This is a genomic window from Azospirillum sp. UENF 111221 (genome assembly GCF_058780625.1).
Map to the genome: position 1 here is coordinate 2113732 of NZ_JBSNCH010000005.1, position 56040 is coordinate 2169771.

Consider the following 56040-nt stretch of genomic DNA (forward strand, 5'->3'; position numbering starts at 1 on the left):
CCGGCCATTCCGCCATGGAGCCCGGCATCCGCGCCGCGCTGATCCAGGCGACGGAGCGGTTTAAAGAGTATCGGTGACGGGAGCTTCGGGGAATCGCTGAGGTGGGGCAAGATCGACACGGATTTCACGGATTTAGACACGGATTTCACGGATTTTTTTTGAGCTTGGCGCCGCTTGGGACTGTTCCGGCAGCAGCGGCTTCGGGACGCCACATCCGTGAAATCCGTGTTTCAATCCGTGAAATCCGTGGAGATCTTGCCCGCCGCTCCCGCACTCTTCAGGCAACCGCCCTTGCACCAATCCCCCTCCCACCCCACACTCTGCCGATGCCTGAACTTCCCGAAGTCGAGACGGTGTGCCGGGGCCTCGCCCCGCATCTCGAAGGCCGGCGGCTGGTCCGTGTGGAGCAGCGGCGGCCGAACCTGCGCATCCCCTTTCCGCCGCGCTTCTGCGAAAGGCTGACCGGGCGTGTGGTCACGTCGGTGCGGCGGCGCGCCAAATACATCCTGATGCATCTGGACGACGGCGGCGTGCTGATCGCCCATCTCGGCATGTCCGGCCGGATGATCATCGCGCCGGAACGCCCCGACGCCTTCGACAAGCACGATCATGTGGTGTTCGAGACCGATGCCGGCACCATCGTCACCTTCAACGACGCCCGCCGCTTCGGGCTGATGGACCTGACGGTGGCCGACGCGCTGGGCGACCACCCGATGCTGCGCAACCTGGGGCCGGAGCCGCTCGGCAACGAATTCTCCGGCCCCGACCTCGCCCGCCGTCTGGCCGGCAAGATCACCCCGATCAAGGCCGCCCTGCTCGACCAGGGCATCGTCGCCGGCTTGGGCAACATCTATGTGTCGGAGGCGCTCTACCAGTCCGGCATCCTGCCGACCCGGACCGCCGCCAGCCTGACGCCCGCAGAGGTCGACCGCCTCGCCGTCGCGGTGCGCGAGGTGCTGGAGCGCGCGATTGCCGCCGGCGGCTCGTCGCTGCGCGACTACCGGCAGGCGTCGGGAGAGCTGGGCTATTTCCAGCACCAGTTCGCCGTCTACGACCGGGAGGGGGAGGGTTGCCCCGACTGCGACTGCGACCGTGCCCGGACGGGGGGCGTTCAGCGGATTGTACAGTCGGGCCGCTCGACTTTCTTTTGTGCGGCGCGCCAACGGTGATATAGCTGGGGCATGACGGCTCTACCGGCCATGCTCCGGGCGGCGTCCGCCGCTTTCCTCCTTGCCGGCCCCGCAGTTGCGGGCCTGGGGAGCTTCCTCATTCCCATTCCTTCGGCACTGGCGGCCCAGCTTGCCGCAGCCGAGTCCGGGCCCTTCGTCCCCGGCACCACCGATGTGCCGGTGATGCCCGGGCTGGCGTCCGCCGAATCGGAGCCGCTGGTCTTCGACAAGCCGGGTGGGCGGATCGTCCAGGCCGTGCTGTCGGGCGAGGTGCCGCGACAGGCGGTGCTGGCCTTCTACGACCAGACCCTGCCGCAGCTGGGCTGGCGCCGGACCGCCGACCGCGTCTTCGTCCGCGACGGCGAGGAGCTGCGGCTGGAGTTCCCGCAGGCCGCCCAGAAGGCGAAAGCCGCCACCGGGACCGCCACTGGGACCGCCACCGGGACAGCCGTCCGCTTCACTTTGACGCCGCGCTGATCGCGGGAACACCCGCCATACTCGCGGCAGCCCTTGCCATTCGTCGCCATCGAACACCCTCAACAACCACGAGTCCCGGAAGCAACCGGGCTCGCCCCATCGGGAGAGTGCTGCAGCCATGTCCGCCACCATGTCCTATGAAACCATCCTCGTCGAGACGCGCGGCCCGGTCGGGCTGATTACGCTGAACCGTCCGAAGGCGCTGAACGCGCTGTGCGACCAGCTGGTGACCGAGCTGGGCCAGGCGCTGGACGCCTTCGAGGCCGATCAAGCCATCGGCGCCATCGTCGTCACCGGGTCGGAGCGGGCGTTCGCCGCCGGCGCCGACATCAAGGAGATGGCCGGCTTCTCCTATATGGATGTCTACAACTCCAACTTCATCACCGCGAAGTGGGAGCGGCTGGCCAAGTGCCGCAAGCCGACCATCGCCGCGGTCGCCGGCTTCGCGCTGGGCGGCGGCTGCGAGCTGGCGATGATGGCCGACTTCATCCTGGCCGCCGACACCGCCAAGTTCGGCCAGCCCGAGGTCACCATCGGCACCATCCCCGGCGCCGGCGGCACCCAGCGCCTGACCCGCTTCGTCGGCAAGTCCAAGGCGATGGAGATGGTGCTGACCGGCCGCATGATCGACGCCGCCGAGGCCGAGCGCTGCGGCCTCGTCTCCCGCATCGTCCCGGCCGCCGAGCTGGTCGAGGAGGCGGTGAAGGTCGCCACCAAGATCGCCTCGCTGTCGCAGCCGGTCATCGCCATGGCGAAGGAGGCGGTCAACGTCGCCTATGAATCGACGCTGGCCGAGGGCATCCGCTTCGAGCGCCGCCTGTTCCACTCGACCTTCGCCACCGAAGACCAGAAGGAAGGCATGGCCGCATTCGCCGAGAAGCGCCAGGCCGGCTGGAAGAACCGCTGAGTCGTCGCGCCAGCTTCGACTCTGCCGCTGGAGCCGTCCCCTGCATCTTGCGGGGGACGGTCCAGATCCCATCAAGATGTCGTTGAAGTACGATTAGTCAAAATCATCGGGCGTCCACGCCTTGACTCGCGGTGCGCTGCCGCGTATAAGGCGCGCTCGCATCACGACAGCCGTGTCGTTCGGAGTAGGGTTTCCATGGCCAATCATAAGTCCGCTGAAAAGCGCATTCGTCAGACCGAGCGTCGCACGGAAGTCAACCGTGCCCGCGTCAGCCGCATCCGTTCCTTCGTCAAGAAGGTCGAGGGCGCGATCCAGAGCGGCGACAAGTCCGCCGCCGCCGAGGCGTTCAAGTCCGCTCAGCCGGAGCTGATGCGCGGCGTGTCGAAGGGCGTGCTGCACAAGAACACTGTGTCGCGCAAGCTGTCGCGTCTGTCGGCTGCGATCAAGGCTCTCTGATAGAGCTTTCATACGCTGCTTTCAAAAAGCCGCGCCCGTGACTCGGGGCGCGGCTTTTTGCGTTTAAAGTAAATGTGCGGATGCTCGACAATTGTCTTAGATTGTTCTTGGGATCGCGTATGAGATTCGGGATCGGTCATGCGGTCAATGAGAACGTTTTTATCTTTTTGGGCCGTTCGCCATCTGTCCCATTGCCAGATTTCCGCGGCATGGTTAGACTTTTGGTCCATTCGGTCGGGCGAAATAGGGTGATGCAACACTCTGTGTCCGTCCGAACACAGCAGTGAAATACTGAAGGTCTTACGCCGGATCAGGGCTTGTTGAGTCCCGGTCGTTCGCACGATCTTCTTTTACTTACAAGCTGTCGCGCCTGGGGCGGGATTTTCAATCCCGTCGACTCCGGCGTGTGCTTTTTGGATATAGTGTTCCGTTCGGTTTTTCCTTGCCCGGAGTCCTTCGGGCTGGACCAGACGGCGGCCATTCCGGTTTTGGCCGGCCGGCGGAAGGAGCGGGGGTAAGGGAGCATGTCGGTCGGCGTGTCGTTGGATCAGCAGTGGGCGCGCATTCGCGGACGCCTGAAGGAAGAGGTCGGCGAGATCGCCTACCGGAGCTGGCTTCAGCCGCTGTCCGTCGCCAGCCTGATCGGCGGCGAGGTGTGCATCGTCGTGCCCACGCGATTCATGCGCGACTGGGTGCTGACCCACTATGCCGACCGCATCCGCGCCCTCTGGTCCGGCGAGAATCCGGAAGTGCAGTCGATCGACGTCATCGTCGCCTCCACGAATCCGCCGGCGGCCCTCGTCGCCGACAATGACGACATCGACGACGACCGCCCATCCCCGCCCCGCGGTTTCGATTCTCGCGGCTTCGATTCGCGCGCCGCCGACTCCCGTCCGGCTCCCCGCCCGGCCCCGCCGCAGGGGTCGTTCTCGGGATCGCCGTCCGGATTCTCCGGCGAGCCGGCCCCGTCCACCGTCTACACATCCGCCTCCTATGGCGGGGCGTCGGACGAATCGCCGACCGCGGTGCCTGCGATTCTGGAGGACCGGTCCGACCTGTCGGCCGCACTCGACCCGCGATTCACCTTCGAGAATTTCGTCGTCGGCAAGCCGAACGAGCTGGCCCACGCCGCCGCAAGGCGCGTCGCCGACGCCACCACCGTGACCTTCAACCCGCTGTTCCTCTATGGCGGGGTGGGGCTGGGCAAGACCCACCTGATGCACGCGCTGGCCTGGCAGATCCGCAAGAACGACCCGAACCGCAAGGTGCTGTACCTGTCGGCCGAGAAGTTCATGTATCAGTTCATCCGGGCGCTGCGCTTCAAGGACACGATGGCCTTCAAGCAGCAGTTCCGCTCGGTCGACGTGCTGATGATCGACGACGTGCAGTTCATCAGCGGCAAGGACTCGACGCAGGAGGAGTTCTTCCACACCTTCAACGCGCTGGTCGACCAGAACCGGCAGGTCATCATCTCCGCCGACAAGAGCCCGTCCGACCTGGAAGGCATGGAGGAGCGGCTGCGCTCCCGCCTCGGCTGGGGGCTGGTCGCCGACATCCACCCGACCACCTACGAGCTGCGCCTCGGCATCCTCCAGGCCAAGGCCGACGCGCTCCAGGCCAGCATCCCGATGAAGGTGCTGGAGTTCCTGGCCCACAAGATCACGTCCAACGTGCGCGAGCTGGAAGGGGCGTTGAACCGCATCGTCGCCCATGCCGAGCTGGTCGGGCGGTCCATCTCGCTGGAGACGACGCAGGAGGTGCTGCACGATCTGCTGCGCGCCAACGACCGCCGCGTCACCATCGACGAGATTCAGAAGCGGGTGGCGGAGCATTACAACATCCGCGTCGCCGACATGCATTCCGCCCGCCGCGCCCGCGCGGTGGCCCGTCCGCGCCAGATCGCCATGTATCTGGCCAAGCAGCTGACCGCCCGCTCCCTGCCGGAGATTGGCCGCAAGTTCGGGGGCCGTGACCACACCACGGTCATGCATGCGGTCAAGAAGGTGGACGAGCTGCGCGCCACCGATCCGTCCTTCGCCGAGGATGTCGAGCTGCTGCGCCGCATGCTCGAAAGCTGAAGAGCGCTCAATCCACCGGTGACGGTGTGTTGCCACGCCACTATGCCATAGCACCGTGGAGTCTGTTAAGGTCCGCGCGCACGGACTCTTCGCCGACGACACGGGTGTGCTGGTGGAAACGACTGTTCTTGTCGCCGACGATTCCAATTTCTTTCGTGAACTGATCCGGGAAGAGCTGGAAAGCAGCGGCTACCGCGTTCTGCTCGCCAAGGATGGCGGACAGGCGCTCGCCCTCTATCGCAGCCACGACATCCACATCGTCATCACCGATCTGGAAATGCCGGTGATGACCGGGCTGGAGCTGTGCTGGCATGTCCGGGCGGCGGACGACCAGCACCGCACCTTCACCATCCTGATGACCGGCGACAGCGAGACGGCCCGGCGGGTCGAGGCCTTCGAGTCCGGCGCCGACGAGTTCCTGGCCAAGCCCATCGACCTGCCGATGCTGCGCGCCCGCGTGCGGGCCGGCGAGCGCATCACCCGCATGCACCGGGTGATGGTGGAGATGCTGAACACCGACTACCTGACCGGGGTGGCGAACCGCCGCTATTTCATGGAGCGGCTGGAGCAGGCCTACCGTGTCGCGAGGGAAGGCGGGGCGCCGCTGGCGGTCGCCATGTTCGACATCGACCATTTCAAGGCGATCAACGACACCCACGGCCACGGCAATGGCGACCTCGCGCTGAAGCGCTTCGCCGACCATTGCGCCGCCCAGGTGCCCGGCGGCGGCTTCCTCGGCCGGCTGGGTGGGGAGGAGTTCTGCCTGTGCCTGCCCTCCGGCGACCTGGAGGGGGCGCTGGCGCGGGTCGAGGCGATCCGCCGCTCCACCGCCGAGCTGACGGTGGAGACCGGTAGCGGCGCCGGCTTCGGCTTCACCGTCAGCATCGGCATGTGCCTGGACCGCGGCACCGTCTCGGTCAACGACCTGATGACCCAGGCCGACGAGGCGCTCTATTTCGCCAAGCGCAGCGGCCGCAACCGCACCGTGCTGCGCGGCGCCGAGGGCGTGGTGGTGAAGGCGAGCTTCTACGTCATGTGACGATCCTCCTGCCGGGTTCTCCCTTTTTCCCATGTGACGGCTCTATGAAGTTTGGCGGAGCCTCATCTTCCCCCATGGACGGACGGCTTTTGTCTCAGGCACACTTTGCGTCTTGAGCGGGGCTGCGCGAAGTCGCCGCCAGGGGAACCTGAAAAAACGCCATCCAAGAGCCAGGGAGACCGGACGTCATGTCCAAGATCGAGAACGCCCAGAGCGAGTCGCAGCGGTCCAGCGCCGAGACCCAGCGCGCCGCCAAGAGCTTCACCCGCCGCCTGCTGCTGCAAAGCGCTGCGGCCGCCGCCGGTGTCGCCTCGGTCGGTCCCTTCGTCCTGCGCGAGGGCCGGGCGGCGTCGGGCAGCGTGAAGATCTTCTCCTGGGCCGGCTACATCAGCCCGGACATGCTGGCCGACTTCGAGAAGAAGACCGGCGTCAAGGCGACCCTGACCGAATACGGCACCAACGACGAGCTGCTGAACCAGCTGAAGGCGACCGGCGGCGCCGGCTTCGACATCATCCACCCCACCGTCGACCGCGTGCCGAACTATGTCGAGTTCGAGCTGGTGCAGCCGATCGACGAGGCGAAGGTGAAGTGGGACGGCTGCCTGAAATCGTCGGTCGAGGGCTCCGCCGGGATGGGCGGCGTCGTCGGCGGCAAGCGCTATTTCGCCCCGGCCGACTGGGGCACCGAGGCGCTGGCCTACGACATGAAGAAGGCGCCGCTCGCCTACGGCACCGCCAGCTACGGCGACCTGTGGGCGCCGGCCAACGCCGGCAAGGTGACGGTGCGCGGCCATTCCTCGCTGATCGGCATCGCGCTGTGGCTGGAAAGCCAGGGCAAGCTGCCGCACCCGGTCCGCGACCAGTTCAAGGACGAGGCGAAGGCGCGCGCCAACTTCGACGCCATCCTCAAGGTGGCCGCCGCCAACAAGAAGTCGGTCGCCCAATTCTGGACCAACGAGAACGAGGCCCAGGGCGCCTTCCGCGCCAACGGCTGCGTCATCGGCCAGACCTGGGACAGCAGTGCGGTGGCGCTCCGCAAGGAAGGGCTGCCGGTCCGCTTCGTGGCGCCGAAGGAGGGTGCGCTCGCCTGGATGGAAGGCTTCGCCATTCCGAAGAAGGCGGAGAACCTGGACAACGCCTATGCCTGGATCAACTGGTTCTACACGCCGGAGGCCGGCGCGCTCTACACCAACCATTCCGGCATCTCCAGCACCGCGGTCGGCGCCGAGGCCCACCTGACCGACCTCAACAAGCAGTTCTTCGCCGACGCCTATCCCGGCGACGCGCTGCAGAAGCTGTGGTGGTGGCCGATCCAGGAGGCGTGGTACGTCTCCATCCGCAACGAGTACCAGGATCGCTTCCTGGCGGCGTGATCCGCACACAGCAGGGGCCATGAGCCAAGACGTCCAACTCGACCACGTCACCATGCGGTTCGGCGACACCGTCGCCGTCCGCGACGTCTCGCTGACCATCGGGGCCGGGGAGTTCTTCAGCTTCCTCGGCCCCTCCGGCTGCGGCAAGACCACCATCCTGCGCATGATCTCCGGCTTCATGGAGCCGACCGACGGCGCCGTCCGCATCGGCGGCCGGGACATGAAGGGGATCGGTCCGAACAAGCGGCCGACCGCGCTGATCTTCCAGAACCTGGCCCTGTTCCCGCTGATGACGGTGGCGGACAACATCGGCTTCGGGCTGGAGGTGCGCGGCGTCCCGTCGGCCGACCGCAAGCGCCGCGTGCGCGAGCTGCTGGAGCTGGTGGCGCTGCCCGACACGGCGGACAAGCGGGTGACCGACCTGTCCGGCGGCCAGCGCCAGCGCATCGCCATCGCCCGCGCGCTCGCGGTGGAACCGGCGGTGCTGCTGCTGGACGAACCCTTGTCGGCGCTGGATCTCAAGCTGCGCCAGCACATGCGCGCCGAACTGCGCGAGTTGCAGAAGCGCACCGGCGTCACCTTCATCTACATCACCCACGACCAGGGCGAGGCGCTCACCATGTCCGACCGCATCGGCGTGATGTCGCGCGGCGTGCTGGAGCAGGTGGGCGACGGCAAGACCATCTACGACCACCCGGAAACCGCCTTCGTCGCGTCCTTCGTCGGCGAGGCGAACCGCTTCGCCGGGCGGGTGACGCAGGCGGCCGACGGCTGGGCGGTGCTCGACAGCGCCTTCGGGGCCTTGCGCGGGCGCAACCCGCGCGGGCTGGCGGTGGGCGACCGCGCCACCCTCTATGTCCGGCCGGAACGTCTGGCGCCGGCACGTCCGGGAGCGGGCGAGAGCGACAACAGCCTGAGCGCCCGCGTCAGCCACAGCGACTTCGAGGGCGCCTTCGTCAACGCCTTCCTCGACGGCGGCCTGACCGTGCAGATGCCGCATCTGGGCCAGGAGCCGGCCTTCGTCCCCGGCGAGACCGTGCGGCTGGGCTTCCGCGCAACGGACGCCGTGGTGCTGCCGACGAATTGAGCCTCCCTCTCCCTAAATCCCCCTCTCCCCGGGGGGAGAGGGGATCCCGGGGCGGGAGAGGGCATAATCCGCACAAACGAAAACGCCCCGGCCAATGGCCGGGGCGTTTCGCATTCCCGATACCCGCAAGCCTCAGCTGGCCTGCTGGATCGCCGACAGCTGCCACTGGCCGCCGCGCGGGCGGACGAAGGTCCACAACTCGGTCGCCTCGGTCGGCTGCGAGGCGTTGCCCTCGATCACCTTGCCGCTGGCACGGTCCACCGTGACGTCGGTCAGCGCGAAGCGCATGGCGACGGTGGCGTATTCCTGCGCCCCTTCGCGCCAGCCCTCGGCCAGATCGCCCTGGAGCAGGCGGACGTCGCTGACCTTGTTGACCACGCCGCGGCTGCGGTTCTCCGCCAGATCGTCGTTGAAGTAGGAGAACATCTCCGGCGTCGTCGCGGCGCGGAGCGCCTCGGCATCCTCACGCCCGTAGGCGGTCTGGACGGTGACGAGCAGCCGCTCGAACGACTCGAAGTCGGCCGGCTGGATGCCGATCTCGTCGGCCGCCTGACGGCGCTGGGCCGGGCCGGCGTTGCCGCCACCCATTCCGCGGTTGCCCATCGGGTTGTAGCCGGCGTCGGCCGCCTCGCGGTTCATCTGGTCGCCCTGCGGACCGCCGGCATAGGCCGGCCGGTTTCCACCGAGCGGACCGCCGGACGCCGCGGTGTTGGCGGTCTGCGAACGGTTGCGGAAGAAGCGCATGGCCAGCCGGACCAGGAAGACGACCAGCAGGATCTGCAGCAGGAAGCCCAGGATGCCGGCGAAGCTGCCCAACCCCTCGAAGAAGCCGCCGCCGAACAGCATCGCGCCGATGCCGGCGCCGATCAGGCCGCCCATCAGGCCCGACATGAAGCCGCCGCCGAAGAAGCCGCGCGAGGGGGCCGCCGCCGGGGCGGTGGCCGCGGCGCCGGGGCGCTGCATGCCGGGCGACGCCGCCGGGGCGGTCGAACGCTCCATCGGCGACACGGAATTGGGGGCGGTGCTGGTGGCGGCCGGCGCCTCGGTCGTGCGGCTGCCGCGGCTGCCGGACGAGCTGCTCTTGCCGGCGCGGGCGTCGGCGGTTCCGGCGGCCAGCGCCATCACCAGCGCAACCGCCACGGCGGTCGCAGCGCGGGCGCCGCGCTTCGCTGAAGAGGGGGCGGAAAGGCTCGAAGGTCGGGTCTTCTCGCTCATGATCGTGCTCGCTTGTCGCATCTGGTCGGTTATCCAGCCTTCCCAGATGGGGGTGGTCCCGCCTCCGTTTAAGAGGCGGTCTCACTTTTTTCGAGCAACAATCAGCATCGCCGCCTAATCGGTCTCACTTTGCCAAACATTGCTCATCGGCCCATCGCCCATCGGGCCGTCACCATGCAGGGCGTCGATCGCCCGGCGGTCGCGCTTGGTCGGCCGCCCGGCGCCCGGCGGCTGGAACGGCGCGCGGTAGGGATCCTGCAGGCGCTCCTCCGGCACGGGAGGGGCGAGATCCTCGTACAGCGCCTGGGCCTCCGGCGCCGGGCCGCGGCGGCTGCCCAGCGCCACCACCTTGATGACGCGGATGTGCCGCCCCTGGGCAAAGGTCAGCACGTCGCCCGGCTTCACCGCCGCATGCGCCTTGGTCACCACCGCCCCCGACAGCCGCACGCCCCCGTCGTTGCACAGCTTGGCGGCGAGGCTGCGCGTCTTGAAGAAGCGCGCATACCAAAGCCACTTGTCGATCCGCAGCCGGCCGGGGGTGGAGTCTTCGCTGTCGGTGTTGCTCATGGGCGTTTCCGTCTGTTGGTCTGGTGTCCTGTGGTCGTCATGCCCCCTCACATCCCCGACAGCTGCCGCAGCTTGGCGAAGGGATGGTCCTCGTTGGTCAGCTTCTCGCGCCGCTGCCGGTTCCCCTGCTGCTGGCGGGAGGGCCGCTTGCGCTTCCAGGTCACCGCGCCATCCTCGGCCACCATCCGCACATAGCTGAGCCCGGCCAGCACCGCCCCCAGCTCCTCCGCCGACAGGCCGACGCGCTGGCCGAGCGCCACCTCGCGGATCGGTGCATTGGCTCTGGACGCGGTCAGCAGCTCCGTCTCCAGCCGGTCGAGCATGTCGACGCGCAGCGCCCGCCCGCCGGCCAGCGGATAGCCGATGGCCTCCCAGAAGCCGGGCGGCGCGCCGCCCTCCTTCACCGGCGGCGCCTCGACAGACACCCGGCCGGGCGGCGGGATCGGCACCGGCAGCGGATGGCCCTTCGACACCGCCCACAGCAGCCCGCGCAAGGTCACCGCCGCCGGCTTGGCCAGCGCGGTCAGATAGAGGTGCGACACCCCGAGCCGGACGCCCAGCCCGGTCAGCGCCTTGCGGTCCTCGCGCTCCAGCCGCTCGACCATGTCGGCGACGGGCTGCCGGGGCAGAACCCCAAGTCCCTCCACCAGCTGGAAGGCCAGCCCCCGCCCCGCCCCCGACAGCCCTTGCGCCGCGGACAGCGCGAAGAGCGGCTTCAGCCGGGCGGCGATGTGGTCCTTCAGCCAGCGCTCCAGCCGTGCCCGCACCCGCTCGCGCTGGGCCTGGTCCAGCATGCCGTCGTCGAACGGCACCACCAGCGGCGCCAGCACCGACTGGCCGGCGGCCAGCCGCGCCACCGGCAGGCCATCCGCACTCAGCACCGCGTCGGCCTCCAGCGCGAAGGCGTCGTCCGGCTCCGCCTCGAAGGCGCGCAGCCGCTTGGCCAGCTCGTCGCGCAAGGCCCGTCGGGCGGCGGTCAGCAGCGACTTTGCCTCGTCGGAGCGGTCGGGCGCGTCGGGAACGAAGCGGAAGCCCTCCAGCTTGCCGACGACATGCCCCTCCACCACCACCTCGCCGTCGGCGCGCACGCCGCCCAGCAGCGAGCGCCCGTCCTTCAGCGTGCGGGCCAGCGTGGCGGACCGGCGGTCGATGAAGCGCTGGGTCAGCCGCTCGTGCAGGGCGTCGGACAGCCGGTCCTCGATGGCGCGGGTGCGTTCCTGCCAGTGCAGCGGGTCCTTCAGCCAGGTCGGCCGGTTGGAGATGTAGGTCCAGGTGCGGATGTGGGCGATGCGGGCGACCAGCGCGTCGATGTCGCCCTCGGTGCGGTCGAGCCGGGCGACCTGCTTCGCCACCCAATCGTCGTCCAGCCGGCGCAGCGGCGTGCGCAGGCTGCGGAAGATCTGGCCGAGCAGCTTGGTGTGGGCATCCGACAGCACCTTGCGGAAGTCGGGGACCTGGCAGACCTCCCACAGCAGCTTCACGGCGTCGCGGCCGCGCGCCAGATCCATGATGTCGGGATCGCGCACCAGCGCCTGGAGCGCCAGATGGTCGTCGGCCTCGCGCACACGGGACAGCTCCGCGAGCGGCGCCCGTTCCTCCAGCGATTTCAGCAGGAAGCCCGGCGTGTCGAAGCGCAGCTCGCTGTTGCGCCAGGACAAGGCCTTGACCGTCTCGAACTCGTGGTTCTCGACGCGGGTGACGAGGTCGGCGTCCAGCTCCCCCACCTCGTCGGTGGTGCCGAAGGTGCCGTCGCGCATGTGGCGGCCGGCGCGGCCGGCGATCTGCGCCACCTCGGCGGGGCGCAGGCGGCGCGGGGCGAAGCCGTCGAACTTGACGATGCGGGCGAAGGCGACATGGTCGACGTCCATGTTCAGCCCCATGCCGATGGCGTCGGTCGCCACCAGATAATCGACCTCGCCCGCCTGATAGAGCCCGACCTGCGCGTTGCGGGTGCGCGGGCTGAGCGCGCCCAGCACCACGGCGGTGCCGCCGCGCTGGCGCCGGATCATCTCGGCGATGGCATAGACGTCGGTGGCGGAAAAGGCGACGACGGCCGAGCGCGGCGGCAGGCGCGTCAGCTTCTTGTGGCCGGCATAGGTCAGCTGCGAGAAGCGCGGCCGGCTGATGAATTCCGCCTTCGGCACCAGCCGGCGGATCATCGGCTGCATCGAATCGGATCCCAGCACCATCGTTTCGACCATGCCGCGGGCGTTCAGCAGCCGGTCGGTGAAGATGTGGCCGCGCTCCGGGTCGGCGCAGAGCTGGATTTCGTCCACCGCCAGGAAATCGACCGCACGGTCCAGCGGCATCGATTCGACGGTGCAGACCCAGTAGGACGGGTTGGGGGGCAGGATTTTCTCCTCCCCCGTGACCAGGGCGACCGCGTTCTTCCCCTTGATCCCGACGATGCGGTCATAGTTCTCCCGCGCCAGCAGGCGCAGGGGAAAGCCGATCATTCCGGACCGGTGACCGAGCATGCGCTCGATCGCCAGATAGGTCTTGCCGGTGTTGGTCGGCCCCAGCACGGCGACCACACGGCCCCCCCGCCCGAGACCGCCGCCCGCCGAAGCGTGAGTGGCCGAAGCCATGGACGACGTCATGGGGTTAAGCTTTGGGGTGCGCGAGGCCGCAATGCAAGCGGCGGCTTGGCGATGTATGGCGATTGCGCTGGTCTGGACGTCCGGTCGCCGCCGGACGGCTAATGCCGCAGGGAGAATGCTCGGCCGGCGCGGAGCGAACGGAGCCCGCTCCGGGCAATGCCGAGGATCAGCAGGTAATCCTGCTTGATGACCGACAGGCTGAAGAACAGCGGGGAAAGATCGAACGCGCTCATGGGAGTGATCCCGGATTTCGGGGCGAAGCGAAAGACGCTGGAAACGAGAGTCTGGAGACGAAAAGGGCCGCCGAATGGGGGTTCGGCGGCCCTCGGGCTCACGGCGGCTGCGTTGGGGGGCTTGGGATCGCCGCCGGGAGTCTCTCTGTTACGTCAGCCAGTCTGTTACGTTATCCCTTGGGCGGCTCCTGCGGTGCCGGCGCCGGGCCCGGCCCGGGGCCCTTGCCCGGACCCATGCCATGCCGCGGACCGTCATGGTCCCAGCCGCCCGGGCCGCCATGGTGCGGGCCCATATGGTGGCCGCCCATGCCGCCCGGTCCCGGGTTCAGCATGCGGTCGGCCTGCTTCTGCTGGTCGGGCGTCAGCTGGGCGTAGAGGTCGGTCAGGGCCGGGCGGACGGTCTGGACCTGCTGCAGGTGGGCCTGCATCATCTGCTCGGCGCGTTCAAGGCGCTGCGGCAGGGCTGCCGGCGGCGGGGCGTCCTTGAACTTGACGCACAGAATCCTGCGTCGGCTTCAGGCTGGAGCGGGCGGCGTCGGCGAACTTGGTCCAGGCGGCGCGCTGCTGCTCGGTGATGTTCAGCTTCTTCTCCGCATAGGCCAGCTTGCCGGCCAGACGGGCCTCCTGGTCCTCGCACATGCGGGCGAAGTGGCGGTCGGGACCGCCGGGAGGCGGGCCGCCGGCCGGACCACCCTGGGCGAAGACCGGAACGGCCACGCCGAGACCGGCGACCAGCAGGGCGGACGTCAGAAGGGCGCGTTTCATGGTGTCGACTCCTCGGTGTGTTGGTGCTGTCTAAACCCCGGATGGAGGGGGCTTATTCCGTTGGGACGGTGCCGGCTGTGTCGCCGTCGTTGTCCCGATGACCAGACAATGGGCGCCGAACGTTGCGGTCGAATGTCCGCAAACCGGTCATTTGGTAACAGAGTGTAACCGCGGGCCGTCCCGTAACCGGGCGTTACACATTTCCCCTTCACGCCCGCGGCGCGGCGCCCGATCATGGGGCCATGGACCGCACGCCCCATCTCCTCGTCGTCGACGATGACCGCGAAATCCGCTCCCTCGTCGCCCAGTTCCTGACCAAGCACGGCTTCCGGGTCACCGGGGTCCGGGACGGGGCGGAGATGATGCGCACGCTCGACGGCGCCCGCGTCGACCTGATCGTTCTCGACCTGATGCTGCCGGGGGAGGACGGACTGTCGCTCTGCCGCCGCCTGCGCGCGACGCCGCAGACGGCGCAGACCCCCGTCATCATGCTGACCGCCATGGGGGAGGAGACCGACCGCATCGTCGGGCTGGAGATGGGCGCCGACGACTATCTGGCGAAGCCCTTCAGCCCGCGCGAGCTGCTGGCCCGCATCAAGGCGGTGCTGCGCCGCGTCTCCGCCCCGCCGGTGGCGGGCGCGCCTGCGGCGGCCGGCACCGTGCTGCGCTTCGAGGGCTGGTCGCTCGACCTCACCAAGCGCGAGCTGCGCTCGCCCGACGGCGTGCTGGTCCAGCTGTCGGCCGGCGAATACGACCTGCTGGTCGCCTTCGTCGAGCATCCGCAGCGGGTGCTGACCCGCGACCAGCTGCTCGATCTGGCGCGCGGCCGCTCGGCGGTGCCCTTCGACCGCTCCATCGACGTGCAGGTCAGCCGCCTGCGCCGCAAGATCGAACCCGATCCGGCCGACCCGACGCTGATCAAGACGGTGCGCGGCGGCGGCTATCTCTTCACGCCGACCGTCAGTAACGGCGGTGTGGCGCCATGACCGCCCAGCCGGAAACGGCCAAATCCCAGCCGGAAACGGCCAAATCCAGGCTCGCCCGCCGCCGCGGCGCCTTCCGCCGGCTGCCCGTCCGCTTCCCCGACAGCCTCGCCGCGCGCATCGCCCTGACGGTGGTGCTGGCCCTGCTGCTGACCCAGGCGATCAGCGCGCTGGTCTATCTGACCGACCGCAGCGAGGGGCCGCCGATCCACGGCCCCAACGTGCTGATCCAGCGTGTCACCGCCATCGTCCAGCTGGTGGAGAGCACGCCGCCGCCGGGGCGCGAGCGGGTGGTGCGCGCCATCGACGACCCCGTCCTGCGGGTCGAGCTGCGCCCCGACCGGCCGCCGCCGCTGTCGCCCGGCACCTATGCCGGCGGCCGGTTCGAGGGGCTGAAGCGCCGGCTGAGCGAGCAGCTCGACACCGCCGACCGCAACATCCTGATCGAAATCCAGCGGCCGCCCCGTAAAGACGCCCCACCGCCGCCGCCCTTCATGGCGGGCGACGAGCCCCGGCACTGGGGGCCGCATGTCCGGCTGTCGGTGCGGCTCGGCGACGGCTCCTGGCTCAGCTTCACCGGCGGCGAGCCGCTGCCCGGCCCCTTCGGCATCGTCCGCTTCGTGCTGTGGATGGGCGCCATCGTCGCGGTGATCCTGCTGGTGTCGCTGCTCGCCGCCCGCCGGGTGACGGCGCCGCTGGCCGGCTTCGCCGCCGCCGCCGAACGGCTCAGCGTCGACGGGCAGGCCGATCCGCTGCCGGAGGAAGGGCCGCTGGAGCTGCGCGCCGCCACCCGCGCCTTCAACCGGATGCAGGCGCGCCTCGCCCGCTTCGTCGCCGACCGCACCCAGATGCTGGCGGCGATCGGCCATGACCTGCGCACGCCGATCACCCGGCTTCGCCTGCGCGCCGAGCTGGTCGACGATCCGGAGATGCAGCGCCGGATGCTGGCCGACCTCGACGAGATGGAGGCGATGATCTCCGCCACGCTGGCCTTCGCCCGCGACGACGCCCAGCGCGAGCCGCGCGGCCGCTTCGACCTTGCCGACCTGCTGCAGAGCCTGTGCGACGACCGCGTCGACGCCGGCCACCGCGCCGTCTACGAAGGCCCCGCCCATGCGGTGGCGGAGGGCCGCACCGTGGCGCTGCGCCGGGCGCTGGCCAACCTGATGGACAACGCGATCAAATATGGCGGCGGCTTCACCGTCCGGCTGGAGACCGGCCCGGACGGCGCCCAAGCCCACTCCCAGGCCCACGCCAATGCCCTGATCCACATCGACGACGACGGTCCCGGCATCCCGGAGGCGGAGTTCGAGAAGGTCTTCGCCCCCTTCTACCGGCTGGAGCGCTCGCGGTCCCGCGACACCGGCGGCGTCGGGCTGGGCCTGTCCACCGCCCGCAGCGTCATCCGCGGCCATGGCGGCGATGTGACGCTGGCGAACCGCAGCGGGGGCGGCCTGCGCGCCACGGTGACGCTGCCGCTTTGATCTCCCTCTCCCGGCAAGGATCCCCTCTCCCCCCCGGGGAGAGGGTTAGGGTGAGGGGGACGCGCGGCGAGGATTTTCAAGAGTCGCGCACTTCCCGCTCCCCACCAAATCCATCCCATGCATCCCCCTCACCCCGACCCTCTCCCCGGGGGGGAGAGGGAGGCCCCCGCAATTTCGGATAGAGCTCATCCTTTCGCCACGGTCCGGAGACAAATAATCGTCGCTCCTCCACCGGTCTTCCGGCCAAGCGGCTGTGAGCGTATGAGGATCGAAGCGGGAACGTTTCCCGCACTCACCACCCAGACCTGACAGGGCCAGCGAGCGCGCCGTGACCGCCGACCGACCGGACCACCAGACGGACCATGGGACGGACCAGCGCCGGAGCAGCCAGCTCTACGCCGGTCCCCGCCCGGTCCGCACCCGCGAAGACCCGTCGCCGCTCGACCGGCTGACGGCCGGCGAGTTTGCGCGCCTGTTCGCCGCCAAGGCGGTCGAGCTTGCCCGCGACCGGCTGGCGGCCGCCGGCAAGGGCAAGCCGCGCCGCAGGTCCCCGCCGCCGTCGGCCGCCCCGCCGCCGACACCCTTCAGGCAGCCCCGCCGCCGGTCCCGCGGCCTGCCCGGCTTCAAGCTGCCGAACTTCACCCTGCCGTCCCTCTCCCTTCCAAGGATCTCCTTGCCGAAACCGAAGCAGCAGCCGACCCCATCCGCTCGCCGGTCCGGCGGCAGCCCGCCGCCGCCGTCTCCGCAGCTCTCGGCCCAGCCCGCCGGCCGCCCCGGCCGGGCGCCGCAGCCGCCCCGGAAGAACGGCGGCGGCTGGATGAGGCGTCTGGTCCAGTGGGGCCTCGTCGCCGCCATCTGGTGCGGCATCGGGCTGGGTGCGGTGCTGGCGTGGTTCGCGCTCGACCTGCCGGACATCTCCAAGGTGGCGCAGTTCGAACGCCGCGCCTCGATCACCGTGCTGGCCGCCGACGGCAGCGAGTTCGCCCGCTTCGGCGACCTGCACGGCACGACGCTCAGCGTGCGCGACCTGCCGCCGCATCTGGTTGGCGCCGTGCTGGCCATCGAGGACCGCCGCTTCTACAGCCATTTCGGCATCGACCCGCTCGGCCTCGCCCGCGCGGTCTATGTCAACTGGCGCTCCGGCCGGGCGGTGCAGGGCGGTTCCACCATCACCCAGCAGCTCGCCAAGAACCTGTTCCTGACGCCCGAGAAATCGCTGAAGCGCAAGATCCAGGAGGCGATGCTGGCGCTGTGGCTGGAGAGCCGCTTCACCAAGGACCAGATCCTCACCGCCTATCTGAACCGCGTCTATCTCGGCGCCGGCACCTTCGGGGTGGACGCCGCCGCCCGCACCTATTTCGGCAAGCCGGCGACCGAGGTCGACGTGCGCGAATCGGCGGTGCTGGCCGGCCTGTTGAAGGCGCCGTCGCGCTACGCCCCCAGCTCCAACCCCGACGAGTCGGCGGAGCGGGCGCGGGTGGTGATGGCGGCGATGCTGGACGCCGGCTACCTGACCCAGCCGCAGTACGAGGCCGCCCGCGCCGCCAAGCCGTCGCCCAAGCGAAAGCCCGGCGGCGACGGCCGCTATTTCGCCGATTGGGTGACCGATCTGGTGCCGGGCTTCGCCGGCCCCGACCATGGCGACGTCATCGTCCGCACCACGCTGGATTTGAAGATGCAGCGCGCCGCCGAACAGCGGCTGGAGGCCCTGCTGGCCGGTCCCGGCGCCGCCGCCAACGTCCGCCAGGGAACGCTGGTCGCCATGAGCCCCGACGGCGCCGTCCGCGCCCTGGTCGGCGGCCGCGATTACGACGGCAGCGAGTTCAACCGCGCCACCCAGGCGCTGCGCCAGCCGGGATCGGCCTTCAAGCCCTTCGTCTATCTGGCGGCTCTGGAGTCGGGCTGGACCCCGGACAGCCTGATCGACGACGCTCCCGTGCAGCTCGCCAACTGGAGCCCCGGCAATTACGACGGCAAGTACCGCGGCAGCATCACGCTGGCCTCGGCGCTGGCCCATTCCTCCAACACCGCGACGGCGCGGCTGATCGACCGGGTCGGCACCGACCGGGTGCGGCGCATCGCGTCCAACCTCGGCATCTCCTCGCCGCTCACCCGCGACCTGTCGCTGGGCCTCGGCACCAGCGAGGTGACGCCGCTGGAGCTGGTGCGCGCCTATGCCGGCATCGCCAACCGCGGCGTTCCCGTCTGGGCCTATGCCATCACCGAGATCAAAAGCCGCGACGGCACCGTCCTCTACCGGCGCCAGGGCGGCGGCGGCAGTCCGGTGGTCGATCCCGCCCATGCGGTGCAACTGTCCCGCATGATGACCGGCGTGCTCGATTACGGCACCGGCCGCAGCGCGAAGCTGAACCGCCCGGCGGCGGCCAAGTCCGGCACCACCCAGGACTATCACGACGCCTGGTTCGTCGGCTTCACCGCCGATCTGGTCGCCGGCGTCTGGCTCGGCAACGACAACAACGAGGCGATGAGGAAGGTCACCGGCGGCACCCTGCCGGCCAAGCTGTGGCGCGAGTTCATGGCAGACGCCCATGCCGGCAAGCCCGCCCGCCCGCTTCCCGGCCTGGACGGCGCCCCGGCCTGGAGCCCGCCCCCCGGAAGCGTGATGCCGGCAATCCTGCCGCCGGGCACCGGGCCGCAGGGCGGGGTGCCGGTGGCGTCGGCCGACGCGCGGCCCGGCGGTGTCCCGGTCGGCGGCATCGGCTCGCTGATCGAAAAGATCGCCGGCGGCTCCGGCGCCGCGCCCAGGGTGCAGTACGACTACAGCAACAGCGGCGTGCGGTAGGAGGCCGACGCCGCGCCCCAGGTTTCCCCCGCCGCCCCGACCCTGCTATACCTCCCCCCGGATTTCTCCAGAGCGGACGACAGATGCAGGCGGAAGAGCGATTGGACGGACCGGGCATGGCGGAGGCGGACGAGCGGCCGCTCGCCGCCGTTCTTGCCGCCCTGGCATCCGACGATCCTTCTCCCGGCACCGCAAATCCGCCCCCCCGCCTGCCGGTCGCTCCGGGTCCATCCCCCCTCAATCCCCTGCTCGGCATTGCCGCGCCGGTGCTGGCGCTGGTCGGCGCGTTGCGCGACCGCAGCCTGACCGATCAGCCCCGCGCCGCCGCCGCCGCGGCGCTGGAGCGTTTCGACCGCGCCGCCTCCGCCTCCGGCCTCGACCCGGACGAGGTCCGCGCCGCCCGCATTGCGCTGGCCGCCACTCTGGACGACGTCGCCCGTGCCGCCGGCCATGGCGGGGCCGCCATAGCGGAACCGGGTGCAGGCTTGCGGTTCTTCGACCTGCTCGACGGCATGCTGGGCGACCCGCGCCGCCACCGCCACGCGCTGGAGCTGTTCTACGCCTGCCTGTCGCTGGGTTTCGAGGGCCGGTTCCGCGACCGGCCCGGCGGCGGCCACGACCTCGCCCGCCTGCGCGACGAGCTGTACCGCATCCTGCGCCGTGCCCGCGGCGACGTGGCGGCGGAGCTGTCGCCGGCCTGGACCGGGGTGGCGGAGCCGTTCCGGCCGCCCAACACCCTGTTCGGCAATCCGGTGAGCGCTGTGCCGGGCTGGATCGTCTGGGCGGTGGTGGCGCTCGGCCTGTCCGGCCTCTACGTCCATCTCGCCGGCACCCTTGACCGGCAGGCGGAGCCGGTGGTCGCCCGCATCGCCGCCTTGCTGCCCGACCGCCCGATCGAGATCGCCCGGCTGGTCCCGCCGCCGCCGCCCACCGCCGGCCCGGCGCTGATTGGCCGCATCACCGGCCAGCTCGCCCCGGAAATCCGCACCGGTGCGGTGGAGGTGCTGGCGGGAGAGGATGGCGCCCTGGTCATCCGCGTTCCGGCGGCGGCGATGTTCGCCACCGGCAGCGACGCCGTGAAGGCCCGCCACCGCGCCATCGTCGAGCGGGTCGGCCAGACCCTGGCGGCGGAACCCGGCAGCGTGCTGGTGGTCGCCCACACCGACGACCAGACCCCGCCCGGCGGCCGCCTGCCGGCTGCGCAGGCTCTGACAGATGCCCGTGCCGAGGCTGTGCGCAAACTGCTGGAGCGCTCGCTGCCGCCCGCCCGCCTGTCGGCCGAGGGCCATGGCGACCAGGAGCCGATTGCGCTGAACGACACGCAGGCCGGGCGCGACGCCAACCGGCGGATCGACATCCGCCTCTATCCGCATTAGGGCGCCCGCCATGGCCGAACCCCGTTCCCCCAAGGCCGGCGCCCGGACGGCGACGACGCCCGGCAAGGGCCGCAAGCGCGCCGCCGCAAGGTCTGCCGCTGGGGCTGCCGCCGGGGCCGTCCCCTCGCCGCACCGCTCCGCCCGCACCCGCTGGGCGACGTCGCTGTCGGGGGTGCTGGCGCTGGGGCTGGCCGGCTGGCTGCTGCTGCCGCGTCTGGCCGCGACCTTCGCCCCGCAGCTGCTGCCGACCATCCAGCCGGACTGGAGCGTCCGCCTGCTGCCGCTGGTCCTGGCGCTGGCCGGCTGGATCGCCGTCAACCGCCGCATCGACGCCCGCGAGCGCGCCGCCAACGCCCGCCTGCTGGAGGCGCTGGCCGCTACCCGCGATCCCGAGCTGAAGGTCTCGCTGGAGGAGATCGGCACGGTCCGCAAGCGGCTCGACGGCGTGCTGGCCCAGCTGCGCAAGCGCCGGGGCGGTCGCTATCTCTACCAGCTTCCCTGGTATCTGGTGATCGGCGCCCCCGGTTCGGGCAAGACCACCGCGCTGGCCAACACCGGCCTCGCCGCCCTCTCGCCCGACGGGACGGCCGCTCAATCGCTGGCAGGTCCGTTCGCAGGCTTGGGCGGCACCCGCAACTGCGACTGGTGGTTCACCGACCGCGCCGTGCTGATCGACACCGCCGGCCGCTACACCACCCAGGACAGCCGGCGCGCGGTGGACGGACGGGTGTGGTCCGGCCTGCTCGACCTCCTGAAGGAGCACCGCCCGCGCCAGCCCGCCAACGGCGTCCTCCTCACCGTCAGCATTCCCGAATTGACGGGCTGGACCGACGCCGAGCGGCGCAACCACGCCATCCTGATCCGCCAGCGCCTGAACGAGCTGCGGGTGCAGCTGGGCGTGCGGCTGCCGGTCTATCTGCTGCTGACCAAGGCCGACCTGCTCGACGGCTTCGCCACCTTCTTCGACCCGCTCGACCGCGAGGCGCGCGGGCAGGTCTGGGGCCTGACCCTGCCGGCGCCCGAGCCGGCGGAAGAGACGGCGCCCGACGGCTCCGGCGGTCCGCTTCCCGTCTTCCGCGCGCTTTATGCCGGGCTGGTGCGGCGGCTGGACGAGCGGTTGCTCGACCGGCTGCACCAGGAGCCGGACATCCGCCGCCGCAGCGACGCCTTCGCCCTGCCGCTGCGCGTGGCGGAGCTTGAGCCGGCGCTGGCCGACATCGTCGACACCGCCTTCGGCTCCGAACATGGCGAGGAGACGCCGCGCCTGCGCGGCCTCTACCTGACCAGCGCCACCCAGACCGACGCCTCGCTCGCCCTGCTCGATCCCGAGGGCGGCCCCGGGGGCGGCGGACCGGCCTCCACCTATTTCCTCGAACGGCTGCTGCCCGACGTGGTCTTCCCGGAGGCCAACCTCGCCCAGGTCGACCGGCGGGTGGAGCGCGCCCGCCGCCGCCGGGCCCTGCTGTCCGCCGCCGCCGCGCTGGCGCTCGCCCTGGCCGTCGGCGGCTGGTGGCTGGTCAGCGCCCGCGGCAACGCCGCCCTGCTGGAGCGCGCCGATGCCGGCGCCGCGGCGGTGGAGGCGGCGCTGCGCCCGCTCGACACCCCGCCGCGCTCCCTGGTCCGGGTGGACGATGCCGACCCCGCGGCGATCCTGCCGGCATTGGATGCCCTGCGCGCCCTGCCGCTGGCGTTCGACGATGCGCAGGGTCGGCCGGGACAGTTGTGGGCCGGGCAGTTGTGGGCAGGCCCGGCGCTGGCCGGCGGCCTCTACCAGGGGGGCCGCATCGCCGCCCCGGCGCAGGAGGCCTACCGCCGCGCCCTGCGCAGCCAGTTCCTGGCCCGCATCGCCCTGCGGCTGGAGGAGCGGCTGCGCGCCGACTGGGCCTTGCCCGACCAGCTGCGCCAGACCCTGCGCGTCTACCGGATGATCACCGGGCGCATGATTGGCGGGCAAACGGCCGGGGGAACGGAGCCGATGGATGCCGGCGCCATGGCGGAATGGCTGGCGCTCGACTGGCAGCGCACGCTGCCCGGCCCGGCCAACGAGGTGCTGCGCCGTGCCCTGGGCGACCATCTCGCCGCCCTGTTCGCCGTCGGCTTCGCCCCCGTCCCGCCCGATGAGGTTCTGGTCGCCCGCGTGCTGGAGGTGCTGGCGCAATCGACGCCCCAGGCCTCTTCCGCCCAATCCGGCCGGGCCGCCCAGCCATGATGGGCTATTTCGCCACGCCGCGCGTCCTGGCGGCCGGGGTCGGCGGGATCGGCGCCGATCCGGTGGTGGGATTCCACGGCAAGGTGCCGGGCCGCGGCGATTTCATCGGCCATGGCCTGCCGTCGGCGGTCCTCGGCCCCTGGGACCGCTGGCTGTCGGCGGCGCTGGGCGAGGCCGGCCGCCGGCTGGGTGCGGAGTGGGAGCCCCTGTTCGTCCAGGCGCCGGTCTGGCGCTTCGCCCTGTCGGCCGGCCTGTGCGGCGCCACCCCGCTGGTCGGGGTCTGGATGCCCAGCGCCGACCGGGTCGGCCGCCTCTATCCCTTCACCATCGCCGCCGGCCTTCCCGCCGGCTTCGACATCGCCGACGCGCCCGCCGCCTGCGGCGCCTGGCTGTCCCGCGCCGAGTCCCTTGCGGCGGACGCCTGCCGCGCCGGCACCGATGTGGAGGGGTTGCCGGCCCGCCTCGCCATCCTCGGCCGGCCGGAGCCGGAGCGGGTCAGCCCCGCCACCCGCGCCCTGCTCGACCGCCTGTCCGGTCCGTTGCGCGCCGACGCCAGCCTGTGGTGGACCCGCGGCGCCGGCCGGATCGCGCCGTCGCTGCTGTCCTGTCCCGGCCTTCCCGCCGGCCCCCGCCTGACCGCCTTCCTCGACGGCGCCTGGGCCCGCTGGGGCTGGGAGAACGCCGACGAGGGGTAGGGGGAAGGGACGGTTTACGGCGTCCCCGCCATCTCGCGGTCGAAGCGGGCCAGCGCCTCTTCCAGCCCCCACTGGACCCGCGCCTTCTCGCTGCGGGCGGTCACGGCGCGGCAGGCGTCCTCACGCACCGGCGGCGTGCAGCCGGGGGTGGACCACAGGCTGTCGCCGGGCAGGAAGCTGTGCTCCAGGCTGGCGCGGGCCAGCCCGACGAGGTCGGCATAGCCGAAGCCGAACTCCTCCACCGCGCGCTGCAGCTCGTTGGTCAGGTCGATCCGGCTGACGCCCTCGTCGTCGGTCGACAGCACCACCGGCACACCGGCGGCACGATAGACCGGCAGCGGGTGGGCCTTGCCGCTGACGCCCAGGATCTTGTCGTTGCTGGTCAAATTGACCTCGACCGCCACCTTGCGCCCGGCCATCGTCCGCAGCAGGCCCTGGGGGTCGTCCTCATACATCACGTCGACGCCATGGCCGATGCGCTTGGCCCCGGCGATCTCCACCGCCTTGCGGATGTGGTCGCGCAGGCGCTCCGGCGGGACGAGGCCCAGCGTCAGCTCGCCGGCATGCAGCGCGACGTTGGTGCCGGGCTGGCGCCGCTTCGCCTCGGCCACCATCCGCATGTGCAGGTCGTAATCGTCGAGCGCCACCGGGTTGTCCTCCGGCGCCACGAAGTTCAGCCCGACGACGCGCGGCTCCTGCGCCTCCAGCAGGGCGTTGAACAGGGTGGTGGCATAGACCGGGCCGGGGCTCTGCGTGCGCGACACCTGCTGGAGATAGCGCACCGACACCGCACAGCCCGGCCGTGCCGCCGGCGTGCCGCAGCCAAGGACGCTGCGCATCCGCGCCTCCGCCGCGTCGATCTCCTGCCGGGCCGGGGCGACCAGGGCGGGCAGCCCGGCGGCGATCAGCCGGTCGGCGGTTCCGGCCAAGTCGGTCGCCGCCTGCGGCGTCCAGGGGAAGGACTTGCCGATGGCGGCGGCCGGGCCGGTGCCGAAGGACACCATCAGCTCGACATGCCGCTCGCCCTGCCGGCCGGCGCGGTCCACCACCTCGGCCAGCAGGTCGCCGGTGGAGTTGGGGACGGAGTTGGCGGCGCGGAAGCGCCCGAAGGTGGCGAAGAACTGGTCGTGCAGGCTGTAGCCGGAGACCGGCAGCGCATCGCGGGTCGACAGGGCGTCCAGCGCCATCGGGTAGAGCACGCTGTCGGCGATCACCGCCGCGGCGCCCGGCCGGGCCGACTTGGCGTCGCCGCAGGGCGCCTGCGCCGTCGGGGCCACCAGCGTCAGCGCCTTGACGTCGAAGCAGAGCCCGGCATCCGCCGCCATCCGCATGTAGGTCTCGGCATAGGCGGCACCGGTCAGGTGGCTGTGCAGGTCCGCCCCCTTGGGCATGCGGTAGAGGAAGGCGCGCAGCTCCGGCGGGCTGGTCCGCACCGCCTGGAACCGCCGCGCCGCCGCCGACCCGCCGGCATCGGCGCCCCCGCCGGCACTGCCGCCGCCCATCTCCGCCGTGGCGCAGGCCGCCAGCAGCAGCGTCGCCGCCAGCAGGGCCGTTACATTTTTGGTGATTCGCACATCAAGCATCTACCCGACTCCATATTCTCCTTTTGCGGGTATTGATGCGCTGATAATCGCGCGCGTACAACCGCCCTGTGCGGATCGAAAGGCTGTAGCGGGGCGGCGATTCCCGCTATGGTGCGGCGACCTTTTCCCGTGTTCCCGCCCATGTCCCGCCGTCTTTGGAGCCTGCCGCGATGACCGACACTTCCGCCCCGACCCTGCTCGATGCGGCCAAGCGTTTCCGCAGCAACGATCTGGCGGGGGCGGAACAGGTCTGCCGGGCAATCCTGACCACCGACCCGCACAACGCCCAGGCGCTGCATCTGCTGGGGCTGGTCGCCGCCCACACCGACCATCCGGAAAACGCGCTCGATCTGTTCGCCCAGGCCATCGCGGAGAACGGCAACGACCCGTCCTTCCACAACAGCCGCGGCAGCCTGCTTTTCCAGCAGGGCCGCCCGGCGGAGGCGGAGGAGGCGTTCCGCGCCGGCCTCGCCCTCAACCCGCGGCTGCCGGAGCTGCACGGCAACCTCGGCAACGCGCTGAAGGCGCAAAGCCGTCTGGAGGAGGCGGCCGACTGTTTCCGCGCCGCGCTGGACCTGCGGGCGCAAGCGCCGGAGATGCACCATTTCCTCGCCGCCACCCTGCGCGAGCTGGGCGAGCTTGAGGAGGCGGAGGAGCATTTCCGCACCGCGCTGGCCCAGGCGCCCGACTATCTCGACGTGCATTACAGCCTGGCGGAGCTGCTCTCCACCCGCGGCCGGCTGGCCGAGGCGGAGGCGGAATTCCGCATCGTGCTGGCCGCCGCCCCGCGCTTCGTCCCGGCCCAGGTCGGGCTTGCCCATGTGCTGCAAAGCCTCGACCGCGCCGCCGAGGCCATCGAAGTGATCGAGGCGGCGCGCGAGCAGGCCCCCGACCACCCGATGGTGAAGTTCACCCGCCGGCTGATCTATTCCAACGCGGTGCCCGGCTGGCACCTGCCGATGATCAACGATTTCGAGCGGAACGAGGCCTACAAGCAGTCGCTGGAACGGGCGGTGACGCCCGACTCCCTGGTTTTGGAGATCGGCACCGGCTCCGGCATCGTCGCCATGATGGCGGCGCGGGCGGGCGCGAAGAAGGTGGTGACCTGCGAGGTCAACCCGATCCTGGCCCGCGTCGCCAAGGAGACGGTGGCGCGCAACGGCTATGGCGACCGCATCGACGTGGTGCCGCGCCTGTCGACCCAGCTGACGGTGGGCGAGGGCGGCGATTTGCCGGAGAAGGCCGACGTCTTCGTGTCGGAGCTGATCAACATCGGCATGCTGGCCCCGCGCATGCTGTCGGTGCTGCAACATGCCCGCACCCATCTGGTGAAGCCGGGCGGCGCCATCATCCCGCGCGCCTCCACCGTCTACGCCATGCTGGTCGAGACGCCGGAGCTGGCCCGCATCAACCCGGTGGAGACCATCGACGGTTTCGACATGGGCAGCTTCGACGTCTTCCGCTCGCCCGGCTACCAGCAGATCGACCTCGGCGCCGACGCCCACACCCCGCTGTCCAAGCCCTTCACCGCGCTGGATTTCGACTTCACCCGCAACATGCCGGAGGAGGGCGAGCGGGTGATCGACGTGACCATCGTCACCGCCGGCACCTGCCACGGCGTCGCCTTCTGGTTCGACCTCTTCATGGACGACGCGGTGGTCTACAAGTCGGAAAGCCGCTCGCGCACCAACCATTGGAAGCAGGCGATGACCTTCCTGGAAAAGCCGATCGCCCTGTCGGCCGGCGACCGCCTGCGCATCGTCGCCCGCTACGACAACAACCAGATCTCCTTCGGGGTGGACGGGCTGACGGGGGGTGAGCGGGAGTAAGCGGGCGTGACCGAAGCCGTCCCGTCCAGCGACAGTCCCGCCGGCGACATCCCCTCCCGCCGGGCCATCGTCTCCTGGTGCCTCTACGACTGGGCGAATTCGGCCTACAACACCATCATCACCACCTTCGTCTTCTCGGTCTATTTCGCCCGCGGCGTCGTCGGCGACCCGGTCGAGGGCACCGCAAGGTGGAGTGCGGCGATGACGGTGGCCGGCGTCGCCATCGCGCTGCTCAGCCCGGTGCTGGGCGCCGTCGCCGACCGGGCCGGACGGCGCAAGCCGTGGATGGCGCTGTTCACCCTGGTCACCGTCCTGTTCACCGCCGCCCTGTGGTGGGTCAGGCCCGATCCGGCCGATGCCGCCTTCGCGCTCTCCTGCGTGGTGGTCGCCACCGTGGCCTTCGAGCTGGCCAACGTCTTCTACAACGCCACCCTGCCGGGGCTGGTGCCGCCGCGGCTGCTCGGCCGGGTGTCGGGCTGGGGCTGGGGCATCGGCTATTTCGGCGGGCTGGCCTGCCTCGTCCTGGCGCTGGTCGGTTTCGTCCAGGCGCCGGCCCCGCTGTTCGGCCTGTTCGGGATGGAGTGGGCCGACTGGGGCCAGCAGGCCAATGTCCGCGCCACCGCCCTGCTGGCCGCGGCGTGGTACGGGCTGTTCGCGCTGCCTTATTTCCTATGGGTGCCGGACGAGCCGGCGACCGGCCACGGCCTGCTGCGGGCGGCGCGCGAGGGGGTGGCGACGCTGCTCGCCACGCTGCGCCACGCCCGGCGCTACCGTGAGGTCGGGCGCTTCCTGATCGCCAGCGCCTTCTACCGCGACGGCATCAACACCATCACCGCCTTCGGCGGCCTCTTCGCCGCCGGGACCTTCGGCATGAGCTTCGAGGAGATCCTCGTCTTCGCCATCGCGCTCAACGTGGTGGCGGGGGCGGGGGCCATCGGCTTCGCCTGGATGGACGACCGGGCGGGAGCCAAGCCGGTGATCCTGATCGCGCTGGCCGGCATGACCGCCTGTTCGGTGCCGCTGCTGCTGGCGACCGACCGGCTGTGGTTCTGGATCTTCGCGCTGGGGTTGGGGCTGTTCTTCGGGCCGGCCCAGGCGGCCGGGCGGTCGATGATGGCGCGGCTGGCCCCGCCGGGCATGGCGGGGGAGATGTTCGGGCTCTACGGGCTGACCGGCCGCTTCGTCGGCTTCTTCGGACCGCTGCTGTTCGGTCTGGCGACCCAGGCCTTCGCTAGCCAGCGCGCCGGCATGGCGACGGTTCTGGCTTTCTTCGCCATTGGCTTCGGGCTTATGCTGGCGGTCCGCGAACCGGCCCGCTAGAAAAGGGCCTGTGTCAAAGCGCCGCACATGAGACCATTCGAGGGCAGAGCTGTTACCTTCGTTTTTGCTGCGACGCACAAAAGTCGAAGCCGAGGGATACGGACCATGCTGCACATCAAAGACATCGAAGCCTTCGCCCGCATCAACGAGGCCCTGAACGAGGAGCCCGGCCCGGATGGCGGCACGGATAATCGGCCGGAGCAGGCCGAACAGTCCGACTCCCAAGGCCAGCACGGTTCCGGCCCGGCGCATCCGGCGCTGGTGATGGCGATGCTGGCGACCGGCCGCCTGCCGCTGTCGGCCCTGTCGAAATCCGATCAGGCGAAGACCCCGGACGTACCGACGCCCTGGACCAAGATGTTCCGCCGCTCCTGACGGCGGTTGGTCCGGGTGGGACGCCGTGGAGTCGGTGAGCAAGATCGACACGGATTTCACGGATTTCAGCACGGATTTCACGGATGTGGCGTTCCGAAGCGACCTGTGTCGAGGTACTCGAAGCGTCGCCAAGTTCAAGAAAAATCCGTGAAATCCGTGTCTAAATCCGTGAAATCCGTGTGAATCTTGCTCCCGATGCCTCGACTCTCCGTACTGGCGGCTGTTGCAAAAATTCCGCCATAAAGGAAATTATTCTTATACGCTTCCCGCAGACCCACCTTTCTGCGGAGCCGCCCAATGCCCCTCGATCCCCGTAGCTTCACCACCGACAACTTCCCCCGCTGGGCCGAAGAGCCGCCGACTCCGTCGGAAGGCTCGCTGGTCCCCGGTTCGCAGTTCCATGAGGAACAGTGGATCATGGCCGCCGGCATGCTGGCCCGTGGCAACAGCTTCCTTCAGGTCTCGCGCGCCATGGGATGCAGCCGAACCACGCTCTGGCGCGCCTATTACGGCTCCAAGGATTTCCGTCACAGGGTCTGGTGGGAGCGGCAGGCGCTGAACCGCGAGGCCGAGCTGCGCCTCTCCTCCCTGCGCATCCTGGTGGCCGAGCAGATCGAGCGGCTGGTCACGTCGGGCGATCCCGCCACCGTCCGCTGGCTGGCCGAGCGGCTCGGCCTGTTCGCCGGCCTCGATCAGCCCGCCCGCGACTCCGCTCCCAGGCCTGCCCCCCGTCCCGCCCCGAAACCGGAAGACCCGCCCGCCGTCACCGTCCCCGAACTCGACGATGACATCCCCGGCGACCTGCGCGAGCGCACCCCGCCCAGCCCGGCCCTGGTCGCCGCCGTCCTGGCCCAGCCGGAGGCGGCGGGACCGAAGGGCGTCTTCCCCTACACCCTCAACCAGTATGAAGAGTATCCCAACCTCAACCCCGGCCCGGTGAGCCGCCGCGCCGCCGGTCCCTTCTCCTGGCGCCGGTAGGCGGGGGATGCAACATCGCCCGCCTCCCTGTTCCACGCCGTTCCATCCCCTCACAGAAGCGACAGCTGGTCCCCCACCGCCGGCGGCACCCGGAAACGGCTGCAATCGAGCTGCCAGCTCCGGCCGCCCAGCCCCTGCTTCCGGCAGGCCAGCTTGAAGCGGTGGCGCAGCAGCTCGGCATAGGGGCCGGTGCCCTTCATCCGTGTGCCGAAGCCGGAGCGGTAGAGCGCGCCGTCGCGGCTCTGCCGTATCAGGCTCAGCACGCGGTCGGCGCGGTTGGGGGCATGGACGCGCAGCCATTCCTCGAACAGGTCGGCGATCTCCAGCGGCAGGCGCAGCAGGATATAGTTGGCGGTGGTTGCCCCGGCGCCGGCCGCCGCCTCCAGGATGGCTTCCAGCTCATGGTCGTTGAGCGCCGGGATCATCGGGCTGGCGAGGACCGCCACCGGCACGCCAGCCTCCGACAGGGCGCGGATCGCCTCCAGCCGGCGCGGCGGGGTGCTGGCCCGCGGCTCCATCGTCCGGGCGAGATCGCGGTCCAGCGTCGTGACCGAGACCGCGACCGATGCCAGCCCCTGAGCGGCCATCGGCGCCAATATGTCGAGGTCGCGCAGGACCAGCGCCGACTTGGTGATGATGCTGACCGGCTGGTTGAAGTCGCGGCAGACCTCCAGCACCCGTCGGGTGATGCCCTCCGTCCGCTCGATGGGCTGGTAGGGATCGGTGTTCGCCCCCAGCGCCAGCGGCTGGCAGACATAGGATTTCGCCCGCAACTCCTTGGCCAGCAGCTCCGCCGCGTTGCGTTTGGCGAACAGCTTGGTCTCGAAATCCAGCCCCGGCGACAGGCCGAGATACGCATGGGTCGGCCGGGCGAAGCAGTAGATGCAGGCATGCTCGCAGCCCTGGTACGGGTTCAGCGAACGGTCGAACGGGATGTCGGGCGACTGGTTGCTGGCGATGATCGACTTGGCCGAGGCCGGCGAGACGCTGGTGCGGACCGGGTCGGACAGCGCCTCGTTGCCGCTCTCGGCATAGCCGGTCCAGCCGTCGTCGGTCAGGACGCGGGTCTCGCGCTCGAACCGCCCGGTGGCGTTGCTGACCGCCCCGCGGCCTTTGATCGGGGATCGCCGTATCTCGTCCATACCGGCAGCTTAGACGGGGCGAAATGGAACGTAAAGCGAACAAACGCGGTTTGGCCATATCGCTTGGCGCCGTCATTGCTTCCGCCACCGAACAAACATAAAGATATCTTTATGCTTGCATGGTTCCGGGAGCGCTGATACATCCATGGCCAATGACAGCGGCAGGGCCGGGGATCCGGCGCGCCTGGAATTCCGCTGCCCGACCGTCACCGCCCACCAGGAGTCATCCCTCATGGCCGCCGAATTCACGGACTACAAGGTCAAGGACATCAGCCTCGCGAACTGGGGCCGCAAGGAGATCACCATCGCCGAGACCGAGATGCCGGGCCTGATGGCCCTGCGGTCGGAATTCGGCGCCTCCAAGCCGCTGGCCGGTGCCCGCATCGTCGGCTGCCTGCACATGACCATCCAGACCGCCGTGCTGATCGAGACGCTGACGGCACTCGGCGCCACCGTGCGCTGGTCCTCCTGCAACATCTTCTCGACCCAGGACCAGGCCGCCGCCGCCATCGCCGCCGCCGGCATCCCGGTCTTCGCCTGGAAGGGCGAGACGGAGGAGGAGTTCTGGTGGTGCATCGAGCAGACGCTGCGCGGCCCGGATGGCTGGACCCCGAACATGATCCTGGACGATGGCGGCGACGTCACCCAGATCATGCACGACAAGTATCCGGAGATGCTGGACGGCGTCCGCGGCCTGTCGGAGGAGACCACCACAGGCGTCCATCGTCTCTATGAGATGATGAAGAAGGGCACGCTGAAGGTTCCGGCCATCAACGTGAACGACAGCGTCACCAAGTCGAAGTTCGACAACCTCTATGGCTGCCGCGAGTCGCTGGTCGACGGCATCAAGCGCGCCACCGACGTCATGGTCGCCGGCAAGGTCGCCGTGGTCGCCGGCTATGGCGACGTGGGCAAGGGCTCGGCCGCCAGCCTGCGTTCGCAGGGTGCGCGCGTCCTGGTGACGGAGATCGACCCGATCAACGCGCTCCAGGCGGCGATGGAAGGCTATCAGGTCGTGACGATGGAGGATGCCGCTCCGCAGGGCGACATCTTCGTCACCGCCACCGGCAACGTCGACGTCATCACGATCGACCACATGCGGGCCATGAAGGACCGCGCCATCGTCTGCAACATCGGCCACTTCGACAGCGAGATCCAGATCGACGCCCTGCGCAATCTGGTCTGGGAAGAGGTCAAGCCGCAGGTCGACGAGGTCGTGTTCCCCGACGGCAAGCGCCTGATCGTGCTGGCCCAGGGCCGTCTGGTCAATCTGGGCTGCGCCACCGGCCACCCCAGCTTCGTGATGAGCGCCAGCTTCACCAACCAGGTGCTGGCCCAGATCGAGCTGTGGACCAACGCCGCCAACTACGAGAACAAGGTCTACGTCCTGCCCAAGCACCTGGACGAGAAGGTCGCCCGCCTGCATCTGGACAAGATCGGCGCCAAGCTGACCACCCTGACCGACAAGCAGGCCGCCTACATCAGCGTGCCGACCGCCGGCCCGTACAAGCCGGACCACTACCGCTACTAAGCGGTTGCGGGATTAAGAAAAAAGGGCCGTCCCGGTGGGGCGGCCCTTTTTCTTTGGAGTGTAGGTCTCTTGTGAGGAGCAGGGGAGGCAGGCAAGGTCGACACGGATGTCACGGATTTGAACACGGATTTCACGGATGTTATCCGGAAAGGTTGCTTCCAGCCAAAGAACGTCGGCTTTGGCAGGCCAAAAAGAAAATCCGTGTAATCCGTGTCTAAATCCGTGACATCCGTGTCAATATTGCCCCGGCATTCAGAATTTCCACCGAAGCCGAAGTCACTCCGCGTCCGAGTCCTTCATTCCCAGCCACTCCACCATTCCCGTGCCGGCCGCCACGCCCATGGCGAAGCAGCCCTGCAACAGGTAGCCGCCGGTCGGCGCCTCCCAGTCCAGCATTTCGCCGGCCAGGAACAGGCCGGGGCGGCGGGTCAGCATCGACCGCTCGTCCAGCTCCGACAGGCGGACGCCGCCGGCCGTGGAAATCGCCCGCTCGATGGGGCGGACGCCGGTCAGCACCATCGACAGCCCCTTGATCTGGCGGGCCAAAGCCGCCGGGTCGGTCAGGTCGGCGGCGGGGGCGAACTCGCGCAGCAGGGCGGCGCGCGGGCCGGTCAGGGACAGCGACTTCTTCAGGAAGGTGGACAGCGACTCCGCACCGCGGCGGCGCAGGCGCTTGACCAGTTCGGCCTCGGCCATGTCCGGCAGCAGATCCAGCGTCAGGGTCGCCCACCCCTCCGCGGCGATGGCGTCGCGCAGCGGCGCGCTCAGCGCATAGACCGCCCCGCCCTCGATCCCGGTTTCGGTGATGACGAATTCGCCCTTCAGGCGCCGGCCGGCAGCGGAGAGACCGACGCTCTTCACCGGCTGGCCGGCGAAGCGGTCGCGCAGGTGATCGGACCAGGGCACCTCGAAGCCCATGTTGGAGGGAACCAGCGGTGCGACCTCCACCCCCAGCCCTTCCAGCAGCGGAACCCAGCCGCCGTCCGACCCGGTGCGCGGCCAGCTCGCCCCGCCCAGCGCCAGCAGGGTGGCGCGCGGGGCGACGGTCACGCTTTCCTCGCCCTGGCGGAAGGTCAGGGCGCCGGTCGCGTCCCAGCCGGTCCAGCGATGGCGGCTGTGCAGGGTCACGCCCAGACCGTCCAGCCGCCGCAGCCAGGCGCGCACCAGGGTGGAGGCCTTCATCTGCACCGGGAAGACACGGCCGCTGCTGCCGATGAAAGTCTCGATGCCCAGCCCGGCCGCCCAGCCGCGCAGGGCGTCGGGCGAGAAGCCGGCCAGCAGGCGGCGGAACAGTGGCTCGGCGGCGCCATAGCGCGGCAGGAAGCGGTCGAGCGGCTCCGAATGGGTCAGGTTCAGCCCGCCGCGCCCGGCCAGCAGCAGCTTGCGCGCCGGGGTGGGCGTGTGGTCGAACACGGCGACCCGCAGGCCGGCGGCCGCGGCGATCTCCGCCGCCATCAACCCGGCGGGGCCGGCGCCGACGATCGCCACGTCAGGGGTGAGGTGGGGCACTTGGAAACGCTTTCACGAAAGGGATCGCCCCCGCCCATCCCATGCTGCGCGGGCAGGGGCACGGGCGGGGGCATGCGGGGCTCGGCCTCGGTTCCCCGCGGATCAGTCCTCGTAATCCTGGTCCTGGGCCACTTCCTCGGCCAGATCGGCGGCGAGGTCGGCGAAATAGCCGGCATCGACCTCCAGGCCGTTCTCCTCGCAGATGCGCATGAAGATGCGGTAGGCATGCAGGATGGCGACGTCGAGGACGACGAGATCCCCTTCCTCGCTGTGGCGGTCGGTGATGTCCCGCTCCTGAAGGGTGCCGACGATGTCGTGCGCGGCGGCCTGCAGGACCGCGTCCATGGCTTGTTTGTGTTGGGTCGACATCGTGTGAATCCTCGTTCCGGTCGTGCTTCGCGTCCCCGCCCGGCCGGACCGGCGCCGCATGGCCGGCGGGGGTGGCCGAACCGTCGGAGGAAACGGGCGCGTCGGGGGCTCCGTTCGTCCGCGAAAGTTCGGCCTCCCCCTTGTTGTAGAATCCTTTTTCACGGCCGAACAAGCCCCTTCACGGGGGGCCGGGGCGGGTCCTTCCGGGTAGCCTCGTACCGGCCATGGAGGGGGCGGTGGAAGGAGGCCGCTTCAGCGTGCGACGGGGGCCAGCAGGGGAGCGCCGACATAGCCCAGCGCCTTGCCTTTCCGCCCCACCTTGTACCAGCCGCCGACGGCCTCCAGCACGGTGACGCGTTCGCCGGCCTCCAGCACATCCAGCACCTTGGCGTCGCAGACCGGGGCGACCCGCAGATTGCCGGCGGCCCGCAGCCGGGCGACGGTTCCCCTGGAAAGCTTTGGCCGCTGCACCCGTCCGGGCAGGTCGTCGGGCAGGGCGCAGCCGCGGTCCTCGCGGTCGGCCCTGGCGTAGCGGTCGGGCTTTGCGGCGGTTGCGGGCTCGGTGCCGGCAGTCCGCGTGGGCACGGCTTCGGCCAGATAGGCGCTGGTGACGTAGCCCTGCGGCTTGCCGCTTCGGCCGATCCGCTGCCAGCCGTCGGACGGCGTGCCGAAGGCCGTCACCCGCTCGCCCTTTTCCACCGTGTCGAGGACCCGGCCCTTGGCGTCCGGCGTCGCCCGCAGGTAGATGCCGGCGGTGGCGGTCATCGGCCGCTGTGCGGGAACGACCGAAGGCTGCCTGGCAGGGGCTTCCTGTGAAGCCGGCTCCTTGGCGACAGCTTGGGGCGCTACCTCGACCTGTGGCTTCATCGCCGGCAGCGGTGGAATCCTGACGGCCGGCGGTGCCTCCGCGGCCTTGGGATCGGGCGCCTTCGCGGCTGCGGCCGCTACCGGGGGCGGAGCGGGTTGCAGGCCGGGCGGTAAGAGCGGGCCCGACAAGGGACCGGGGGCTTCCGGGGGATGCTCCCAGACCACGCCGGGGGTCAGGGGTGGGGAAAGCGCCTGTGCCGGCGTCAGGCGGGGAAGGGCGACGATGGGGGCGGGCGACGGGGTCAGCCGTTCGGCCGCGCTGTCCGCCAGCGCGCCGGCCGGGCAGCCGAACGGGCCGCCCAGCAGCAGGGCCGGTGCCGCGATCCGCAGCCAGGCGATCAGCCGCGCTCCAGCCATCACCCCCTCCTCAGTCGAGCGTGATGCGGGCGATCAGCGTCGGCAGCGTCTGACAGCGCAGAAGCCCGTCGAGCGTCCGGTGTTCGGCCAGCCGCAGGGTCAGCGCGCAACCGAAGGAGTTCACCGCCAGTTCGGTCTGCGCCAGGGTGCCGATGATGCTGGACGAACGCGCGATGCTGTAGCCGGGCGCGCCCAGCTTGCCGGCCAGCGCGCCGTTGACCGGGCTGAACCCGTCGATCTCCAGTGTCATCGGTCCCAGATTCTGCACCACCACCTCGGAACTCGGATCCTCCTTGGTGGCGTAGAGCTGGACCGGGACGGCGCGGTGTCGGGCGATCCAGTCCTTCAGCGCGAGGTTGGCGACCACCGGGTCGCGGCTTTGCAGCGCCGCCTCCATCGCCGTCTGGCGCAGCGCCGGGTCGTTGCCGCCCAGCGCCGCTTCGAAAGCGACCAGCCGTGCCGCGCGGTCCGTGCCGGTCAGCTTGCCGCGCAGGTCGGCGACCTGGGCGATGCGCGCCTCGACCGCCCGGCGCTCCGTTTCGGCGCGGGCGGCTTCGGCCTTGGCGGCGGCGGTCTGCTGCGCCAGCCTTTCCTCCTCGCGCCGCCGGCGTTCGCTGTCCTCGGCCAGCCGCTGGGCGGCGTCGCGATCCAGCTGCTCGCGCAGGTTTTTGGCTTCGGGTGTGCCCAGCACGACCGTGCGGCCGGGCAGTTCGGCAGCCGGCTTGCCGATGCCGTCGAGCAGGCCGGGGGACTGTGGCGTCAGCGCCACCGTCCATCCGCCGGCACCGCGGGTGGCGAGCGCCGTCGCCACCCAATTCTTGCTCAGTCCGGCCTCCGCCGCCGGGCGCAGGAAGGTCACCGGCCCTTCACGGCTGTCCACCAGATAGGTCGGCCCGCCCAGAACCAGCTTGGCGCTGACCCGTGCCGCCATCTGCGGTTCCGAAGATGGCGGTTCCGGCAGCGGTTCGACGCTCAGCGACTCGATGCGCCAGGGGGCGGGCAGCAGCGCTTCGATCCGCGCACGCAGGAGGGAGTCCGGGATCGTCTCGACCGTGGGAACCTTGGCGGTGGCGGTGGCGGTGGCGGTGGCGGTGGCGGTGGCCTCCGCAGCCCGGGCACCCTCGACCGGTGCACCTAGTGCGACCCAGCCGGCGATGAGGGTTGCGCCCAGGCTCACTCTTGGGCCTGCCCCGAGGCCCGGCCCGGCACCGGCTGCGATGCGGGCCGCGAATCGTCCGTTCCCCGGTCGCTTCATCGCCGATCCTTCCCCCCGTGTCCGCCGTCCAATGTCCGCCGTCCGGCACTGGTATAGCGAAGGTTCCGGCCAAGGGAAGCGGCTTTTCCCGGCAACCTGTCGATCTGTGGTTGGATGCAATACCCGCCTGCGCCGGATTGTCGCGTCAATCCGCACCCATGGGTCGAATTGGACTTGGACGCCACACGCCACTTGCAATATGGTCACACAAATGGATGTATTGGCCCCGTATCGAGAGATCGGGACACGCAACGGATGGGGAACGGGGTTTCCGATGGAGGGCACGGGCGGAGGTAAAGACGGACCGGGGCTGCTCTGCCGCAATGTCAAAGTGAGCGGCCGCCGAACCAGTTTAAGAATGGAGCCGTATATTTGGGATTCGCTGAAGGAAATCTGTGAGCGGGAGCAGATGACCCTCAACGAAATCTGCACCCAAATCGACGAACGGCGTGGGGAGGCGAACCTGACTGCCTCCATCCGCGTCTTCATCGTCAGCTATTACCGCACCGCCATCGGTCAGCGCGGTTTTTCGGAAGATGGTCAGTCGCCTCTGCTGCGCAGGGCGATGGACGACGCCGTTCCGCTGGAGTGACAAGGGCGGGTATAACGGGCCAGGGGTGACGGGAGCGGGCTATGCGCTCCCGTCCACCGGGTTCACCAGCGCAGGCTGGGAACCGCGTAGGTCGGCATGTGACCCGACGCATCGGCCAGGGCGCGCAGGTTGACCGGATCGACCGAAGCCCCCCAGGCTGCACCGCCCAGTTCCTCCTGGTGGATGCCTGCGGTGACCAGTGCAACATCGATCCCGGCGGCATTGGCACCGGCGACATCGGTGCGCAGGCTGTCGCCCACCGCCAGGATGCGGCTCTTGTCGGCGATGCCCAGCAGCTTGAAGCAGCGCTCATAGACGGGGGCATGGGGCTTGCCGTGCTGGCGCACGTCGCCGCCCATCTCCTCATAGCGGGCGGCCAGCGTGCCGGCGCAGATCACCAGCATCGGTCCCACCATCACCACCAGATCGGGGTTGGCGCAGATCATCGGCAATCCTGCGGCCAGGCACGCGTCCAGCTGCGGCTGATAGTCCGCAACCGTCTCGCCGAAGGTGACGATGCCGGTGTTGACGACGAAATCCGCGTCCTCCGGCGTAGCGGCAACCCGATAGCCGAGCCCGGAGAAGACATCGATGTCGCGCTCCGGTCCGATGTGGTAGAGCCGCCGTCCGAGGGCGGCATGCCAGGGATCGTCGCGGTCGCGCAGGGCCTCGTAGGTCGCCTCGCCCGAGGTCATGACATGGTGGTAGCGCTCGCGCCCCAGCCCCATGCCGTCCAGCTTCTCGATGACGCCGGTGGTTCGGCGCGGTGCATTGGACAGCAGGCAAATTGTCTTGCCGGCGGCTCGCATGCTGTCCAGGCAGTCTGGCACGCCGGGATAAGGCTGCTCGCCGTCATGCAGCACGCCCCAGAGGTCCAGGATGAACCCGTCATAGCGGTCGATGACCTCGGCGATGCCGGAAATCTGTCGGATGTCGGCCATGGTGTCCGGTCGGTTCGGTGGAAGGACAAAGATCGGATTGCATCGATCGGATTGCGTCGATAGGCCGATCTCAGCGTGGTTGTAGCAACTCTGCGTAAACCGCCAGCGTGTCGGCGCACATGCGGTCCTTGGTGTAGCAGTCGGCGACGAAGGCCATGGCGCGGGTGCCGATGGCGTCCCGTTGCTCCGGCGTCAGCGACAGCGCCTCCTCCAGCGCCTGGGCCAGCGCGTCGGGATCGTCCGGCGGCACCACCCAGGCGGTTTCGCCGGGGACGACGGTCTCCTGATAGGCGCCGATGGCCGAGACGATCACCGGCTTGCCCATCGCCTGAGCCTCGACGATCACCCGCCCGAAGGCTTCCGGCTCGCGCGAGGCGGAGACGACCACCGTCGACAGCAGGTAAGCCGCGGCCATGTCGCTGCAATGGTCGGTCATCCGCACCACGCCGCGCAGGCCAGCATTGGCGATGCGGTTCTCCAGCTCTTCCCGGTAGCCGGTGCGACCCTGGTCGGAGCCGACCAGCAAGGCCAGCACATCCTTGCGCCCCAGCTTGGCCAGCGCGTCGATCAACACGATCTGGCCTTTCCAGCGGGTCAGCCGGCCGGGCAGCAGGATCACCGGCCGGTCGTCCGGCAGGTTCCATTGCTTGGCAAGGGTCACCAGCCGTGTCGGGCTGACCCGGTCGGGTGCGAAGACGCCGCGGTCGATGCCGCGGTGGATGACGCGCACCTGTTGCGGATCGACCGGGTAGTTGCCCAGCACATGGTCGCGGATGAAGCCGGAGATGGCGATCACCCGCTCGCCGCGCGCCATCACCGAATTGTACCAGCGCTTCAGCCGCCCGCCGACCGGCCCCGAACCGAAATTGTAGGGCGCGTGGAAGGTCGTCATGTAGCGCGCACCCGTCTCGCGGCAGGCCAGCCACGCACTCCAGGCCGGCGCGCGGGAGCGGGCATGGACTATGTCCACCTTGTGCTCGCGGATGATAGCGGCCAGCCGGCGGGCGTTGCGGCGGATGGTCAGCGGGTTCTTGGAGGCCAGCGGCAGCGTCAGATGGGCGATGCGGGCGCGGTCCAACTCCCGCACCATCGGGCCGCCCTGCGACGCCACCAGGGGCGTGCCACCGGCGGTCTGCAGGGCGAGTGCCATGTCGATGCAGCCGCGCTCCGCCCCGCCGGTGACCAACGTCGGCACCACCTGCAGCACCGTCGGCGCCCGCCCGCCCGGCCAATGGTCTGGCCAAGGGCCGGCGGAAGCGTCCTGATGGGCGTCTGCGTTGCGTGGGGAATGGTCGGTGGTAAGGTGGGGGTCGAAATCCATGATGCCGGCTGCTCGCAAGGGGCGGCCCGGGACCGGCCGCGGGGCCCGGCAAGCCGGCGCCCCATCGAGCCCGGTGCCCGACCGCGTGCCGGTGTCCGTTGTCGAAGGTGACCGTATGACCGAAACCGCAGCCCAACCGGGCGGCGCGCACCATAGCCTAACGCGCGGTGCCGCGACCATAGCCTATCACCACACCCCTGCCGGCCCGTCCGGGCGGGGCAAGCCGGGCGTGATGTTCCTTGGCGGCTTCATGTCCGACATGACCGGTGGCAAGGCAACGGCCCTGGAAGCCTGGGCGGTGGCGCGCGGCCTGTCCTTCACCCGCTTCGACTACCAGGGCCATGGCGCTTCCAGCGGGCGGTTCGCCGACGGTACCATCGGCCTGTGGGCCGACGATGCGCTTGCGGTGCTGGACGAGGTGACGACCGGGCCGCAGATCCTGGTCGGCTCGTCAATGGGGGGCTGGATGATGCTGCTGACTGCGCTCCGCCGGCCGGAGCGGGTCTCTGGATTGGTCGGCATCGCGCCGGCCCCCGATTTCACCGAAGACCTGATGTGGGACATCTTCGACGCCGACATCCGCCAGCGGATCATGGAGGTGGGCGTCTGGAACCGCCCGTCGGACTACGGTCCCGAGCCGCAGCCGATCACCCGCGCCCTGATCGAGGACGGCCGCACCCATCTGCTGCTGCGCGGTCCCATCGCCTTCGACGGCCCCGTCCGCCTGCTGCACGGCCAGCGCGACCCTGACGTTCCATGGCAGTTCAGCCTGAGGATCGCCGAAGCGCTGATCGGCGACGATGTCCGTGTCACGCTGGTGAAGGACGGCGACCACCGCCTGTCCCGTCCCCAGGATCTGGACCTGTTGTGCCGCACCGTCGGCGCCCTGGTGGATGAATTCGGCGGATGAAATCGGAGCGGTTCGGCGTGCCGCCAAAAAAACATCGTCCACGTGAAACAGAGGCTTGCATCCCCGCGAACCTCTGGCTATAACGCGGGCCTCTGCGGAGGGGTGGCCGAGTGGTTGAAGGCGCACGCCTGGAAAGTGTGTATACGTCAAAAGCGTATCGAGGGTTCGAATCCCTCTCCCTCCGCCACTAAGTTTCCGGGTTGAACCCGAAAAAAAGGCTCAGCTGACAAGCTGAGCCTTTTTCGTTTTGCGCTGCTCTTCAGCGAACCATCCGCAGCCGTGATCCAGCGAACCCAAAATAGAAAAGCCCGCCCCGCACCTGGCGATTGCCGGTGCGGGGCGGGCTGTGAGTCGTTTCCGGTGCCTGGAACGAAAGGGGGAGTTCCCCCTACTTCGACCGCGACACGCGGCGCAGGAAGTCGATGAACTGCGCCTGCTCTTCCGGGGACAGGTCCTTGACCATGCCCTGGTCATGAGCCTGGACACGCGGGATCAGGTCGTCCATCAGCGTCTGGCCTTCCGGCGACAGGCGCAGTGCGTAGGAACGGCGATCGTTGGGCGACGGGGCGCGGACGACGAGGCCGCGCGACTCGAGCCTGTCGATCACGGCGACCATCGTCGACCGGTCGATGCCGACCGCCGTGCCCAGATCGGACTGCGACAGGCCTTCATTCTCCCGGATCATGATCAGCACGCCGAACTGGCCGGGCGTGATGTCATGCGGAGCGACCGCGTTCTGGAAGCTCTGGAACACCGCGACCTGAGCCTTGCGCAGGTTGTAACCCACAAGCTCGGGAAGGGGGCCGAGGGCAAGCTTGCCGTTCTTTCCGGGCCGCAGACGCGACCGCCGGTCGGCGGGGGTGGAACGCTCGTTGTCAGTCACCGTGGATGCCATATTTTGGATGAATTATCGGATGAACGGATAAAATGCGGGCATGGCTCTCGTTTGTCAGCAAGAACTGAGCTGACGATAGGCTATGCATACCAGATATGCGCATGGCGTATTGGTGGGCGGGCGCACAAATTCCATCTTGAAGAGTCAAGAAGTGATCGACGCCGATTCGACGCCGATCGCCCGTCCTGCGGTTTCCCCTGCCGCGCGCGGGTTCCCGAATCGGAGCTTCCGACGCCCGGTCCCCCCCAGACCGGGCGTCTTCGTTTCCAGCCGGCCCCCTGAACCTCGCCCTGGTACGCTGAAGCGCTTTGCAGGGCAGGGCGGATGGTTGGGCGCTTGGTCCGTTGGCGGCTTTCGGGTTAGCTGTTCGACAGTGTCCCAACCAGAGAGCCGATGCCATGGCCTTCGCCATTCCCCTGTGGTCCCAGCCGGCCGTCCCCGTCACGGGCGGCGATCCGTTCCCGGTGCGGCGTATCTACTGCGTCGGCCGCAACTATGCCGCCCATGCGCGCGAAATGGGCGCCGATCCCGACCGCGAGCCGCCCTTCTTCTTCATGAAGCCGGCCGATGCCATCGTCGCCGACGGCGCCACCATCCCCTATCCGCCGAAGACCGCCAACCTGCATCACGAGATCGAGCTGGTGGTGGCGATTGGCACCGGCGGCCGCGACATCCCGGTCGACCGCGCGCTGGAGCATGTGTTCGGCTATGCCGTTGGGCTCGACATGACCCGGCGCGACCTGCAGAACGCCGCCAAGAAGGAAGGCAAGCCCTGGGACATGGGCAAGGGCTTCGACCAGTCGGCTCCCTGCTCCGCAATCCGCACCGTCGCCGACATCGGCCACCCGGCCAAGGGGGGCGTCACCTTGCAGGTGAACGGCGAGCCGCGGCAGAAGGGGGACCTGTCCGACCTGATCTGGTCGGTGGCGGAGACGATCTCCTACCTGTCCGGGCTGGTCGAACTGCAGCCGGGCGACCTGATCTACACCGGCACGCCGGAGGGCGTCGGTGCGGTGGTGGCCGGCGACGTGCTGACCGGTGCGGTCGAGGGCGTCGGCACCCTGACCCTGACCATCGCCTGAGCCGCCGCCGATGCGCATCGCGACCTGGAACATCAATTCGGTCCGCATGCGTCTGGACCTCCTCCTCCGCCTGATGGAGGAGGAGCAGCCGGACGTGATCTGCCTGCAGGAAACCAAGGTGGTGGACGCCGACTTCCCGCTCGCCCCGCTGGCGGAGCGCGGCTATGTCCATGCCCACATCCACGGGATGAAGAGCTACAACGGCGTCGCCATCCTGTCGCGCCTGCCCTTCTCTTCGCACGATGTCCAGCATTGGTGCGGCAAGCAGGACTGCCGCCACGCGCTGGCCCATCTGCCTGGCGGGATCGAGCTGCACAGCGTCTATATCCCGGCGGGCGGCGACATCCCTGACCCGGCGGTGAACGACAAGTTCGCCCACAAGCTCCAGTTCCTGGATGAGATGACCCACTGGCTCAGCACGGAACGGACGCCCGACCGTCCGATGGTGCTGGTCGGCGACCTGAACATCGCGCCCCTGGAGCAGGATGTCTGGAGCCATAGGGAATTGGTGTCCGTGGTCTCCCACACGCCCATCGAGGTCGAGAAGCTGGCGGCGATGCAGGCTTCAGCCGGCTGGGTCGACGCCCTGCGCCGCTTCGTTCCGCCGGAGGAGAAGCTCTACACCTGGTGGAGCTACCGGGCGAAGGACTGGGCCGCCTCCAACCGTGGCCGGCGCCTTGACCATATCTGGGTGACGCCGCCGCTCGAAGGCGCGCTGAAAGGCATCAAGGTGCTGCGCGATGCCCGCGGCTGGGAACCCAAGCCGTCGGACCATGTGCCGGTGATCGTCGATCTAAATGTCTGATGGCTGACTGCCTGACGGGGGGAGGGGGCGGTCGCACCCCCTCGCTCCGGTAAAGCCTTACTTGAGCAGGCCGATGTTCAACCGCAGCAGTTCCGGCGTGCCGTCCCTGGTCAGCCGGAACCTGTGGGCGCAGCCGTTGCGCAGTTCCTCCGGCGGGTCGTCGCGCATGTCCCAGCCGGTGGCGAGCGCATAGAGTGCGCGCAGGATGCCGTTGTGTGCGACGGCACCGGTCGGATGACCCTCCGCCGCCAGATCGGCGAGCCAGGAGCGCAGGCGGTCCTGCACCTCGCGTGGGCTTTCACCGCCGGGTGCTTTGAAGTCCAGCCCCAGCCGGTCGTGGCGGGCCGGCATGCGGCCGTCGGCGCGCAGATCCTCGGTGCGCTGGCCTTCCCACTCGCCCCAATCCATCTCGACGATCCGCGGTTCCGGCCTGGGATCGAGCCCGAGCAGCAGGGCGGTTTCCCAGGCGCGGCGCTTCGGGCTGGCGACCCAGCGCAGTCCGGCCGACTCGGGCGGCAGACGGTAGCGGGCGACCCGTGCGCGGCCGGCGTCGGACAGCGGCTCGTCGATGCTGCCCTGGATGCGCCCTTCGGCGTTCCAGGAGGTCGGGCCGTGGCGGAGGATCAGCAGGGTGGTCATGACGGTACCGGGACGCGGGTGATGGGGAGGCGCCGGCAGTCTAGCGCTTCACCGTCTTCTGCACCGGCATTTCCTTCACCTGGGCCAGGGCAACGCGGACGCGCGACAGATCGGGCGGCGCGAGGGCGGCCGATTTCCCCGGAGCCTTGGTCGGCTTGGCCGGAGGCTTGCCCGCTTTGGCCCCCGCGTCGGCCAGTTGGACGCGGCCCTTGCCGCCGCTCTTCTGGGCCAGCGCCTGGGACTTGGCGCGGGCACGGGCCTGCGCCTCCAGGATCTGCGGCGCGCGCGGTTCGCCGGTCTTCGGCGTCCAGGTGCGGAAAGGGCCGGTGTCGACATGGACATGGCCGGTGTGGGCGTACATCGCGTAGCCGCCGCGCTGCATCGCCGCCGCCTCCTCCGCCAGACGCGATGGCGGGATGCCGGCGATGGAGAAGTCGGCCGCCTGTCCGCGCATGTGGTAGGAGTTCTCGGCGACGTTCGGGTTGGTGCGGGCGAGGCTGGCGTTGCTGGCGCTCGACCGGTAGCCCGATGTGATGCGGATCGGCGACTCAGGCGGAGCGCCGACGCGCTGGCGCAGTTCCACCAGCATGTCGACCAGGGCGGGATCGACCGGGATCACCTCGTCGCTGCGGCGGTCGCGGAACAGGACGGCGATCTCGCGCATGGCGGCCGGATCGTATCCGTCGCCGGGGCGCCAGTAGGTGACGGAGGTCGTCTCGCCGCTGGCGGGGTGGTGCAGCACCACGCCGCGCGGGGCGCCATCCAGCTTCGCGCTTTCCAGCGGTGGTGCGGTGGCGCAGCCGCCAAGCTGCGTCGCGACGGTCAGCACGGCAAGCATCCCCAAGGCACGACCGGTCATGCGCATCGCTTTCCCCCGAGCTTTGCACGTTTCAACGACCCCGCCCGCCCCAATCCAGGCGGGGTTGCACACCGATCTAATACCAAGATTGTCACAGGAGGCCAGTGTGACAAAGCAACCTGTGGCGCATTGAACACGCACAAGCGCTTTTGGTCAGTAGATCCAATTGTCGGGGATTCAATCGGTAAGAAGCCTGCCGGTTTTTACAGGGACAGTTCCATCCCTTCGCGGGCGACCAGCGAACCGGGGCGCATTGCCTCCGCCTCCGCCGCGATGACGTCCAGCGCGTCGTCGGTGCGGGCGGGATCGTGGTGGAAGATCACCGCGCGGCCGACTCCGGCGGCCTCGGCCAGCCGCAGGCATTCCTGCCAGGTTGAATGGCCCCAGCCAACGCGCGACGGATATTCGGCATCGGTGTAGGTGCTGTCATACACCATCACATCGGCACCGCGCAGCAGGTCCAGGATCACCGGATCGCGGCCCTCGGCCGGATGCTCGGTGTCGGTCAGGATGCACAGGCTGCGGCCACCATGATCCACCCGGTAACCGGTGGCGCCGTCGGGATGATTGAGGCGGCAGGTGCGCACCACGACATCCGGCGCCAGCTCCAGCGTCTGCCCAGCCTGGAAATCGCGGAACTGGCAGTCGGCGCGGAAGATCTCGACCGGCACCGGGAAAAGCGGTGCCGTCATCATGTCGGCCAGCACGGTGCGGAAGGGCCGCTCCGGCGGCAGATGGCCGGCCCACAGCCGAATCCGGCTGGCCGGATCGAAGGCCGGGGCGAAGAAGGGCAGGCCGCTGATGTGGTCGAGATGGCTGTGGGTCAGCAGCAGGTCGATGTTCACCGGCCCGCCGTCGCGCGACAGCGACTCGCCCAGAGGCCGGATGCCGGTGCCGCAATCGAAGACGATGTGGGTGCCGCCGCAGCGAACCTCGATGCAGGCGGTGTTGCCGCCATAGCGCACGGTTGCCGGGCCGGGCGATGCGATGCTGCCGCGCACTCCCCAGAAGCGCATGACAAAGGGGGAAACGCCGCCGGCCCCGTCCTGGGCTGGCGGTTGGGCGGGATTGATGGTGGAACGAACGGTCATGACGGCGCCATCGTGGCTGCCAAGCTTGTCCAAGTCTAGTAAATCTCTCCCGCCCTTATTCTCTTCCGGGCGACTTCCACGGATGGCGGCCAAGGCTTTCGAACGCGGCGTGTCGCAAGTCGCCACCCTACGAAGGGCATCTGTCCAAACCCATAAGATGTGGTAGGTTGGGGCCTCGTCGCGTGGTGCGCGGCATGACTTCTCTCAGGTCCCCGCGCGGGTGGGGACCGGCTCCGGCGGAACCCGACGCGGATGGATCCTGACAAGCTCGCCAAAGTCCTCGCCATGGCCGAGTCGGAGCATCAGGGCGAGGCGCTGTCCGCACTGCGCGCCGCCCGCATCATGCTGTCCCGCGCCGGGCTGTCCTTCCGCGATCTGGCGGAGCGTGCACGCACCCCGGTGCCGCCCGCTCCCGAACCGCCGCCCGTCCACCCGTCCGAACCCGCCCCGGCACCGGCTCCACCGCCGCCGCCGGACGAGCTGGTGCGCGGTCTGCGCCGGCAGGTGAAGGATCTGGAACTGGAACTCGCCACCCTGCGCCGGCAGCTCGACAAGGCGGCGGGCGATGCCGATCGCCAGCGCGAGGAGGCCGACCGCTGGCGCACCCTGGCGCGCGAAACCGCGGAGAAGCTGTGGGACATGGGCAAGGCGCTGGAGCGCAAGCACTCCCGCCATGCCGACACCGACAAGCGGCGCGCCGTTCTGGAACTGTTGCAGGACCCCGGCAGCGCGCTGCTGTCGGATCGCGAGATCGCGCGCCGGGTCGGCGTTTCGCCGCACGACGTCGCCCATTGGCGCCGCCGGATGGCGATCGTCGGGCGCAAGCTGCGGCTGCTGCCGGTGGTGCCGCGCGGCCGCGGGCTGTGGGTCGGTCCTTCCGCCTGCGGCCTGGGCAGCACCCAGTCCAGGCTCCACGTCAAGCCCAATGCCAAGCCCCAGGCGGGCGAGCGTCACCGCTGGCTGGGTTTCGCCGGCGAGGTCACCATCGCCGAAAGGGGAAGCCGGCGGAGGCTGGCCCCCGTCGGGCGGTGAGCGGCGGTCCCAGTCGGTCGGCGGTCCAAGTTGATCGGCGCCCCAGTCGATCGGTGACTAGGGCACCAGACGATAGCCGCCGGGCTCCGTCACCAGGATGCGGGCATTCGACGGATCGGCCTCGATCTTCTGGCGCAGGCGGTAGACGTGGGTCTCCAGCGTGTGGGTGGTGACCGCGGCGTTGTAGCCCCAGACCTCCCCCAGCAGGGTTTCGCGCCCGACCACCAGGTCGCCGGCACGGTACAGGTATTTCAGGATCGCCGTTTCCTTCTCGGTCAGGCGGATCTTGCGGTTGGCGGCCTCGTCCAACAGCAGCTTGGCGCCGGGGCGGAAGCTGTAGGGGCCGATGGCGAAGACCGCGTCCTCCGTCTGCTCGAACTGGCGCAACTGTGCACGCAGGCGGGCGATCAGCACGCCCAGGCGGAAGGGCTTGGTCACATAGTCGCTGGCACCGGACTCCAGACCCAGGATGGTATCGGCGTCGCTGGCCGATGCGGTCAGCATGATGACCGGGCAGCGCACGCCCTCGCGCCGCAGCAGCTTGCACACGTCGCGCCCGTCCATGTCCGGCAGCCCGACATCGAGCAGGATGGCGGAAAAGCCGGTTCCCGCCCCGGCCGCCGTGCGAACCGCCTTCAGCGCGCCGGCGCCGTCGCCCGCTTCCTCGGTCTCGACCTCCTCCAGCAGCCGAAGCTGTTCTGCCAGCGACTGGCGCAGGGCGGTGTCGTCGTCGACCAGGAGGATGCGCTTTGCGATGGTCATGGGCTGTATGGGGGCTGCACGGGGCTGCGGCACGGGATCGGGGGGCGGATGCCGTCGGTGGCAGTGCCGAGGCCGCGCCTTAGTAGCATGGTGCCGGCTGATTGTCGTGATGGCTTGTGGCGAGAAGAGCCGGGCCTTTACAGAACCGCCAGCAGTGCCGCCGCCCCGTCCGCGTCCGGATCGGCACGGACGACCCGGTCGGGCTGAACGCCCAGCTCCCGCACGGCGGCGGCGACCGTATCGTCCGGCACCGCGATGCGGCGCATCAGCGCCAGTGCCCCCTGTTCCAGATTGCGGCGGGCCGCGGCCTCGTCGGCGGGCAGCGCGGGGTCTGCCCAATGCAGACACTCGACCAGCGCGGTGAAGCGCAGGCGTCGGCTGTCGGCCGTCAGGCTGGCGGCGAGATTGGCCAGGGCGTTGCCGTCCAGCAGGACCGGAGCGCCGTCGGGCAGCCGTGCCAGCGCGACGTCGGCCGCCAGGATCGCCGACGGATCGACCCGCGGGTGCGGGCCGGGCAGGGCATGGATGGTGATGCCGGCTCCGGCGGCGCGCAGCGCTTCGACCATGCGGCGGCCATAGGCGTGGGCCGGAAGATCGGCCGGCATCACCAGATGCACGGAAGCGGGCTGGCCGGGGGGCGTCGAACGGATGGTCACGGGGGAAGGGCTCCCGGTTGAAGGGCTGTGGCTTTCATCCTAACGCCCAAGGTTCCGGCGGCGGAGCGGCCCGTTGGAGGTGCCGACTCCGTCCGGCATTCCGTCCCGATCCGGTCCCAAAAGGGTCCTGGGCGGGAGAGGCTGGCGGGATCGTTGCGCCTTCGGCAACGGTGTAGCGCGCGGGAATCGCTGGACAGGGGCGCGCCACCTGCGCTTTGCTTCGCCCGCCGAACGCACCATGTCCCGTTTTTCGCGCCGGAGCCGGCGCACCCGCTACGCAAAGCCGCTGACGATGCAAGCCGAACACTCCTCCGCCAACACCACGGTCACCCTGTCCGCGCCCGCGGCAGCTCCCAAAGCGGCTCCGATCGACGAGGCCGCCGTGCGCGCCGTCGATCGGGCTCTGGCCGCCCTGCGCCGGGGCGAGGTGGTGGCGATCGAGACGGCCGACGGCACCATCGGCGCCGCGGTCTCGGTGGAGTCGGTGGCGCTCGACACGGTGGACCGGCTGAAGGCGCTGACCGGCGGCACTCCCCGGCTGGCGGTCACCCGCCGCCGCGCCGTCGTGCTGGGGCTGGCCGCCGCCGATGCGGCGCAGCCTGCGAGCGACATCGCCGACGATCAGGCGCCCGGTGCGGCGGCGGAGGCATTCGGCGCCATGACGCTCGACCGGCCCGACGGGTTGACGGCCGACCAGGCCCATGCGCTGGCCGATCCCGAACAATATCCGCAGGCCCAGCATGCGCTGCCGGCCGGCCTGACCGCCATCGAGGCCTGCCCCGGCAGCCGCGAGGCCGCGGCGGTGGACCTCGCCCGGCTGGCCCGCCTGCTGCCCGCCGCCATCACCGCCGACCTGCCGTCACCGCTTTCAGGGCGCGCAGCGGTCAGCGCTGCGGAGTGGGCGGCGGAGCATGACCTGCTACTGGTGCGGGCGTCGGACGTTGCCGATTACCGCGTGCATGTGGTGCGGACCCTGCGTCGCGTCGCCGACGCGCGGGTGCCGCTGGTCGGGTCGGAGAACACGCGCATCTACGCCTTCCGCCCGGCCGATGGCGGGCCTGAGCATCTGGCGATCGTCATCGGCGATCCCGATCCGGCGCAGCCGGTGCTGGCCCGCCTGCATTCGGAATGCTTCACCGGGGACCTGCTGGGGTCGCTGCGCTGCGACTGCGGCGACCAGCTGCGCGGTGCCATCGCCGAGATCGCCCGGCAGGGCAGCGGCGTGCTGCTGTATCTGGCGCAGGAGGGGCGCGGCATCGGGCTGGTCAACAAGCTGCGCGCCTACCGCATCCAGGACCGTGGCTTCGACACGGTGGACGCCAACGAAATCCTCGGCTTCGAGGCCGACGAGCGCGTCTATCTGCCGGCGGCGGAGATGCTGCGGCAGCTTGGCTTCGACTCGGTCCGGCTGATGACCAACAACCCGGAAAAGCTGCGCCAGCTCGCCCGCTGCGGCATCGCCGTGGTGGAACGTGTGGCCCACATCTTCCCCGCCAACGGCCACAACGAGGCTTATCTCCGCACCAAGGCGGAACGCAGCGGCCACATGTTCTGAGCCTTCAGCCCAACTTGGGCCGGCAAGGCAGGAATCGCCATGCCGGCCCGGCAGTTCTTGCCGCACCTCTTGCCGTCCCTGCGGTGCTGGGAATCGGATTCCGGGTGCTGACCGTCCGGAACCTCCCGAAACGGGTGATTCCGCTCCGGTTCGGGCACGGGTGCTTGGCACGGCGCTTGCTGTACCTGTCGTGACCACCGAGCCGGGAGACCGCCCATGGCCATCGACGCCACCACCATCGACAGCAGCGCCGTTCAGCGTGCGGTGCCGCGCGAGAAGGCGTCGTCGGTCATCAACGACGGCCACAATGGCGGTCCGGTGGAAATCCAGGGCGACATGTCCTTCTGGGACTTCCTGGACATCATCAACCCGCTGCAGCACATTCCGATCGTCAGCACCGTCTATCGCGAGATCACCGGCGACACCATCCAGCCCTCCATGCGGATCATGGGCGACATGCTGTATGGCGGCGTGATCGGCGGCATGGCCTCCATCGCCAACGCGGTGATCGAACAGGCGACCGGCAAGGATGTGGGTGAGACGGTCATGGCTTCGCTCGGCTTTGGGGGAGGTGACCATCCCGCCGCCTCCACCGCCGTCGCGGACGCCTCGGGGGGGCCGGCGGCGTCCGGTTCCCCCGCGGAGCCGCAACAGGCGCCTGCCACCGGGCTTGCCGCGGCGCTGGCCGCCGCCAAGCCGGCCGACCTTGCCTCCGCACTGTCGCCGGCTCCCGCTGCCACCGGACAGCCGATCCGGCTTGCCGCCGCGTCGCCGGCCGCTGCCAAAGCCACATCGGCAGAGGCCTCGCCGGCCCTCACCGCGCAGCTGGCCGCGGGTGCCGCCCCGCACCCCAGCAAGATGCCGGCGCGCGACACCCCGCTGGCCAGTTCGGCCCTGGCGAAGCACAGTGCCCCCCGCTTTGCGGCGCCGGTTCCGGGAGCGGTGACCGCCTCCGCCCGCGCCATCGGTGCCACGGCGGCCAATGGTGGCCAGCCGCAGGCCGGCACCGGGCAGCCGGCCCCCGCCCAGCCGGCCCCCGACCAGCCGGGCGACGCCGCGCCGTCCGCGCCACCGGCCGCCGGATCGGCTCCGGTCACGCCGGACATGCTGTCGGAGACGATGATGCGCAATCTGGCCAAGTACGAGCAGTCGCGCAAAGCGGCGCAGACGGCCACCAGCACCACGCGGGTTTCGGGATGAGCATCGAGATCGGTGTGACGCCGGATCGCCCCGGCACCGACAAGGTCGGACCCGACGGCGTCGGTCCGGTCACCACCGGCCGCCTGCGCTGGCCGGGCGGGGAGGCGCCCTGCGTGCTGGGCCGTGGCGGTGTCCGCCCCGACAAGCGGGAGGGCGACGGCGCCACCCCCGTCGGCCGGTTCCCGCTGCGCCGCGTGCTGTGGCGCGCCGACCGGCTGCCGCCGCCGGAGACCGGGCTGCCGCTCCACCCCATCGCCGAGCAGGATGGCTGGTGCGACGCGCCGGAGGATCCCGCCTACAACCGGCCTGTCGTTCGCCCCTATCCGGCCAGCCATGAGGAGATGTGGCGGGACGACCACGTCTACGACATCGTGGTGGTGATGGGGCACAATGACGACCCGGTGGTGCCGGGAATGGGCAGTGCCGTGTTCCTGCACCTCGTCCGTCCCGACCGGACGCCAACTGCGGGCTGCGTCGCGCTGGCGCCCGAGGACATGCTCCGGCTGCTGAAGGACTGCGGGCCGGGCAGTGCGCTCAGCGTTGCCGACCCGGCTGTCTCCGATGCTGCCGCCTGCTGTTGAGGCGGTTACTGGGCCGGGTAGGGACGCGCACCGAAGATCGCCGTGCCGACGCGCACATGGGTGGCGCCGAAGCGGACGGCGGTTTCGTAATCCCCGCTCATGCCCATGCTGATCTCCGGCAGGCCCAGCCGGCGCGCCATCTCGGCAAGCAGGGCGAAATGCATGGCCGGCTCTTCGTCCACCGGCGGGATGCACATCAGCCCAGTGACCGGCAGGCCCAGCCGGTCGCGGCAGTCGGCCAGGAAGGCCTCGACCTCCGCCGGGGCAATTCCCGCCTTCTGCGGCTCCTCGCCGGTGTTCACCTCGATCAGGCAGCGCGGCCGGCGGCCGGACTTCGCCATTTCCTCCGCCAGCGCCTCGGCCAGCTTCGGGCGGTCCAGGGTCTGGATCACGTCGAACAATGCTACGGCATCCTTGACCTTGTTGGTCTGGAGCGGCCCGATCAGATGCAGTTCCAGGTCCGGGAAGCGCTCCTTCAGCGCCGGGAACTTGCCCTTGGCCTCCTGCACGCGGTTCTCGCCGAACACGCGCTGGCCGGCGGCAAGCGCCTCCTCCACCGCTTCGGCCGGATGGGTCTTCGACACCGCCACCAGAGTCACGGCGTTCTTGTCGCGCCCGCAGGCGGATGCCGTCTCCGCAATGGCACGCCGCACCGAGTCGAGCCGTCCCGTCACGCTTTCCGCAACCGTGGAACCGCCTGCTTCGGGGCCGGTTCGCGTATCTTTGCCAGTGCCCTGCGTCGTCGTCATGGCCGCCCCCAATCCGGTCGCTGCGGGTGTACAGCGCTTCCGCGGCGTGTTAGCGGACGGTCCGCGGAAACGCAAGCGCCCCAAGCGACCATGCCCGACGCATCCCCATCGCCGGCGCGGGTATTGTCATCGTTCTGCATATCGAGGAGACCTCCGCATGCGGAGTCCGTTTCGTTCCCTGCTCTCCGCCTTGACGCCGGCCGTCCCTGCCGGCCTGTTCGCCGCCGCAGTGGCCGTCTGGTGCGTCGCCGTTCCCGCCGCCAGCCCCGCCCATGCCGAGGAGCATCCGAAGCAGGCCCCCAAGGCTGTCGCCCCGGCGAAGCCCGGTGCCAAGCAAGGCAAGGCCAAGGTCATGCTGGGGTCGCCGATGACCAAGGTCCGCTTCAGCGAGCCGGCCTACCCGCTGACCGACGACGGCACCTATCGCAGCTTCATGGACAAGGTCCTGGACGAATATGGCCGCCGTTGCGTGCGGCAGGAACAGTTCGGCTGGGAGGTCGCGAAGGACGATCAGGAGCGGCTGGACTTCATCTTCCAGGGGACCATGGCGAATTACGGCCGCATGGGCTACCTGCTGGGCGAGATCCATCCCAAGTCGGTCACCGATTCGGAGACGATCGTCTTCCTCGGCGACCGAGACAAAGAGCGCTACCTGCTGGTCTGGACGCCGCTGGAGTCGTCGGTGCTGTTCATGGCGTGCGATACGGCCGACAAGGACTCCAAAACGGCGCCTAAGAAATAAGCCGGTCCCGGACAACGACAAAGGGCGACGGATTTCTCCGTCGCCCCTTTCGTATCCGCCGTTGGAACCCTACCGCTCAGAAGGCGAAGCGGGTATCCCACAGGACGATGTTGGCGTCGTTGTTCACGCCGCCGACCTTGTTGTCGAGATAGCTGTATTCCAGACCCGTGGTCAGGCCCGGCGCAACGGTGTAGGTCACGCCGGCCTGCCAGACATGGGTACGGGCGTTCAGGCCGGCGAAGTTGCTGTCGATGCCCTTCGCGTCGGTGTAGGTGGCGGCCAGGATCACCGAACCGAAATCGTAGTTGGCGCCGACGATCCAGACCTGCTGGTCGTCCACCCCGCGGGTGCCCTTGGCATAGCCGCTGTCGCCGCTGAAGGCGTAGCTGCCGCCGACCTTGAAGCCGGCGTAGGACAGGTTGGCGCCGACATGGACCGAGGACGAGATCCTCAAGCTGGCTGGCCGCCTTGGCGAACTGATAGGCGGCGCTCGCCTCCAGGCCGAAACCGCCGAACTCGCCTTTGTAGGTGGCCTGGACCTCGCCCATGTCGCGATAGGCGGTGCTGTTCTTGCGGCGGTTGATGTCGGTGTTGCTGCTGCCATAGACCGGCGTGTAGGCGGCGCCGACCTGGAAGCCGGCGAAGCTCGGCGTCAGGTAGATGATCTTGCTGCTGGCGTCGCCCGACTCCAGCGTGCGCAGGCTGCCCAGCGCATAAGGCGCGCCGTTGGTGTTCGCGTAGTAGTTCAGGAACTGCGCGTCCGGCGAGCCTTCGATGCCTTCGACGTTCGGGCCGATGATGCCGTATTCGTCCGACAGGCCGTTGATCACGCCGGCCTGGATGGTGCCGAAGCCGCCGTTCACGAACATGAACGCGCGGTCGCTGTCGGTGCTGCGGTTGTTGTTGGTGCCGCCGGCAGCGCGCAGGCGCAGGCGGGCGCCGTATTCCAGACCGTTGTCGGCCTTGGCCGTCGGGGTGATGGTCAGGCGAAAGCGGTTGGCGAACTCGGTCTTGCGCAGGCCGGTGTTGTCGTCCTGGTCGACATAGGCGCCCTGGAAATAGGCGTCGCCGCCCAGCAGGATGTCGAGCTTGGACTGTGCAGAAGCGGTGCCGCAGCCGGCGGCGAGAGCAACGGCGGCGCAGCCAATGACGAGAGAACGCTTCATGGATGTCATCCTCGGTGCATGCGTCCCGTCAGATTGGGGCGCGAGCGGTATCTTGTGACCCCAGACTTAGTCCTGCCACCGCCACTCCGACAAGTGGCGGCAGGGATGGAAGTCACCTCATTCCGAGGACAGTGACGGGAAAAGCACGGAACTCCGGATCATGTAAATCCATATATTAAATACTTGCCGATTTATTGGGTGTCACAGTCAGCAGTCTTGCGCCGAAGGATTACCTATTTCGGACGAGTTGAGGCATGAGCCTGTTCGGCATGCGCCGGCCTGCCTTCCGGCTGGGAAATGGACAAAAAAAGAGGCGGCGGATTTCTCCGCCGCCTTCACGTTTGCTGCCAGGTACCCGTCCCTTAGAAGGAGAAGCGGGTGTCCCACAGAACGATGTTGGCGTCGTTGTTGCGACCGCCGGACTTGTTGTCGACGTAGCTGTATTCCAGACCGGTGGTCAGGCCCGGGGCCACGGCGTAGGTCACGCCGCCCTGGTAGACGTGGGCGCGGGCGTAATCGGCAGCGGAGAAGGCGCCGGTGCCGACGTTGGCGCCCTTGGCGTCGGTGTAGGTGGCGGCCAGGATGACCGGGCCGATGGTGTACTGGGCACCGACCAGCCAGACCTGGTTGTCGTCAACGCCGGTGTGGCCCTTGCGGTAGCCGCTGTCGCCGCTGAAGGCATAGCTGCCGCCGATGGCGAACGGACCGAAGGTGACGGTGGCGCCGCTGTGGATCGACGACAGGTCTTCGAAGCCGGTCGGGGCCTGGGCGAACTGGTAGGCAACGCTGGCTTCGATGCCGACGCCGCTGAAGGCGCCCTTATAGTAGGCCTGAACTTCACCCATGTCGTTGTAGGTGACGTTCTTGCGGCGCTCGATGTTGGTGTTGCTGCTGCCGTAGGTCGGGGTGTAGGCGGCGGTCAGCTTGAAGCCGGCGAAGCTCGGGGTCGAGTAGACGATCTTCGTGCTGGCGTCGCCCAACTCGAGCGTGCGCAGCGAACCGACAACGTACGGCAGCGAGGTCACGCCGTAGTAGTTGAACACCCAGCCGTCCGGGCTGCCCGAGATGCCGTCGACGTTCGGGCCGATGACGCCCGAGTCGTCCGACGGGCCGTTGACGACACCGGCCTGGACCGAACCGAAGGAGCCGTTCACGAAGATGTAGGCGCGGTCGGCGTCGGTGGTGCGGACGTTGCTGGTGCCGTTGGAGGCACGCAGGCGCAGGCGGGCGCCATATTCCAGGCCGTTGTCAGCCTTGGCCGTCGGGGTGACGGTCAGACGGAAACGGTTGGCGAATTCGGTCTTGCGCAGGCCGTTGTCGTTGTCCTGGTCGACATAGGCGCCCTGGAAGAAGGCGTCGCCGCCCAGCAGGATGTCGAACTTGGACTTGGACTGGGCCGAGGCGGTGCCGCAGCCGGCGGCGAGGGCAACGGCGGCGCAGCCGATGACGAGAGAGCGCTTCATGGATTATCCATCCTTATGCGTACGCCCCGTTCTGGCCGGGAGCGGTCGGTTGTCTTTGTAAGCAAGACTTAACCGCTCTCCAATTACTCCGGCAAGAGGCAAACTGCGGCGCGCTTTCGCATTCGCAACACAGTTGCAACAAAAACACACTCATAACTGGTTGGAATGATTACAAAATCCAAGAGTGGCTGAATTCTGCTCTTTGGTTGGACTGAAAATCAGGCGGCTTGCCTACAAAGTTGGCAAGGGGAAGGCATGGGCAAGAAAAAAGGCGGTGGCCGAAGCCACCGCCCTTTCCATCCGTTGCCGGACGTTCGATCGAAAGATCGATTAGAACGCCAGGATCGAGCGGACCAGGACGACGTCGC

53 protein-coding genes, 1 tRNA gene and 1 pseudogene (2 of these 55 cut by a window edge) are annotated in these 56040 nt (G+C 69.5%); 30 read left to right on the forward strand and 25 right to left on the reverse strand.

The window, feature by feature from the left end; all coding sequences use genetic code 11:
- The 9 genes from pip to ACWPN3_RS24755 form a co-directional block, all read left to right on the forward strand.
- Nucleotides 1–77, forward strand: partial view of a prolyl aminopeptidase gene (gene pip, locus ACWPN3_RS24715; protein ID WP_492239856.1) — the 3' end only. It extends 874 nt beyond the left edge of the window; 77 of the gene's 951 nt are visible here — the last part of the coding sequence; its start codon lies off the left edge, out of view; the stop codon is at nt 75–77.
- A gap of 249 nt (nt 78–326) precedes the next feature.
- On the forward strand, nt 327–1169 hold the full coding sequence (gene mutM, locus ACWPN3_RS24720; protein WP_492239857.1) for a bifunctional DNA-formamidopyrimidine glycosylase/DNA-(apurinic or apyrimidinic site) lyase: 843 nt from the start codon (nt 327–329) through the stop codon (nt 1167–1169).
- Nucleotides 1170–1181: 12 nt separating this feature from the next.
- On the forward strand, nt 1182–1646 hold the full coding sequence (locus ACWPN3_RS24725) for a hypothetical protein (RefSeq protein WP_492239858.1): 465 nt from the start codon (nt 1182–1184) through the stop codon (nt 1644–1646).
- Nucleotides 1647–1776: 130 nt separating this feature from the next.
- On the forward strand, nt 1777–2553 hold the full coding sequence (locus tag ACWPN3_RS24730) for an enoyl-CoA hydratase (protein ID WP_109095875.1): 777 nt from the start codon (nt 1777–1779) through the stop codon (nt 2551–2553).
- A 195-nt stretch (nt 2554–2748) separates the two neighbouring features.
- Entirely contained in the window at nt 2749–3009 is a 261-nt protein-coding gene (gene rpsT, locus ACWPN3_RS24735; RefSeq protein ID WP_109095874.1) for a 30S ribosomal protein S20, read from the forward strand.
- 524 nt (nt 3010–3533) lie between these two features.
- A complete protein-coding gene (gene dnaA / locus ACWPN3_RS24740) occupies nt 3534–5087 on the forward strand; it encodes a chromosomal replication initiator protein DnaA (protein WP_492239859.1) in 1554 nt (517 codons plus the stop codon).
- Nucleotides 5088–5199: 112 nt separating this feature from the next.
- Nucleotides 5200–6126, forward strand: coding sequence for a GGDEF domain-containing protein (locus ACWPN3_RS24745; RefSeq protein WP_158285345.1), 927 nt, complete (start codon nt 5200–5202; stop codon nt 6124–6126).
- Between the two features lie 188 nt (nt 6127–6314).
- A complete protein-coding gene (locus tag ACWPN3_RS24750; RefSeq protein WP_492239860.1) occupies nt 6315–7499 on the forward strand; it encodes an extracellular solute-binding protein in 1185 nt (394 codons plus the stop codon).
- A gap of 19 nt (nt 7500–7518) precedes the next feature.
- Complete coding sequence (locus ACWPN3_RS24755; protein WP_492239861.1) at nt 7519–8586, forward strand: ABC transporter ATP-binding protein; 1068 nt, start codon at nt 7519–7521, stop codon at nt 8584–8586.
- Between the two features lie 132 nt (nt 8587–8718).
- Here ACWPN3_RS24755 and ACWPN3_RS24760 read toward each other — a convergent pair whose 3' ends face one another.
- The 6 genes from ACWPN3_RS24760 to ACWPN3_RS24785 form a co-directional block, all read right to left on the reverse strand.
- Nucleotides 8719–9801, reverse strand: a complete 1083-nt coding sequence (locus ACWPN3_RS24760; protein ID WP_492239862.1) for a Tim44 domain-containing protein — start codon at nt 9799–9801, stop codon at nt 8719–8721.
- A gap of 114 nt (nt 9802–9915) precedes the next feature.
- Nucleotides 9916–10368: an RNA-binding S4 domain-containing protein gene (locus tag ACWPN3_RS24765; RefSeq protein WP_492239863.1), complete on the reverse strand. Its 453-nt coding sequence runs from the start codon at nt 10366–10368 to the stop codon at nt 9916–9918.
- A 47-nt stretch (nt 10369–10415) separates the two neighbouring features.
- Nucleotides 10416–12956, reverse strand: coding sequence for a helicase-related protein (locus tag ACWPN3_RS24770; RefSeq protein WP_492239864.1), 2541 nt, complete (start codon nt 12954–12956; stop codon nt 10416–10418).
- 110 nt (nt 12957–13066) lie between these two features.
- A complete protein-coding gene (locus ACWPN3_RS24775; RefSeq protein ID WP_282188094.1) occupies nt 13067–13201 on the reverse strand; it encodes a hypothetical protein in 135 nt (44 codons plus the stop codon).
- Nucleotides 13202–13371: 170 nt separating this feature from the next.
- A complete protein-coding gene (locus ACWPN3_RS24780; protein WP_492239865.1) occupies nt 13372–13632 on the reverse strand; it encodes a Spy/CpxP family protein refolding chaperone in 261 nt (86 codons plus the stop codon).
- Nucleotides 13633–13645: 13 nt separating this feature from the next.
- A complete protein-coding gene (locus ACWPN3_RS24785; protein ID WP_492239866.1) occupies nt 13646–13966 on the reverse strand; it encodes a Spy/CpxP family protein refolding chaperone in 321 nt (106 codons plus the stop codon).
- A gap of 242 nt (nt 13967–14208) precedes the next feature.
- Between ACWPN3_RS24785 and ACWPN3_RS24790 the strand changes: the two genes are divergently transcribed.
- The 6 genes from ACWPN3_RS24790 (at nt 14209) to tagF (ending at nt 23516) form a co-directional block, all read left to right on the forward strand.
- On the forward strand, nt 14209–14952 hold the full coding sequence (locus ACWPN3_RS24790; protein WP_098740737.1) for a response regulator: 744 nt from the start codon (nt 14209–14211) through the stop codon (nt 14950–14952).
- Nucleotides 14949–16433 carry an ATP-binding protein gene (locus tag ACWPN3_RS24795; RefSeq protein WP_492239867.1) on the forward strand — a complete coding sequence of 495 codons (1485 nt, stop codon included), beginning with the start codon at nt 14949–14951 and terminating at the stop codon, nt 16431–16433. The genes ACWPN3_RS24790 and ACWPN3_RS24795 overlap by 4 nt, the downstream gene beginning before the upstream one ends.
- 328 nt (nt 16434–16761) lie before the next feature.
- A complete protein-coding gene (locus ACWPN3_RS24800; protein WP_492239868.1) occupies nt 16762–19236 on the forward strand; it encodes a transglycosylase domain-containing protein in 2475 nt (824 codons plus the stop codon).
- A gap of 83 nt (nt 19237–19319) precedes the next feature.
- On the forward strand, nt 19320–20612 hold the full coding sequence (icmH, locus tag ACWPN3_RS24805; protein ID WP_492239869.1) for a type IVB secretion system protein IcmH/DotU: 1293 nt from the start codon (nt 19320–19322) through the stop codon (nt 20610–20612).
- 10 nt (nt 20613–20622) lie between these two features.
- Nucleotides 20623–22821, forward strand: coding sequence for a type VI secretion system membrane subunit TssM (gene tssM, locus ACWPN3_RS24810; RefSeq protein WP_492239870.1), 2199 nt, complete (start codon nt 20623–20625; stop codon nt 22819–22821).
- Entirely contained in the window at nt 22818–23516 is a 699-nt protein-coding gene (gene tagF / locus ACWPN3_RS24815; protein ID WP_492239871.1) for a type VI secretion system-associated protein TagF, read from the forward strand. Before tssM ends, tagF begins: the two co-directional genes overlap by 4 nt.
- A gap of 14 nt (nt 23517–23530) precedes the next feature.
- Here tagF and ACWPN3_RS24820 read toward each other — a convergent pair whose 3' ends face one another.
- A complete protein-coding gene (locus ACWPN3_RS24820) occupies nt 23531–25099 on the reverse strand; it encodes an adenosine deaminase family protein (protein WP_492239872.1) in 1569 nt (522 codons plus the stop codon).
- Between the two features lie 170 nt (nt 25100–25269).
- Here ACWPN3_RS24820 and ACWPN3_RS24825 point away from each other — a divergent pair, with 170 nt between their 5' ends.
- From ACWPN3_RS24825 to ACWPN3_RS24840, 4 genes are all read left to right on the forward strand, one after another.
- Entirely contained in the window at nt 25270–26928 is a 1659-nt protein-coding gene (locus ACWPN3_RS24825) for a tetratricopeptide repeat protein (protein ID WP_109095861.1), read from the forward strand.
- 6 nt (nt 26929–26934) lie between these two features.
- On the forward strand, nt 26935–28248 hold the full coding sequence (locus tag ACWPN3_RS24830) for an MFS transporter (RefSeq protein WP_492239873.1): 1314 nt from the start codon (nt 26935–26937) through the stop codon (nt 28246–28248).
- A 105-nt stretch (nt 28249–28353) separates the two neighbouring features.
- Entirely contained in the window at nt 28354–28623 is a 270-nt protein-coding gene (locus ACWPN3_RS24835) for a hypothetical protein (RefSeq protein ID WP_109095860.1), read from the forward strand.
- Between the two features lie 297 nt (nt 28624–28920).
- Nucleotides 28921–29601 carry a hypothetical protein gene (locus ACWPN3_RS24840; protein ID WP_492239874.1) on the forward strand — a complete coding sequence of 227 codons (681 nt, stop codon included), beginning with the start codon at nt 28921–28923 and terminating at the stop codon, nt 29599–29601.
- 50 nt (nt 29602–29651) lie between these two features.
- Here the strand turns inward: ACWPN3_RS24840 and ACWPN3_RS24845 are convergent, their stop codons facing one another.
- Nucleotides 29652–30743 carry a PA0069 family radical SAM protein gene (locus ACWPN3_RS24845; RefSeq protein WP_109095858.1) on the reverse strand — a complete coding sequence of 364 codons (1092 nt, stop codon included), beginning with the start codon at nt 30741–30743 and terminating at the stop codon, nt 29652–29654.
- A 232-nt stretch (nt 30744–30975) separates the two neighbouring features.
- Here ACWPN3_RS24845 and ahcY point away from each other — a divergent pair, with 232 nt between their 5' ends.
- Complete coding sequence (gene ahcY / locus ACWPN3_RS24850; protein WP_109452311.1) at nt 30976–32274, forward strand: adenosylhomocysteinase; 1299 nt, start codon at nt 30976–30978, stop codon at nt 32272–32274.
- 276 nt (nt 32275–32550) lie between these two features.
- Here ahcY and ACWPN3_RS24855 read toward each other — a convergent pair whose 3' ends face one another.
- The 4 genes from ACWPN3_RS24855 to ACWPN3_RS24870 form a co-directional block, all read right to left on the reverse strand.
- Nucleotides 32551–33729: a TIGR03862 family flavoprotein gene (locus ACWPN3_RS24855; protein WP_395459792.1), complete on the reverse strand. Its 1179-nt coding sequence runs from the start codon at nt 33727–33729 to the stop codon at nt 32551–32553.
- A gap of 156 nt (nt 33730–33885) precedes the next feature.
- The gene (locus ACWPN3_RS24860) at nt 33886–34152 is read right to left on the reverse strand and encodes a hypothetical protein (protein ID WP_098740726.1); all 267 of its coding nucleotides are present in this window, start codon (nt 34150–34152) and stop codon (nt 33886–33888) included.
- Nucleotides 34153–34404: 252 nt separating this feature from the next.
- Nucleotides 34405–35376: an SH3 domain-containing protein gene (locus tag ACWPN3_RS24865; RefSeq protein ID WP_492239875.1), complete on the reverse strand. Its 972-nt coding sequence runs from the start codon at nt 35374–35376 to the stop codon at nt 34405–34407.
- Nucleotides 35377–35386: 10 nt separating this feature from the next.
- On the reverse strand, nt 35387–36553 hold the full coding sequence (locus tag ACWPN3_RS24870) for a hypothetical protein (RefSeq protein ID WP_492239876.1): 1167 nt from the start codon (nt 36551–36553) through the stop codon (nt 35387–35389).
- A gap of 352 nt (nt 36554–36905) precedes the next feature.
- On the opposite strand from ACWPN3_RS24870, the gene ACWPN3_RS24875 reads away from it, so the two are divergent.
- On the forward strand, nt 36906–37223 hold the full coding sequence (locus tag ACWPN3_RS24875; RefSeq protein WP_109047759.1) for a ribbon-helix-helix domain-containing protein: 318 nt from the start codon (nt 36906–36908) through the stop codon (nt 37221–37223).
- A 62-nt stretch (nt 37224–37285) separates the two neighbouring features.
- On the opposite strand, the gene ACWPN3_RS24880 is transcribed toward ACWPN3_RS24875, so the two are convergent.
- Both ACWPN3_RS24880 and ACWPN3_RS24885 read right to left on the reverse strand, forming a co-directional pair.
- The gene (locus ACWPN3_RS24880; RefSeq protein WP_395458693.1) at nt 37286–38164 is read right to left on the reverse strand and encodes a TIGR01459 family HAD-type hydrolase; all 879 of its coding nucleotides are present in this window, start codon (nt 38162–38164) and stop codon (nt 37286–37288) included.
- 70 nt (nt 38165–38234) lie between these two features.
- Nucleotides 38235–39485, reverse strand: a complete 1251-nt coding sequence (locus ACWPN3_RS24885; protein ID WP_492239877.1) for a glycosyltransferase family 4 protein — start codon at nt 39483–39485, stop codon at nt 38235–38237.
- A gap of 115 nt (nt 39486–39600) precedes the next feature.
- Here ACWPN3_RS24885 and ACWPN3_RS24890 point away from each other — a divergent pair, with 115 nt between their 5' ends.
- Both ACWPN3_RS24890 and ACWPN3_RS24895 read left to right on the forward strand, forming a co-directional pair.
- Nucleotides 39601–40395 carry an alpha/beta fold hydrolase gene (locus ACWPN3_RS24890; RefSeq protein ID WP_492239878.1) on the forward strand — a complete coding sequence of 265 codons (795 nt, stop codon included), beginning with the start codon at nt 39601–39603 and terminating at the stop codon, nt 40393–40395.
- Between the two features lie 96 nt (nt 40396–40491).
- Nucleotides 40492–40582, forward strand: a tRNA-Ser gene (locus ACWPN3_RS24895).
- Between the two features lie 201 nt (nt 40583–40783).
- Here the strand turns inward: ACWPN3_RS24895 and ACWPN3_RS24900 are convergent.
- Nucleotides 40784–41278, reverse strand: coding sequence for a MarR family winged helix-turn-helix transcriptional regulator (locus tag ACWPN3_RS24900; RefSeq protein ID WP_244560711.1), 495 nt, complete (start codon nt 41276–41278; stop codon nt 40784–40786).
- 410 nt (nt 41279–41688) lie between these two features.
- Between ACWPN3_RS24900 and ACWPN3_RS24905 the strand changes: the two genes are divergently transcribed.
- Nucleotides 41689–42372 carry a fumarylacetoacetate hydrolase family protein gene (locus tag ACWPN3_RS24905; RefSeq protein ID WP_109095850.1) on the forward strand — a complete coding sequence of 228 codons (684 nt, stop codon included), beginning with the start codon at nt 41689–41691 and terminating at the stop codon, nt 42370–42372.
- A 10-nt stretch (nt 42373–42382) separates the two neighbouring features.
- Nucleotides 42383–43177 (forward strand): exodeoxyribonuclease III, encoded by a 795-nt coding sequence (xth, locus tag ACWPN3_RS24910; protein WP_492239879.1) that lies wholly within the window; start codon nt 42383–42385, stop codon nt 43175–43177.
- A 57-nt stretch (nt 43178–43234) separates the two neighbouring features.
- On the opposite strand, the gene ACWPN3_RS24915 is transcribed toward xth, so the two are convergent.
- The 3 genes from ACWPN3_RS24915 to ACWPN3_RS24925 all read right to left on the reverse strand — a co-directional run bounded on the left by ACWPN3_RS24915 (nt 43235) and on the right by ACWPN3_RS24925 (nt 45766).
- The gene (locus ACWPN3_RS24915; protein WP_492239880.1) at nt 43235–43816 is read right to left on the reverse strand and encodes a histidine phosphatase family protein; all 582 of its coding nucleotides are present in this window, start codon (nt 43814–43816) and stop codon (nt 43235–43237) included.
- Between the two features lie 40 nt (nt 43817–43856).
- Nucleotides 43857–44675, reverse strand: a complete 819-nt coding sequence (locus tag ACWPN3_RS24920; RefSeq protein ID WP_492239881.1) for a YcbK family protein — start codon at nt 44673–44675, stop codon at nt 43857–43859.
- A 203-nt stretch (nt 44676–44878) separates the two neighbouring features.
- Nucleotides 44879–45766, reverse strand: coding sequence for an MBL fold metallo-hydrolase (locus ACWPN3_RS24925; RefSeq protein ID WP_109452309.1), 888 nt, complete (start codon nt 45764–45766; stop codon nt 44879–44881).
- Between the two features lie 252 nt (nt 45767–46018).
- Here ACWPN3_RS24925 and ACWPN3_RS24930 point away from each other — a divergent pair, with 252 nt between their 5' ends.
- A complete protein-coding gene (locus tag ACWPN3_RS24930) occupies nt 46019–46798 on the forward strand; it encodes a hypothetical protein (protein ID WP_492239882.1) in 780 nt (259 codons plus the stop codon).
- A gap of 57 nt (nt 46799–46855) precedes the next feature.
- Here the strand turns inward: ACWPN3_RS24930 and ACWPN3_RS24935 are convergent, their stop codons facing one another.
- Both ACWPN3_RS24935 and ACWPN3_RS24940 read right to left on the reverse strand, forming a co-directional pair.
- Entirely contained in the window at nt 46856–47560 is a 705-nt protein-coding gene (locus tag ACWPN3_RS24935) for a response regulator transcription factor (protein WP_109095845.1), read from the reverse strand.
- Nucleotides 47561–47697: 137 nt separating this feature from the next.
- Complete coding sequence (locus ACWPN3_RS24940; protein WP_492239883.1) at nt 47698–48216, reverse strand: glycosyl transferase; 519 nt, start codon at nt 48214–48216, stop codon at nt 47698–47700.
- Nucleotides 48217–48508: 292 nt separating this feature from the next.
- On the opposite strand from ACWPN3_RS24940, the gene ribA reads away from it, so the two are divergent.
- The 3 genes from ribA to ACWPN3_RS24955 all read left to right on the forward strand — a co-directional run bounded on the left by ribA (nt 48509) and on the right by ACWPN3_RS24955 (nt 51552).
- Nucleotides 48509–49771: a GTP cyclohydrolase II gene (gene ribA / locus ACWPN3_RS24945; RefSeq protein WP_492241365.1), complete on the forward strand. Its 1263-nt coding sequence runs from the start codon at nt 48509–48511 to the stop codon at nt 49769–49771.
- A 216-nt stretch (nt 49772–49987) separates the two neighbouring features.
- Nucleotides 49988–50971, forward strand: coding sequence for a hypothetical protein (locus ACWPN3_RS24950; RefSeq protein ID WP_492239884.1), 984 nt, complete (start codon nt 49988–49990; stop codon nt 50969–50971).
- On the forward strand, nt 50968–51552 hold the full coding sequence (locus tag ACWPN3_RS24955; RefSeq protein WP_492239885.1) for a L,D-transpeptidase family protein: 585 nt from the start codon (nt 50968–50970) through the stop codon (nt 51550–51552). The genes ACWPN3_RS24950 and ACWPN3_RS24955 overlap by 4 nt, the downstream gene beginning before the upstream one ends.
- 5 nt (nt 51553–51557) lie before the next feature.
- Here ACWPN3_RS24955 and ACWPN3_RS24960 read toward each other — a convergent pair whose 3' ends face one another.
- A complete protein-coding gene (locus tag ACWPN3_RS24960; RefSeq protein ID WP_492261794.1) occupies nt 51558–52226 on the reverse strand; it encodes a YggS family pyridoxal phosphate-dependent enzyme in 669 nt (222 codons plus the stop codon).
- 232 nt (nt 52227–52458) lie between these two features.
- Here ACWPN3_RS24960 and ACWPN3_RS24965 point away from each other — a divergent pair, with 232 nt between their 5' ends.
- Nucleotides 52459–53043 (forward strand): hypothetical protein, encoded by a 585-nt coding sequence (locus tag ACWPN3_RS24965; RefSeq protein WP_492239887.1) that lies wholly within the window; start codon nt 52459–52461, stop codon nt 53041–53043.
- Nucleotides 53044–53119: 76 nt separating this feature from the next.
- Here the strand turns inward: ACWPN3_RS24965 and ACWPN3_RS24970 are convergent, their stop codons facing one another.
- The 4 genes and pseudogenes from ACWPN3_RS24970 to ACWPN3_RS24985 all read right to left on the reverse strand — a co-directional run.
- Nucleotides 53120–53497, reverse strand: coding sequence for a porin (locus tag ACWPN3_RS24970; RefSeq protein WP_492261795.1), 378 nt, complete (start codon nt 53495–53497; stop codon nt 53120–53122).
- A 64-nt stretch (nt 53498–53561) separates the two neighbouring features.
- A pseudogene (locus ACWPN3_RS24975) lies at nt 53562–54218 on the reverse strand (porin); the annotation flags it as partial.
- Nucleotides 54219–54571: 353 nt separating this feature from the next.
- Entirely contained in the window at nt 54572–55672 is a 1101-nt protein-coding gene (locus ACWPN3_RS24980; RefSeq protein ID WP_492261796.1) for a porin, read from the reverse strand.
- Nucleotides 55673–56002: 330 nt separating this feature from the next.
- On the reverse strand, nt 56003–56040 hold the end of the coding sequence (locus ACWPN3_RS24985; protein ID WP_492261797.1) for a porin. It continues 1126 nt past the right edge of the window; only the last 38 of its 1164 coding nucleotides appear in the window; its start codon lies off the right edge, out of view; its stop codon occupies nt 56003–56005.

Coding starts and splice junctions, on each gene's coding strand:
- mutM (WP_492239857.1), top strand. CDS start 327: ATGCCTGAACTTCCCGAAGTCGAGACGGTGTGCCGGGGCCTCGCCCCG.
- ACWPN3_RS24725 (WP_492239858.1), top strand. CDS start 1,182: ATGACGGCTCTACCGGCCATGCTCCGGGCGGCGTCCGCCGCTTTCCTC.
- ACWPN3_RS24730 (WP_109095875.1), top strand. CDS start 1,777: ATGTCCTATGAAACCATCCTCGTCGAGACGCGCGGCCCGGTCGGGCTG.
- rpsT (WP_109095874.1), top strand. CDS start 2,749: ATGGCCAATCATAAGTCCGCTGAAAAGCGCATTCGTCAGACCGAGCGT.
- dnaA (WP_492239859.1), top strand. CDS start 3,534: ATGTCGGTCGGCGTGTCGTTGGATCAGCAGTGGGCGCGCATTCGCGGA.
- ACWPN3_RS24750 (WP_492239860.1), top strand. CDS start 6,315: ATGTCCAAGATCGAGAACGCCCAGAGCGAGTCGCAGCGGTCCAGCGCC.
- ACWPN3_RS24755 (WP_492239861.1), top strand. CDS start 7,519: ATGAGCCAAGACGTCCAACTCGACCACGTCACCATGCGGTTCGGCGAC.
- ACWPN3_RS24760 (WP_492239862.1), bottom strand. CDS start 9,801: ATGAGCGAGAAGACCCGACCTTCGAGCCTTTCCGCCCCCTCTTCAGCG.
- ACWPN3_RS24765 (WP_492239863.1), bottom strand. CDS start 10,368: ATGAGCAACACCGACAGCGAAGACTCCACCCCCGGCCGGCTGCGGATC.
- ACWPN3_RS24770 (WP_492239864.1), bottom strand. CDS start 12,956: ATGGCTTCGGCCACTCACGCTTCGGCGGGCGGCGGTCTCGGGCGGGGG.
- ACWPN3_RS24775 (WP_282188094.1), bottom strand. CDS start 13,201: ATGAGCGCGTTCGATCTTTCCCCGCTGTTCTTCAGCCTGTCGGTCATC.
- ACWPN3_RS24780 (WP_492239865.1), bottom strand. CDS start 13,632: ATGATGCAGGCCCACCTGCAGCAGGTCCAGACCGTCCGCCCGGCCCTG.
- ACWPN3_RS24785 (WP_492239866.1), bottom strand. CDS start 13,966: ATGAAACGCGCCCTTCTGACGTCCGCCCTGCTGGTCGCCGGTCTCGGC.
- ACWPN3_RS24790 (WP_098740737.1), top strand. CDS start 14,209: ATGGACCGCACGCCCCATCTCCTCGTCGTCGACGATGACCGCGAAATC.
- ACWPN3_RS24795 (WP_492239867.1), top strand. CDS start 14,949: ATGACCGCCCAGCCGGAAACGGCCAAATCCCAGCCGGAAACGGCCAAA.
- icmH (WP_492239869.1), top strand. CDS start 19,320: ATGCAGGCGGAAGAGCGATTGGACGGACCGGGCATGGCGGAGGCGGAC.
- tssM (WP_492239870.1), top strand. CDS start 20,623: ATGGCCGAACCCCGTTCCCCCAAGGCCGGCGCCCGGACGGCGACGACG.
- tagF (WP_492239871.1), top strand. CDS start 22,818: ATGATGGGCTATTTCGCCACGCCGCGCGTCCTGGCGGCCGGGGTCGGC.
- ACWPN3_RS24820 (WP_492239872.1), bottom strand. CDS start 25,099: ATGCTTGATGTGCGAATCACCAAAAATGTAACGGCCCTGCTGGCGGCG.
- ACWPN3_RS24825 (WP_109095861.1), top strand. CDS start 25,270: ATGACCGACACTTCCGCCCCGACCCTGCTCGATGCGGCCAAGCGTTTC.
- ACWPN3_RS24835 (WP_109095860.1), top strand. CDS start 28,354: ATGCTGCACATCAAAGACATCGAAGCCTTCGCCCGCATCAACGAGGCC.
- ACWPN3_RS24840 (WP_492239874.1), top strand. CDS start 28,921: ATGCCCCTCGATCCCCGTAGCTTCACCACCGACAACTTCCCCCGCTGG.
- ACWPN3_RS24845 (WP_109095858.1), bottom strand. CDS start 30,743: ATGGACGAGATACGGCGATCCCCGATCAAAGGCCGCGGGGCGGTCAGC.
- ahcY (WP_109452311.1), top strand. CDS start 30,976: ATGGCCGCCGAATTCACGGACTACAAGGTCAAGGACATCAGCCTCGCG.
- ACWPN3_RS24855 (WP_395459792.1), bottom strand. CDS start 33,729: ATGGCGGCGGAGATCGCCGCGGCCGCCGGCCTGCGGGTCGCCGTGTTC.
- ACWPN3_RS24860 (WP_098740726.1), bottom strand. CDS start 34,152: ATGTCGACCCAACACAAACAAGCCATGGACGCGGTCCTGCAGGCCGCC.
- ACWPN3_RS24865 (WP_492239875.1), bottom strand. CDS start 35,376: ATGGCTGGAGCGCGGCTGATCGCCTGGCTGCGGATCGCGGCACCGGCC.
- ACWPN3_RS24875 (WP_109047759.1), top strand. CDS start 36,906: ATGGAGGGCACGGGCGGAGGTAAAGACGGACCGGGGCTGCTCTGCCGC.
- ACWPN3_RS24880 (WP_395458693.1), bottom strand. CDS start 38,164: ATGGCCGACATCCGACAGATTTCCGGCATCGCCGAGGTCATCGACCGC.
- ACWPN3_RS24885 (WP_492239877.1), bottom strand. CDS start 39,485: ATGGATTTCGACCCCCACCTTACCACCGACCATTCCCCACGCAACGCA.
- ACWPN3_RS24890 (WP_492239878.1), top strand. CDS start 39,601: ATGACCGAAACCGCAGCCCAACCGGGCGGCGCGCACCATAGCCTAACG.
- ACWPN3_RS24905 (WP_109095850.1), top strand. CDS start 41,689: ATGGCCTTCGCCATTCCCCTGTGGTCCCAGCCGGCCGTCCCCGTCACG.
- xth (WP_492239879.1), top strand. CDS start 42,383: ATGCGCATCGCGACCTGGAACATCAATTCGGTCCGCATGCGTCTGGAC.
- ACWPN3_RS24915 (WP_492239880.1), bottom strand. CDS start 43,816: ATGACCACCCTGCTGATCCTCCGCCACGGCCCGACCTCCTGGAACGCC.
- ACWPN3_RS24920 (WP_492239881.1), bottom strand. CDS start 44,675: ATGACCGGTCGTGCCTTGGGGATGCTTGCCGTGCTGACCGTCGCGACG.
- ACWPN3_RS24925 (WP_109452309.1), bottom strand. CDS start 45,766: ATGACCGTTCGTTCCACCATCAATCCCGCCCAACCGCCAGCCCAGGAC.
- ACWPN3_RS24930 (WP_492239882.1), top strand. CDS start 46,019: ATGGATCCTGACAAGCTCGCCAAAGTCCTCGCCATGGCCGAGTCGGAG.
- ACWPN3_RS24935 (WP_109095845.1), bottom strand. CDS start 47,560: ATGACCATCGCAAAGCGCATCCTCCTGGTCGACGACGACACCGCCCTG.
- ribA (WP_492241365.1), top strand. CDS start 48,509: ATGCAAGCCGAACACTCCTCCGCCAACACCACGGTCACCCTGTCCGCG.
- ACWPN3_RS24950 (WP_492239884.1), top strand. CDS start 49,988: ATGGCCATCGACGCCACCACCATCGACAGCAGCGCCGTTCAGCGTGCG.
- ACWPN3_RS24955 (WP_492239885.1), top strand. CDS start 50,968: ATGAGCATCGAGATCGGTGTGACGCCGGATCGCCCCGGCACCGACAAG.
- ACWPN3_RS24965 (WP_492239887.1), top strand. CDS start 52,459: ATGCGGAGTCCGTTTCGTTCCCTGCTCTCCGCCTTGACGCCGGCCGTC.
- ACWPN3_RS24980 (WP_492261796.1), bottom strand. CDS start 55,672: ATGAAGCGCTCTCTCGTCATCGGCTGCGCCGCCGTTGCCCTCGCCGCC.